General features: G+C 70.8%; 43 protein-coding genes and 7 pseudogenes. 24 read left to right on the top strand and 26 right to left on the bottom strand.

Features of this window, described 5'->3' with window-relative positions:
- The 4 genes from ACWGJ5_RS41840 to ACWGJ5_RS41825 all read right to left on the bottom strand — a co-directional run.
- Positions 1 to 423, bottom strand: a 423-nt coding sequence (locus ACWGJ5_RS41840; protein ID WP_453314849.1) for a maleylpyruvate isomerase N-terminal domain-containing protein, incomplete at its 3' end; no start/stop codon positions are given.
- A 329-nt stretch (positions 424 to 752) separates the two neighbouring features.
- On the bottom strand, positions 753 to 995 hold the full coding sequence (locus tag ACWGJ5_RS41835) for a DUF5302 domain-containing protein (RefSeq protein ID WP_453314846.1): 243 nt from the start codon (positions 993 to 995) through the stop codon (positions 753 to 755).
- A gap of 205 nt (positions 996 to 1,200) precedes the next feature.
- A complete protein-coding gene (locus ACWGJ5_RS41830; protein WP_453314845.1) occupies positions 1,201 to 2,616 on the bottom strand; it encodes a DEAD/DEAH box helicase in 1,416 nt (471 codons plus the stop codon).
- A 585-nt stretch (positions 2,617 to 3,201) separates the two neighbouring features.
- Positions 3,202 to 3,690 (bottom strand): GNAT family N-acetyltransferase, encoded by a 489-nt coding sequence (locus ACWGJ5_RS41825; protein WP_453314844.1) that lies wholly within the window; start codon positions 3,688 to 3,690, stop codon positions 3,202 to 3,204.
- Between the two features lie 72 nt (positions 3,691 to 3,762).
- Between ACWGJ5_RS41825 and ACWGJ5_RS41820 the strand changes: the two are divergent.
- Positions 3,763 to 4,595, top strand: a pseudogene (locus ACWGJ5_RS41820) (IS5 family transposase).
- A 15-nt stretch (positions 4,596 to 4,610) separates the two neighbouring features.
- Here ACWGJ5_RS41820 and ACWGJ5_RS41815 read toward each other — a convergent pair.
- Complete coding sequence (locus ACWGJ5_RS41815) at positions 4,611 to 4,913, bottom strand: hypothetical protein (protein ID WP_453314843.1); 303 nt, start codon at positions 4,911 to 4,913, stop codon at positions 4,611 to 4,613.
- Between the two features lie 540 nt (positions 4,914 to 5,453).
- Here ACWGJ5_RS41815 and ACWGJ5_RS41810 point away from each other — a divergent pair.
- A pseudogene (locus ACWGJ5_RS41810) lies at positions 5,454 to 6,143 on the top strand (transposase family protein).
- A gap of 5 nt (positions 6,144 to 6,148) precedes the next feature.
- Here ACWGJ5_RS41810 and ACWGJ5_RS41805 read toward each other — a convergent pair.
- The 4 genes from ACWGJ5_RS41805 to ACWGJ5_RS41790 all read right to left on the bottom strand — a co-directional run bounded on the left by ACWGJ5_RS41805 (position 6,149) and on the right by ACWGJ5_RS41790 (position 11,752).
- Positions 6,149 to 6,520, bottom strand: coding sequence for a hypothetical protein (locus ACWGJ5_RS41805; RefSeq protein ID WP_453314842.1), 372 nt, complete (start codon positions 6,518 to 6,520; stop codon positions 6,149 to 6,151).
- Positions 6,517 to 10,785: a DUF6531 domain-containing protein gene (locus ACWGJ5_RS41800; RefSeq protein WP_453314841.1), complete on the bottom strand. Its 4,269-nt coding sequence runs from the start codon at positions 10,783 to 10,785 to the stop codon at positions 6,517 to 6,519. Before ACWGJ5_RS41800 ends, ACWGJ5_RS41805 begins: the two co-directional genes overlap by 4 nt.
- Positions 10,775 to 11,140: a hypothetical protein gene (locus tag ACWGJ5_RS41795; protein WP_453314840.1), complete on the bottom strand. Its 366-nt coding sequence runs from the start codon at positions 11,138 to 11,140 to the stop codon at positions 10,775 to 10,777. Before ACWGJ5_RS41795 ends, ACWGJ5_RS41800 begins: the two co-directional genes overlap by 11 nt.
- A gap of 189 nt (positions 11,141 to 11,329) precedes the next feature.
- Positions 11,330 to 11,752 (bottom strand): YjbQ family protein, encoded by a 423-nt coding sequence (locus ACWGJ5_RS41790; protein ID WP_453314839.1) that lies wholly within the window; start codon positions 11,750 to 11,752, stop codon positions 11,330 to 11,332.
- 176 nt (positions 11,753 to 11,928) lie between these two features.
- Between ACWGJ5_RS41790 and ACWGJ5_RS41785 the strand changes: the two are divergent.
- Positions 11,929 to 12,226 (top strand): annotated as a pseudogene (locus tag ACWGJ5_RS41785) (ABC transporter permease); the annotation flags it as partial.
- A 214-nt stretch (positions 12,227 to 12,440) separates the two neighbouring features.
- On the top strand, positions 12,441 to 13,520 hold the full coding sequence (locus ACWGJ5_RS41780; RefSeq protein ID WP_453314838.1) for an NAD(P)-binding domain-containing protein: 1,080 nt from the start codon (positions 12,441 to 12,443) through the stop codon (positions 13,518 to 13,520).
- Between the two features lie 12 nt (positions 13,521 to 13,532).
- Here the strand turns inward: ACWGJ5_RS41780 and mltG are convergent, their stop codons facing one another.
- Positions 13,533 to 14,417: an endolytic transglycosylase MltG gene (gene mltG, locus ACWGJ5_RS41775; RefSeq protein ID WP_453314837.1), complete on the bottom strand. Its 885-nt coding sequence runs from the start codon at positions 14,415 to 14,417 to the stop codon at positions 13,533 to 13,535.
- An 87-nt stretch (positions 14,418 to 14,504) separates the two neighbouring features.
- A complete protein-coding gene (locus ACWGJ5_RS41770) occupies positions 14,505 to 16,313 on the bottom strand; it encodes an ABC transporter ATP-binding protein (RefSeq protein ID WP_453314836.1) in 1,809 nt (602 codons plus the stop codon).
- A 114-nt stretch (positions 16,314 to 16,427) separates the two neighbouring features.
- On the opposite strand from ACWGJ5_RS41770, the gene ACWGJ5_RS41765 reads away from it, so the two are divergent.
- Complete coding sequence (locus ACWGJ5_RS41765) at positions 16,428 to 16,877, top strand: MarR family winged helix-turn-helix transcriptional regulator (RefSeq protein WP_453314835.1); 450 nt, start codon at positions 16,428 to 16,430, stop codon at positions 16,875 to 16,877.
- 159 nt (positions 16,878 to 17,036) lie between these two features.
- On the opposite strand, the pseudogene ACWGJ5_RS41760 reads toward ACWGJ5_RS41765, so the two are convergent.
- The 3 genes and pseudogenes from ACWGJ5_RS41760 to ACWGJ5_RS41750 all read right to left on the bottom strand — a co-directional run bounded on the left by ACWGJ5_RS41760 (position 17,037) and on the right by ACWGJ5_RS41750 (position 20,709).
- Positions 17,037 to 18,012 (bottom strand): annotated as a pseudogene (locus tag ACWGJ5_RS41760) (cation:dicarboxylate symporter family transporter).
- A gap of 77 nt (positions 18,013 to 18,089) precedes the next feature.
- Positions 18,090 to 19,700, bottom strand: a complete 1,611-nt coding sequence (locus tag ACWGJ5_RS41755) for a peptide-N4-asparagine amidase (RefSeq protein WP_453314834.1) — start codon at positions 19,698 to 19,700, stop codon at positions 18,090 to 18,092.
- A 217-nt stretch (positions 19,701 to 19,917) separates the two neighbouring features.
- Positions 19,918 to 20,709: a hypothetical protein gene (locus ACWGJ5_RS41750; RefSeq protein ID WP_453314833.1), complete on the bottom strand. Its 792-nt coding sequence runs from the start codon at positions 20,707 to 20,709 to the stop codon at positions 19,918 to 19,920.
- 230 nt (positions 20,710 to 20,939) lie between these two features.
- Here ACWGJ5_RS41750 and ACWGJ5_RS41745 point away from each other — a divergent pair, with 230 nt between their 5' ends.
- The 4 genes from ACWGJ5_RS41745 (at position 20,940) to ACWGJ5_RS41730 (ending at position 25,942) form a co-directional block, all read left to right on the top strand.
- Positions 20,940 to 22,745: an ABC transporter transmembrane domain-containing protein gene (locus ACWGJ5_RS41745; RefSeq protein ID WP_453314832.1), complete on the top strand. Its 1,806-nt coding sequence runs from the start codon at positions 20,940 to 20,942 to the stop codon at positions 22,743 to 22,745.
- Positions 22,742 to 24,523 (top strand): ABC transporter ATP-binding protein, encoded by a 1,782-nt coding sequence (locus ACWGJ5_RS41740; protein WP_453314831.1) that lies wholly within the window; start codon positions 22,742 to 22,744, stop codon positions 24,521 to 24,523. Before ACWGJ5_RS41745 ends, ACWGJ5_RS41740 begins: the two co-directional genes overlap by 4 nt.
- A gap of 627 nt (positions 24,524 to 25,150) precedes the next feature.
- A complete protein-coding gene (locus tag ACWGJ5_RS41735; protein ID WP_228617241.1) occupies positions 25,151 to 25,618 on the top strand; it encodes a DUF5709 domain-containing protein in 468 nt (155 codons plus the stop codon).
- A gap of 60 nt (positions 25,619 to 25,678) precedes the next feature.
- A complete protein-coding gene (locus ACWGJ5_RS41730) occupies positions 25,679 to 25,942 on the top strand; it encodes a type B 50S ribosomal protein L31 (RefSeq protein WP_453314830.1) in 264 nt (87 codons plus the stop codon).
- 107 nt (positions 25,943 to 26,049) lie between these two features.
- Here the strand turns inward: ACWGJ5_RS41730 and ACWGJ5_RS41725 are convergent, their stop codons facing one another.
- On the bottom strand, positions 26,050 to 26,844 hold the full coding sequence (locus tag ACWGJ5_RS41725; RefSeq protein ID WP_453314829.1) for a metal-dependent hydrolase: 795 nt from the start codon (positions 26,842 to 26,844) through the stop codon (positions 26,050 to 26,052).
- A 145-nt stretch (positions 26,845 to 26,989) separates the two neighbouring features.
- Between ACWGJ5_RS41725 and ACWGJ5_RS41720 the strand changes: the two genes are divergently transcribed.
- Together ACWGJ5_RS41720 and ACWGJ5_RS41715 are read left to right on the top strand one after the other, a co-directional pair.
- Positions 26,990 to 29,503: a DEAD/DEAH box helicase gene (locus tag ACWGJ5_RS41720; protein ID WP_453314828.1), complete on the top strand. Its 2,514-nt coding sequence runs from the start codon at positions 26,990 to 26,992 to the stop codon at positions 29,501 to 29,503.
- 40 nt (positions 29,504 to 29,543) lie between these two features.
- Positions 29,544 to 30,413, top strand: a complete 870-nt coding sequence (locus ACWGJ5_RS41715) for an acyl-CoA thioesterase (protein WP_453314827.1) — start codon at positions 29,544 to 29,546, stop codon at positions 30,411 to 30,413.
- A 289-nt stretch (positions 30,414 to 30,702) separates the two neighbouring features.
- Here ACWGJ5_RS41715 and ACWGJ5_RS41710 read toward each other — a convergent pair.
- Both ACWGJ5_RS41710 and ACWGJ5_RS41705 read right to left on the bottom strand, forming a co-directional pair.
- Positions 30,703 to 31,629, bottom strand: a pseudogene (locus ACWGJ5_RS41710) (DUF6397 family protein); the annotation flags it as partial.
- Between the two features lie 126 nt (positions 31,630 to 31,755).
- Positions 31,756 to 32,169 carry a roadblock/LC7 domain-containing protein gene (locus tag ACWGJ5_RS41705; RefSeq protein WP_228617234.1) on the bottom strand — a complete coding sequence of 138 codons (414 nt, stop codon included), beginning with the start codon at positions 32,167 to 32,169 and terminating at the stop codon, positions 31,756 to 31,758.
- A 91-nt stretch (positions 32,170 to 32,260) separates the two neighbouring features.
- On the opposite strand from ACWGJ5_RS41705, the gene ACWGJ5_RS41700 reads away from it, so the two are divergent.
- The gene (locus ACWGJ5_RS41700; protein WP_453314826.1) at positions 32,261 to 32,689 is read left to right on the top strand and encodes a PPOX class F420-dependent oxidoreductase; all 429 of its coding nucleotides are present in this window, start codon (positions 32,261 to 32,263) and stop codon (positions 32,687 to 32,689) included.
- Positions 32,690 to 32,698: 9 nt separating this feature from the next.
- Here the strand turns inward: ACWGJ5_RS41700 and ACWGJ5_RS41695 are convergent, their stop codons facing one another.
- The 5 genes from ACWGJ5_RS41695 to ACWGJ5_RS41675 all read right to left on the bottom strand — a co-directional run bounded on the left by ACWGJ5_RS41695 (position 32,699) and on the right by ACWGJ5_RS41675 (position 37,725).
- The gene (locus ACWGJ5_RS41695) at positions 32,699 to 33,301 is read right to left on the bottom strand and encodes a GTP-binding protein (protein ID WP_453314825.1); all 603 of its coding nucleotides are present in this window, start codon (positions 33,299 to 33,301) and stop codon (positions 32,699 to 32,701) included.
- Between the two features lie 197 nt (positions 33,302 to 33,498).
- A complete protein-coding gene (locus ACWGJ5_RS41690; protein ID WP_453314824.1) occupies positions 33,499 to 33,909 on the bottom strand; it encodes a DUF742 domain-containing protein in 411 nt (136 codons plus the stop codon).
- A 19-nt stretch (positions 33,910 to 33,928) separates the two neighbouring features.
- Positions 33,929 to 34,366, bottom strand: coding sequence for a roadblock/LC7 domain-containing protein (locus ACWGJ5_RS41685; protein WP_453314823.1), 438 nt, complete (start codon positions 34,364 to 34,366; stop codon positions 33,929 to 33,931).
- Complete coding sequence (locus ACWGJ5_RS41680; RefSeq protein ID WP_453314822.1) at positions 34,363 to 36,903, bottom strand: sensor histidine kinase; 2,541 nt, start codon at positions 36,901 to 36,903, stop codon at positions 34,363 to 34,365. The genes ACWGJ5_RS41685 and ACWGJ5_RS41680 overlap by 4 nt, the downstream gene beginning before the upstream one ends.
- Before the next feature lie 48 nt (positions 36,904 to 36,951).
- Complete coding sequence (locus tag ACWGJ5_RS41675; RefSeq protein WP_453314821.1) at positions 36,952 to 37,725, bottom strand: MHYT domain-containing protein; 774 nt, start codon at positions 37,723 to 37,725, stop codon at positions 36,952 to 36,954.
- 151 nt (positions 37,726 to 37,876) lie between these two features.
- On the opposite strand from ACWGJ5_RS41675, the gene ACWGJ5_RS41670 reads away from it, so the two are divergent.
- Positions 37,877 to 38,482 (top strand): class I SAM-dependent methyltransferase, encoded by a 606-nt coding sequence (locus ACWGJ5_RS41670; protein WP_453314820.1) that lies wholly within the window; start codon positions 37,877 to 37,879, stop codon positions 38,480 to 38,482.
- Between the two features lie 28 nt (positions 38,483 to 38,510).
- Here ACWGJ5_RS41670 and ACWGJ5_RS41665 read toward each other — a convergent pair.
- A pseudogene (locus tag ACWGJ5_RS41665) lies at positions 38,511 to 38,811 on the bottom strand (alpha/beta fold hydrolase); the annotation flags it as partial.
- Positions 38,812 to 38,815: 4 nt separating this feature from the next.
- Here ACWGJ5_RS41665 and ACWGJ5_RS41660 point away from each other — a divergent pair.
- Positions 38,816 to 39,024 (top strand): annotated as a pseudogene (locus ACWGJ5_RS41660) (PadR family transcriptional regulator); the annotation flags it as partial.
- Here the strand turns inward: ACWGJ5_RS41660 and ACWGJ5_RS41655 are convergent.
- A complete protein-coding gene (locus ACWGJ5_RS41655) occupies positions 39,001 to 39,906 on the bottom strand; it encodes an oxygenase MpaB family protein (protein WP_453314848.1) in 906 nt (301 codons plus the stop codon). The pseudogene ACWGJ5_RS41660 and the gene ACWGJ5_RS41655 overlap by 24 nt on opposite strands.
- A gap of 98 nt (positions 39,907 to 40,004) precedes the next feature.
- Here ACWGJ5_RS41655 and ACWGJ5_RS41650 point away from each other — a divergent pair, with 98 nt between their 5' ends.
- Both ACWGJ5_RS41650 and ACWGJ5_RS41645 read left to right on the top strand, forming a co-directional pair.
- Entirely contained in the window at positions 40,005 to 40,301 is a 297-nt protein-coding gene (locus ACWGJ5_RS41650; RefSeq protein ID WP_453314819.1) for a hypothetical protein, read from the top strand.
- Between the two features lie 141 nt (positions 40,302 to 40,442).
- Positions 40,443 to 41,303: a hypothetical protein gene (locus tag ACWGJ5_RS41645; protein ID WP_453314818.1), complete on the top strand. Its 861-nt coding sequence runs from the start codon at positions 40,443 to 40,445 to the stop codon at positions 41,301 to 41,303.
- Positions 41,304 to 41,772: 469 nt separating this feature from the next.
- Here ACWGJ5_RS41645 and ACWGJ5_RS41640 read toward each other — a convergent pair whose 3' ends face one another.
- A complete protein-coding gene (locus tag ACWGJ5_RS41640) occupies positions 41,773 to 41,955 on the bottom strand; it encodes a hypothetical protein (protein WP_385309961.1) in 183 nt (60 codons plus the stop codon).
- Positions 41,956 to 42,710: 755 nt separating this feature from the next.
- On the opposite strand from ACWGJ5_RS41640, the gene ACWGJ5_RS41635 reads away from it, so the two are divergent.
- A complete protein-coding gene (locus ACWGJ5_RS41635; protein ID WP_453314817.1) occupies positions 42,711 to 44,051 on the top strand; it encodes an esterase-like activity of phytase family protein in 1,341 nt (446 codons plus the stop codon).
- Positions 44,052 to 44,128: 77 nt separating this feature from the next.
- On the opposite strand, the gene xylA is transcribed toward ACWGJ5_RS41635, so the two are convergent.
- The gene (gene xylA / locus ACWGJ5_RS41630; RefSeq protein ID WP_453314816.1) at positions 44,129 to 45,295 is read right to left on the bottom strand and encodes a xylose isomerase; all 1,167 of its coding nucleotides are present in this window, start codon (positions 45,293 to 45,295) and stop codon (positions 44,129 to 44,131) included.
- Positions 45,296 to 45,448: 153 nt separating this feature from the next.
- Between xylA and xylB the strand changes: the two genes are divergently transcribed.
- From xylB to exaC, 7 genes are all read left to right on the top strand, one after another.
- Positions 45,449 to 46,903, top strand: a complete 1,455-nt coding sequence (xylB, locus tag ACWGJ5_RS41625) for a xylulokinase (RefSeq protein WP_453314815.1) — start codon at positions 45,449 to 45,451, stop codon at positions 46,901 to 46,903.
- Between the two features lie 34 nt (positions 46,904 to 46,937).
- Positions 46,938 to 48,146: an ROK family protein gene (locus ACWGJ5_RS41620; protein ID WP_453314814.1), complete on the top strand. Its 1,209-nt coding sequence runs from the start codon at positions 46,938 to 46,940 to the stop codon at positions 48,144 to 48,146.
- Between the two features lie 270 nt (positions 48,147 to 48,416).
- On the top strand, positions 48,417 to 49,901 hold the full coding sequence (locus ACWGJ5_RS41615; protein ID WP_453314813.1) for an APC family permease: 1,485 nt from the start codon (positions 48,417 to 48,419) through the stop codon (positions 49,899 to 49,901).
- Positions 49,902 to 49,941: 40 nt separating this feature from the next.
- On the top strand, positions 49,942 to 50,955 hold the full coding sequence (locus tag ACWGJ5_RS41610) for an acetamidase/formamidase family protein (protein ID WP_453314812.1): 1,014 nt from the start codon (positions 49,942 to 49,944) through the stop codon (positions 50,953 to 50,955).
- Positions 50,956 to 51,067: 112 nt separating this feature from the next.
- Entirely contained in the window at positions 51,068 to 51,712 is a 645-nt protein-coding gene (locus ACWGJ5_RS41605) for an N-acetylmuramoyl-L-alanine amidase (RefSeq protein ID WP_453314847.1), read from the top strand.
- 56 nt (positions 51,713 to 51,768) lie between these two features.
- On the top strand, positions 51,769 to 53,076 hold the full coding sequence (locus ACWGJ5_RS41600) for a GAF domain-containing protein (protein ID WP_453314811.1): 1,308 nt from the start codon (positions 51,769 to 51,771) through the stop codon (positions 53,074 to 53,076).
- 57 nt (positions 53,077 to 53,133) lie between these two features.
- Positions 53,134 to 54,657 carry an acetaldehyde dehydrogenase ExaC gene (exaC, locus tag ACWGJ5_RS41595; protein WP_453314810.1) on the top strand — a complete coding sequence of 508 codons (1,524 nt, stop codon included), beginning with the start codon at positions 53,134 to 53,136 and terminating at the stop codon, positions 54,655 to 54,657.
- Positions 54,658 to 55,574: the final 917 nt, after the last annotated feature.

Raw genomic sequence — 55,574 nt, 5'->3', positions numbered from 1 at the left:
CCACCGCCGCAAGCCCCTCATCATCCCCGTCATCATCGACGCCTGAGCCCCAGCCCGGCAGCACGGTCCCCGGATCCGGCCGCGGCCCCGCCGGCATCGAGGTCGGGCACGCCCGGACCGGTCGGTGGCGAAGCCGCCGGGCTCGACGAGGCGGATCCCCTCGCCGTGGGCGGCCGACAGGTCCGCGAGGGAGTCGGTGTTGCGGGCGACGGCCCTGTCGCCGCGCTCCAGGGCCGCCTGCGCGAACTCGCGGCCGAAGCCGCGGGAGGAACCGGTGACACAGCGGCGGTGCACCCCGCCCAGATGTCGCACCAGATCGGACAGCGTCCACTCGGGGCAGGTCGGCACCTGCGCGTCGCGGCTGGGCACCAAGGCGACCGCTGCCGGGAACGCGATCGACTGTGCGTCGATCGGCCGCAGCAGGACGAGGAACGAATGTCCGTGCCACGCGGATGCCTACCGTCACGCCGGACGACCGCAGTCGATTTTCACAGCGGTACAGGGGCACGCCAGGCGCGCGACACAGCCCGCGTACCCTCGGACAAGGCAGTGCCCTCATGCCGGAACTCCAGTTCGGCGGCGCCACCGACCCGAGTCAACCGCATCTGGGCCATTCCTCCCAGGCGAGTCCGCCGGCTACGCCCCGCCCGCGACGCGCGCACGGGCATGCGCACGTCGCGGGCCACTGCACGGGAGGCGCGAGTGGACAGCGCGAGTGCCGGTGAAGCGGTCAGATCGCGGGACTCACCGACTCAGCCACCGCTCTTGCGCCTGAACGACCGCTGGCTCGCAGCGGGGCCGTGCGCCGAACGCACCTTCGACGCATCGGACTTGGCGGCCATGTCAGCGGCGTCCGCCTGCGCACCGCGCTTGCGCGCCAGGGCTTCGCGGAACTTGCGCTTGAGGTCGTAGTTGCCGTCGCCGTCCGGCTCCAGAGGGGACGTCTCGGGGGCAGCAGGCTCCGAACCTTCCGTAAGTACGGGCTCTGCTGTCATGGTGACCTCCTGGGTTCGGGGGTGGGCACGCACAGCTTGTCATGCTGGGCGCAGTGCGAGGCGCCGGCAACGTCATCCTGCTCCGATTCGGCGGGTATCCCTCTCGCGGCCAAAGGCGTTGACTTCGTAGGTGAGGCGCGCAGGGCGGCTTCGGGCCGGGCCGAGGGTTGTCGATCCCGCGGCCAGGCTGCCAGGGCAACGGCTCTCAGCCGTTGCGACGCACGAGGGCGGCCCTGCGGGCCTCGGCGAGCTTGCGGGCCTCGGCCGCCTTTCGGGACTTGCCGCCGGCGCCGCGGGAGGTGTCCTTGCTGGTACCGAGACCGCGGAAGGGAGCGTTGGTGTTCTTGGGCCGGGGGACGGCGGGCCCGCCGTCGAGCGGGATCCCGGAGGGAGCCTTGGCGCCGGTGATCCGGGTCAGTTCCGCCTCGCCCGAGCGCACCTTGGTGACGGTCGGCTCGATGCCGGCCCCGGCCATCATGCGGCTCGTCTCGCGGCGCTGGCCCGCCAGCACGAGCGTGACCACGCTGCCGGACTCACCGGCTCGGGCGGTGCGGCCCGCCCGGTGCACATAGTCCTTGGCGTCGGTGGGCGGGTCGACGTTGACCACGAGATCGAGGTCGTCGACGTGCAGGCCACGGGCCGCGACATTGGTCGCCACCAGAACGGTGATTTGGCCGTTCTTGAACTGCGCCAGGGTCCGTGTGCGCTGTGGCTGGGACTTACCGCTGTGCAGGGCCCCGGCGTGCACCCCGCTGGCCCGCAGATGCCGGGTGAGCTGGTCGACGGCGTGCTTGGTGTCGAGGAACAGCAGTACGCGGCCGTCGCGGGCGGAGATCTCCGTGGCGACGGCGTAGCGGTCAGGGCCGTGGACGACCAGAACGTGGTGCTCCATCGTCGTGAGCGCGCCCACGGCCGGGTCGACCGAGTGGACGACGGGGTCGTGGAGGTGGCGGCGGACCAGCTGATCGACGTCGCGATCGAGCGTGGCCGAGAAGAGCATCCGCTGACCGTCGGGGTGCACCTGGTCGAGCACGTCGGCAACCTGCGGCAGGAATCCCAAGTCGCACATCTGGTCGGCCTCGTCCAGCACGGTGATTCTCACCCGTCCCAGGCGGCAGGCGTTGCGCTCAATCAGGTCGTGAAGGCGTCCGGGGGTGGCGACGATCACCTCGGCTCCCTGGCGCAGCGCGGCGACCTGCCGGCCGATCGACATACCGCCGACGACCGTGGCCATCCGCAGCCGCAGTGCCTCGGCGTACGGCGCCAGCGCCTGGGTGACCTGTTCGGCCAGTTCCCGGGTGGGCACAAGGATCAGAGCGAGGGGCTGCTTCGGCTCGGCGCGCCGCCCGGCTGTACGTGTCAGCAGCGGCAGGCCGAAGGCGAGCGTCTTACCCGATCCGGTGCGCCCGCGTCCCAGGACGTCGCGCCCCTCCAGGGCATCGGGCAGTGTGGCGGCCTGGATCGGAAAGGGTTCGCGCACCCCGAGTTCGCTCAGTGTCCGCAGCACCTCCGTCGGCAGTTCCAGACCGGCGAAGGAGACGGCCGGGAGCAGCGCCGGGGTCGTTGCCCCTGGCTGGGCGGGACCGCTGTGCGCGATGCCGGAGTCATGGGGATGCTTCATGAACAGCCTTCCGCAAGGGAACGTACCGAGGAAGGCCCGGCAGGTTTGAACAGCCCACGCACAAGCTGAACCGAACAGGCAGAATCGCCCACCGCGACGACCACGCAAAAGCGTGACACTAACACATGGCACAACCTCGCGCCGCTGATACCGATCGCCCCTGTGTACGGGTGCTGGCAGCGGGTCGGCCTGGAACAACCGTTCTCCTTGAAGAACGCCCCACCCCACGGGCGAGCTGTCGAGCCACCCATCAAGCCTTACGAGCGGGGCTCCGGGCGGGGCAGCAGGCGCCCCCTTCCCCTGCGTGACGCAGAAGAACACACCCCTCACCATGGAGGGGCGACGTCGTCTCATCGAGCGCTGCCGCACGAGGCCCATTGCCGACGTCACAACGGTTCGCACGCTGTGGATGTGCGGCCCTGGGAGCGCCGGAGGCGAGAGAGCCGCCGGGAGAGGCCGCTCGCGCAGACGATCCCCCCGTCAGGGCAGAGACAACGGCACACACGGAGCGCGCGGCGTCCAGCGGCTCCTGCAAGCCGGCCACCAGGCAGGCGAAGCCGGTGCCCCGCCAACCGGCACACCGCGTCATCCCGAAGGAATGCGAAACTCGAATTCGGGACGGTCCCACGGCACGGCGGGCGGGTTCGCGAACGCGGTCCCGGTGCGCACCGCACCGACGCGGTGGTAGAAGTCCTCGGCGGGAACGTGCGACACGACCTTGAGACGGTCGATCCCGGCAGCACGGGCCTCGGACTGCATGTGCGCGACGAGCAGCCGTCCAATACCCCGTCCTTGCACTTCGTCGGCGACGAACAGCAGGTCGAGCTCCGGTGGAGCGAGGACCAGCGAGTAGAACCCGAGGACCCGGCCTCCGTGCTCGTCGGCGCCGACGGCCACAAAGGCGCGGTGGGCCTCGATGTAATCCGGACCGACCCTGTAGCCCTCGACTGCGGCTGCGTACTTTCCCTCGTAGGCGCTTGAGCCACGCACGAGCCGCGTGAGCCGTTTGGCATCCCGCGCGACGGCCCTCCGTATCGTGACCGGCTGGCTGATCGAGGAAGTGCGTGAACTCATCGGGAGAGTATTTCGCACCTGGGAATGCCTTCGCGCGGCGGGTCGGCTGCCAAGGAGTGTCTTTCCGATCATCTGATCGTCGGTGTCGTCGTGAGGGGTGCTTCTGAGATATCCGATACCATTTGGTCTGTGATCTCGCCGGTTCTGCCTCCTGTGGGCCGGGCCCGTGGGAGGTGGCGCAATCACCGCCAGGTGTTGGAAGGGATCGTCTTCAAGTTCCGCACCGGGGTGCCGTGGAGGGATCTGCCCGAGAGGTTCGGTCCGTGGCAGACCGTCCACGGGCGGTTTGCCCGCTGGGCAACCTACGGCACGTTTGACCGCCCGCTGCCCGTCGCCCAGACCCGGGCGGATGTGGACTGGCTGGTCGCGCTTGACTCCACGATCGTGCGAGCCCATCAGCACACCGCTGCCAAAGGGGGCTCGAAGAGCGAGCACTTGGACGCTCCCGTGGCGGACTGGCCAGCAAGATCCACCTTACGTGCGACGGACGCGGCCGACCGCTGGCCTTCGTCGTCACCGCCGGCACCCGTAACGACTGCACCCAGGATGAAGCGGTCATCGGCCGTATCAGGGTCGCCGGTGACGGACCGGGACGCCCCCGCGTCCGGCCCGACCGGATGGTGGCCGACAAGGGCCACTCGGCCCGCAGCTTCCGTATCTACCTGCGCAGACGCGGGATCAAAGCCACCATCCCCGAGCGAGTCGACCAACTCGCGGGCCGGGCCCGACGCGGGGAACGCCGGTGCGGCTTCGACAAAGCCGTCTACTGGCGCCGGAACGTCCTCTAACGCTGCTTCCACCGCCTCAAGCAATGGCGCGGCATCGCCACCCGCTACGAGAAGCAGCCCGGCCGCTACCTAGCCGCCATCGCCCTTGCCAGCACACTCATCTGGCTCACCTCGTGATCGACACGACGTCCCCTAGGGCAGGCGTTCCTGCATCGCTCCCCAAAGCCGTTCGCCCAGGCCCTGACCGGCCATGTCACTGCCGCCGAATCGGCCTGTGCTCTCGATATGGCACCTCGCTCCTCGGATGCCCGCCCGGCCACGAACGACTTCGAGGTCGTCATTCACCTGCGCCGGCTCCTGGTCGAGCGGCATGTCCGCCTCGTCTCCAGCGGCGTCCAGGGCGTCCTGGAAGTCCTCGGTCAGTGCGGCGAACAAGGTGTTCAGGTCCTGGTCGGGTGTGCCACTTTCCGCGACGAGTTCGAAGGTGCGGCGCACTGCCGATGGTGTCCCTTCTCGTGGTGTAGCCGATCAAGGTGGCGGAATCCCCGGGTCACGGATCGAATCGCCCTCCCTGGAGGCGCTGTTGGGGCTCAGCCATTACCAGCGGCGATCGCCGGGAAGCCCGCAGTGGCAGGTACCGGACGGCTTCGAAGCGGAGCCGACAGACCGCGAGCGGCTACACCACCACGAGGGACACGACCGCACTGCCTGCGGCGCGGGCTGCCCCCCTGCGCTCAAAATCGCCACGCACTCCACGTGCGAGGTCAACGAGATCACATCAACATCGCATGACGCATGTACAGGGACGAATCATCCGCATCATGATGATTCCGCCGACCGTGGAGCAGCGTTCAACCTACTCGACCATCGGCAGGCCGCCAAAGTTGCTCCTGCGGAAGGCAGTCACGCCAAGAAGCTCAGCCGCACGTGACGGTCGGCGCTGCCCCTGTTCGTGTCCGCCAACCTCCGTTAAGGCAACACCGATGCAACCGGCCCACACTCGACCTGCCGCACGCCCTGGTCGAGTGGGTCACGATGCTCATCGGGCACGCGGGAGGGGACCGCCGCTGCGAGCTCCTGCCGCACCAGCGTGCCCTGGTCGGCCTGGTGTACCTGCGCCGGCACGACACGCTCGCGCAGATCGCAGCCGGCTTCGTCATCTCCGTCGGCACCGCCCACGCTTATACGGCCGCGGTGGTGGCCTGCCCGCCGACCGCGCCCCGGGCCTGCTGCGGGCCCTGTTCGAAGCCGATACCCACTACGTGCTGCTGGACGGCACCCTCGCGAAGTGCGACCGGGTCGGTGCCAGCCGCGCCGACCACTCCCACAAACGTCGTCGGCACGGAGTGACGTGCAGGTGGTGACCGACCCCGCTGGCCGGCTGGTGTGGATCTCGCCCGTCCTGCCGGGCTGTGCCCACGACCTCAGCCGCCCGCGTCCATCGGATCATCCGGATCTGCTAACGGCAGGGCGTCCCGGTTCTCGCCCATCGCGCCTACATGGGAGGCGGCTCGTGGGTGACGTCACCCCTCAGACGCTCCGACGGGCCGCGACCTCACGCCGGCCCAGCACACCGTCAACCGCGCGTTGTCGGCGGCACGGTCACCGGTCGAGCGCGGCGTCGCACGCCTGAAGTCCTGGCGCATCTTCCGCCGATCTCGATGCAGCCCGAACCGGCTGACGGCAATCGCAGCTGCCGTCCTCACGCCGGAGCGGCTACGCTGAAAAGCTCATTGAACTGTCACGGTGACGAGATCGGGATCCGGCAACTCCGTCGGTGCGGTGTCGCCGTACCACGAGAACTCGAGGGCTGAGAGCCTTCCACCACTCACCCACACAAGCAGTTCGCCGAAGAGTTGGCCCGAGTCGTCTGTGACCGTTCCAGTGGCCGGGATGATGCCGTCCTCGATCTGTGCTGCAGGGATGTCGGCGGGCACTTCCAGGTCGACACTCGGAGACTCGGCGCCCCATTGGCCGGTGACACGGGTTTCTGACAGTTGGTTCCTCAGCTCCTGCACGCCCGGGAAATCGGGCGCGAGAAGTTGGGCAAGGGTACGCCGTTCGAGGGGGGAGAGTGGTCTGGTGGCAGGGTGGTCTGTCATGGTGTCTTTCCTGGGAACTTTTCCTGGATGAACGCGGTTCCGATTCGGGGTATCCCGTTGACCATGGCTCCGCGAATGGTGACCGTTTCCCCGTCGATTGTACGGTCGACGACGAAACCACCGGATTCCGGAAGGTCGTCGCCTTCTCCAAGACTGTTGAGGATGCGGCGAAACGCTTCGGAGCGCCCTCCCGAATTCTTCACTATCTCCTCGAAGCCGTGCTTCGGGGGATCGATGACGTGTTCGAGCTTCCGCGGCGTATTGTCCATCTCAAAGGCCTTGTCAAGCGCCTCCTGAGTGCACTTCACCAATCCGGTCGGGTCGATCCACCGGAACGGGTTGACGATGTAGGCATGATGATTCGGCGCGGGATCGAGACCGAGCGGGTCGGGGGACAGGTAGCCTGCGGTTTCCGGATCGTAGAAACGGAAGTAGTTGTAGTGCAGCCCGGTTTCGGCATCGTGGTACTGGCCGGGGAAGCGCAGCGGGCACTCGACCGATTCGGCCTCTGTCCCGGCGGACAAGGGGGTACCCCACAGTGAGGTGCGTCGCTGCCAGGCCACGGCACCACCTTCTGTGACAAGTTCGGTCGGTGTGCCCGCCGCGTCAGTGATGACCGCGTGGAAGCGAGGCGCGCGATCGGTGGTCGTCTCCTCCGCCAGGCGGGCCAGGAAGGACGTCTCCGAACCGGGGGCAGAAGGCCAGTGGTCGGTCTGGGCGAGTGGACGGTGAGTGCCGGGGGCGTACTCCCAGGTGGTCGTCATGCCGTCGAGGGTGTTCTGCTCGGCCAGACAGGTGTCGTCCCAGGTGAACTCCACGTGCTCAACCGGAGAACCGTCTTCTGACATCCGGGATTTGGCGATGCGTCGGCCCAAAGGGTCGTAGGAGTAGCGCCAGCGACTGCCGTCCGGGGTGGTGACCGCTGTCAGGCGGTCCTCCGCGTTCCAGGAGTACGTCCAGGTGTGTCGCTTTCCGTTCAGCAGTCTGCGGGTTTTGGTAACGAGCCGGCCCTGGCCGTCGTGCTCGTACGTGGTATTGCCCGCGCGACGGATGATCGTGCCCTCGAACTCCCGGTCCCCAGGGGCCTCGTGTTCGGGAGCGACGGCGTGCGTCAGATTTCCTACCGTGTCGTAGGCGTAGGTCTCGGTCCAGCCATGAGCGCGTACGCCGGTGACGCGGCCTGTCCCATCAAGGTCGAAATTCCGGGCGCCAGCCGTGAGTTCCCGGATGCCAGCGAGGTAACCGTCGGCGCGGTAGGCATATTCCCGGTACTGCAGGAGGCGGTGGTCGGCCCCACTCGCGACCGACGCCGATGTCAGCGACTGCACAGTGAGGCGGCCCGCCGCGTCCCACCCCTGGGTGAGGGTCACGTCTTCGCCAAGACGGCGTTCCGTCTCTCGGCCGCCGGCATCGTAGGTGAAGGACAGGCTCCCGGATTCGGAGGCCAACTCGACGCAACGCCCCGTCAGGTCGTACTTCCAATGCGACGTCAGCCCGGATGGGGTTGTACGACGGATCCGCCGCCCCAGGGCGTCATAAGCGTGTACCGTCGTCCGGCCGTTTACGGTCTCCGAAAGGACCCTGCCGAGCTTGTCGCGCTCATAGACGACTTCGGCCTCCGGGCCGCGGGCGTGCGCGAGTTGTCCGGTCGGTGCGTATGCGTACGTCGTGGCATCATCTGTACTGCTCCGCTGTTCCACGACCCGACCGAGCGCGTCCCGAGTGAAGGTCAACGTCTCGCCGGCACCGTTGGTCCGCGACACCAGACCGCCCACCGGGTCATGCGCGTAGGCGAGGGTCCGGCCGTTGAAGTCCGTCTCGGCCACGAGGCGGCCAGCCTCGTCATAGACGTATGCCCAGGCTTGCCCCATGGGATTGAGGACACGCGTCAAGCGGCGTTCCGTGTCATAAGCGAACTCGAAATAGGCCCCGCTCGGATCGGTCCTGGTGGCGGGTACGTCGAAATGGCCGGGTGTGTGCTGTGTGGTGTTGCCGGCGGTGTCTGTGTGGGTGAGCAGGTTGCCCTCTGCGTCCCACGTCCAGGACTCACGGGTATTGTCCGGGTGTTCGCGCCAGGCGGGTTTGCCCTCCGTTGTCCAGCCCAGCCGGGTTCGATTCTGCAGTGGGTCTGTCACCTGGATCACCCGGCCGAAGGAGTCCCGGCGGATGGTCGTCGTGTGGCCCAGTTCGTCAGTGAGAGCAAGAGGTAGGCCGGCGTCGTTGTAGGCGACCGTCCGAGTACGGCCCAGCGCGTCCGTGATTGCCGTCGGCCGCCCCGCCGCGTCGTACGCGTACCGTGTCTCTGCGCCCATCGGATCGAGCACCGTCTGCAGGTTGCCCCGCTGGTCGTACGTGTGTCGCCACACCGCGCCGCCCGGCTCGACCACCTCGGTCGGCAGGCCGAGCGCGTTGTAGGCGGCCCGAGCCACCGAGCCGTCGGGCAGGGCAAGTTCAGTGAGGTTGCCGACTTCGTCGTAGGCGTACCTGGCGGTGTGGCCGAGGCCGTCGGTGATCGCCAATGGCTTGTCGCCGTACTCGTCCCACTCCGTGCGGGTGACGTTGCCCAGTGGGTCCGTCTCCTCCACGACGAGGCCGTCGGCGTTGTACCGATGGACCGACACATGGCCCTGGGAATCCGTGTACGTCGTCGTGCCGGCGGTGTCGTCGTAGGTCAGCGTGCCGGAGAGGATGCCGTCGACGCCCTCGGTGCGTACGACCTGGCCGCGGTCGTCGTAGACGTACGAGAACCAGGTGCCGTTGCGGTCGGTCCAGCGGGTGACGCGCCCTTCGGAGTCGTAGGTGAAGCGCAGAGGTTCACCGCTGGAGTTGATGACCTCAGTGAGGTTGCCGGCCGGGTCATAGCCGTAACGCATGACGACCGTGCCCTCGTCGGGCGCGGTGTCCGGGCGGTAGCGGGAGGGCGGCTCGTCCAGCAGGCGCAGGGCCGTGATACGGGGGCCCTGGGTGTCGACGGCGACGTAGTAGCCGCCGGAGTGGCGGATGCCGAACGGGATGCCCTCGTCGTCGCGTTCGACGTCGACGCGGTTGCCGTTGCGGTCGCTCCAGGAGTCCAGCGCCAGGTGGAACACCCCGAAGGACGGTGACGGGACCGGGGCTGCGAAGGTCCGCGTCACGCCCGTCGACGGGTCGGTGACCGTCATCGCGCCGTCCGGCTTCCCGTCCCACTCCAGCGGCCAGCGGGCGCCCTTGGCCGGCATCGTCGGTACGCCGGGTTCGGGCACCGGGTACACCAGACGCATGCCGTCGGCAGCGGCGAAGACGACGCCCTCGCCGTCGATCTGGAGGCACTCGTCCAGGGTGGATATCCACGTCGGGCCGAAGCAGACACCACCCCGGTAGGAGGACAGGTGGGTACGCGTGAACTGCAGCGGCAGACTGCCCGGCAGTGCCAAGTCCGTCTGCGTCATCAGCATCGCGCCGGTCGCCACGTCGATCGGCTCGCCCACGCACGGCATGTCGTCGGCGTTGCGGGCCGCCGGGCCCAGATCGACCAGGTCCGGGCGGAGCGATGGCGGGCGCAGCAGCAGCGGTGTTGTGTCGGCGAGCCCGCCTTCCATGCTCGCCTTCAGCAGGCCGCCGCCCGCTCCCAGGGCGCCGCCGAAGATCATGCCGTCCTTGGCGGCCTGGTTGACCTCGTCCAGGCTGAAGCCGTGCTGCAGCCCCGCGGCCATCTGCAGCGGCTGGGCCACGGCGAGGTCGACGGTGACCGACTCGACCCCACCGAACGCGACACCGGCAAAAGCACCTCCGATGATGTCAGCCACCACTGCGGAGACCCCGACGCCGATCGTGGCGCCGAACTCGATGACCGCGTCCGCCGCAGCAGCCGCCGCACCCGAGGCGATGCCCGCGGTCATGATGGCCAGCGCCACACCACCCGCGATCACGGCCGCGTCGATGGCTATCCGCGTCCACAACTTGTTGATCGCATCGTCGATGGCGTCGGCGAACTTCTCCAGCGCACTGGCCATGTCCCGCGACGACTTCGCCAGGTCGCTCAGCCAGCCGCCGTCCTTGCCCTGGGCGTAACGGCCCCAGAACTTGCGGAACGCCTCGATCGACTCACCCGTGTTGTTGTGGATGATCCCGGACGCGCTGCGGTGCACCGGGGAACGGACGTCATCCACCGAATCGGCGAACGCACGCCACGCCTTCGCCGCGTCCCGCAGCTTGCCGGAGTCGGCCTCCGGCCACCACAGGCCCATGTCGAGAAGGATGTGGCGAGCTTTGGACTCAATGCTCACCGGCACCGTCGCTCTGCTTGTGGATCTTCACTTCCGTGAACATGCCCGCGACCAGCTCATCGTGGTCCACATGCCCGTCCGCCATGTCCACCATCGCCTCGTGAATGCTCGTCAGCCCGAGCACCAGAATGCCCGCCGCGCTCTCGATCTTCTTCTGGTACGGCTTGTAGACGCCGCCGAACTGATTGCCCTGCTTGTCGTGACCCCAGGGCTCACCGAGGCCGTCCAGAGCCTTGATGAGAGTGGTAAGAGCCTTGCTCAGGTCGACGGCGCCCTTCTGGAAGGCCGGCGCCGCCGCCTTGATGTCGGCGGTCTTGATGTCCAGCACCTTGCCGGGAACCTTGCCGTCACCCATCGCTACCGTCTCCCCCCGTTCGCAACCGCAGCTTCCGACCCTAGGGGAGACAGGTCAAGAAAAGGTCATATCGAAGGCACGCGCAAACAAAGTGGCGGCGGTGCGAAGGCCATCGATGGAGTCGAATTACCCACGTCGACACGCTCTCGAACTCGTGGTGTCTGCACGGCCGCGCTGTCGTCACGTACATCAGCCGAGGAAGCTCAACCGAACCTGACGGTTGGGATTGTCCCTGTTCGTGTCGACCAGGCAGACCGACTGCCAGGTGCCCAACTCCAGGCGGCCACCGATCACCGGGAGGGTCGCGTGGGGCGGGACGAAGGCCGGGAGGACGTGGTCGCGGCCGTGGCCGGGGCTGCCGTGGCGGTGCTGCCAGCGGTCGTCGGCGGGGAGCAGGGTGTGCAGGGCGGCGAGGAGGTCGTCGTCGCTTCCGGCGCCCGTCTCGATGACGGCGATCCCGGCCGTTGCGTGCGGGACGAAAATACTGAGCAGGCCGTCGCGGCCGGCAGTCGCCTCGCGCAGGAAGTCCTCACAGTCGGCGGTGAGGTCGACGACGCGTTCCCGGGAGCCGGTGGAGACGTTCAGCATGCGGGTGGTGAAGGCATCTGGCATGCCCCCATCCTGGCCCACACGCCGGGTTTCGCAGCCTGTGGCACGAGCACGTCCCGAGACGGCGGGTCCACTAGACGAGATGCTGCTGCCCCTGGCGCGGGCATCTGGCCACGTTCTGCCGCAGCCGCCGGCCCCACGCCTCCTGCTGACGGCCGATGGGCTCGCCTCGCCGGGCCGGGACCGTGATCGGCACTGGACTCGCCCTGCTCTCGGGGCTGTTCCGGATCGGTGAGACCTGGTGGACACGCCGGTGCAGAGGCTGCGGACGGTGCCGCTCGCCGGTCTCATTGCGCTGTTCATGCGGAACGTCGTGCTGCCGGGCGCGCCGCCCGAGGCACTGGCGGGACCTTGCTGCTCACCCGGCATCGCCTGGCTCGCGTTGGTCTTCGCCGAGCAGGTCGACGCCGCCGCCGGCATCGGCTTCCTGATGGTGCAGGCGCGGGACTCCTGCGGACCGACGTGATCGTGACCTGCCGGACACCGCGCTGGTTGGGGGATCCCGGAGTGGTCGGCACGCGGCCCGCCGGATCGTACGACGGCCCCGGTCGCCGGAGCGGGGCGCTACTGCTGGTGTCCTGCGGACACTGAGCCGGGCGACGGGGCTCGGACCCCGTCCGGCTTCGGGGAGCTCTACCGCCCCCAGGACGCTCTCGGGAAGATCCACGCCCGGAGCGCGGTTGGTAGAAGCGTGAACGAATCGCGTGAGGTCGAGGCTGTCGTCATCGGCGCTGGTCAGGCCGGGCTGTCCAGCGCCTACCATCTGCGGCGCACCGGTTTCGAGCCGGACCGTGACTTCGTCGTCCTCGACCACTCCCCCGCGCCGGGCGGCGCCTGGCAGTTCCGGTGGCCCTCGCTGACGTACGGCAAGGTGCACGGGATGCACGCCCTGCCCGGCATGGAGCTGACCGACGCCGATCCCGCACGGCCCTCGGCGGAGGTGATCGGTGAGTACTTCGACCGGTACGAGCGCGCCTTCGGCCTGCGCGTACGACGGCCCGTCGACGTACGAGCGGTACGCGAGGGAGACGGTGGGCGACTGCTCGTGGAGACCTCGGACGGCGTCTGGTCGACACGGGCGCTGATCAACGCCACCGGCACCTGGGACCGGCCGTTCTGGCCGCGCTGTCCCGGCCAGGAGACCTTCCGCGGGCGGCAGTTGCACACCGCGCAGTACGCCGGGCCCGAGGAGTTCGCCGGACAGCGCGTCGTGGTCGTGGGCGGCGGCGCCTCGGGCACCCAGCACCTGCTGGAGCTTGCCCCGTACGCGGCCGCGACCACCTGGGTCACCCGGCGGCCTCCGGTGTTCCGCGAGGGGCCCTTCGACCAGGAGGCGGGCCGCACGGCCGTCGCACTGGTGGAGGAGCGGGTGCGCCAGGGGCTGCCCCCGCGCAGCGTGGTCTCGGTCACCGGGCTGCCCCTCAACGACGCCATCCGGCAGGGGCTCGCGGACGGAGTCCTGGACCGGCAGCCGATGTTCGACCGGGTCACCCCGGACGGCGTGGAGTGGGACGACGGACGGCACGTCACCGCCGATGTGATCCTCTGGGCGACCGGGTTCCGCGCCGCACTGGACCATCTCCGTCCGCTGCGGTTGCGCGAGCCGGGCGGCGGGATCCGGGTCGAGGACACCCGTGCGGTGGCCGATCCGCGCGTCCATCTCGTCGGCTACGGCCCGTCGGCCAGCACCATCGGCGCGAACCGGGCGGGCCGCACGGCAGTCCGGGACATCAGGCGGCTACTGGCCGAGGAACGGCCTGTCGCCGCGTGACGTTCCGCCGGCTCAGCGGGCCGAGGACCGCGGGGAGGACGGATTCCCACTCGGGCCCTGCACCCGCCCCGTGCCCCCGTGGAGGGAGTTGAACTCCGCCACGTTGTCCATGTGCGTCGCGTAGTCGGAGGTGAAGCGGGTGTCTCCGCGCTTGACCGTGACGAAGTACAGCCAGTCCCCCGGCGTCGGGTTGAACGCCGCACGCATCGCGTCCTCGCCGGGGTTGTCGATCGGTGTGGGCGGCAGGCCCATGCGCTGGTAGGTGTTGTAGGGGCTCTCGATGCGGGCACCGACCTGGCTCGTGCGGGCGCCACTGCGGTCCAGCGCGTAGTTGATCGTCGAGTCCATCTGCAGCGGCATCCCGCGCTTCAGCCGGTTGAAGACAACCCGGGCGACCCTGCCCATGTCCGCCTTGGTCGCGGCCTCGGCCTGGACGATGCTGGCGACGGTGACGGTCTGGTAGACGTTCATCGTGTTGCGCTGCGCCCCGGCCGCGATCGGCGCCGCGCTGAACTTGCTGTCGGCGGTGTCGACCATGAAGCGCAGCAGGGACTCGGACGTCGCTCCCTTCTGCAGGGGGTACGTTGCCGGGAAGAGATAGCCCTCCGGGTTGCCTGCGGCGTCGCGCGGCAGCTTCAGACCGGCCTTCCCGACGGAGCTGCGCGTGCTTCCGGCAGGCAGCCGGAGGGCCTTGTCGATCGCGTCGTACACCTGGCTCGCACGCCAGCCCTCCGGGACGACCAGCGCGGCGGACGGTGTCTGCTCGGATCCGCCGTTCAGCGTCAGCAGCGGCATCGCCACGGCGGTACCGGCCACGACGGCGCCGGCCACGACGAGGACGAGTCTGCCCCGGCGGGTCAGTCGAATCGTGCTCCGTGGCGGAATGTTCGTCTGCATGCGGGAACGGTAATACGCATATCACCACAAACCCGGCATATGTTCGGTCTGTCGGTCGAGCGTCAGCGCGCCGGTTTGCGGCCGCGTTCAGCTCGTCGGCTCGAGCTGCGCGTCCCGGCGCACCAGCGCTGCGTACCGCCCGTCCAGTTCCAGCAGTTGCTCGTGGCTGCCGCGTTCGGCGACCCGCCCGGAGTCGAGGACAACGATCTGGTCGGCGCTGCGGATCGTGGACAGGCGGTGGGCGATGGTGATCGTCGTCCGGTCGGCCGACAGGGCGTCGATCGCCTCCTGGACGGCGGCCTCCGTACGGGTGTCGAGCGCGCTGGTCGCCTCGTCGAGGATGAGGACCGGCGGATCGCGCAGGATGGTGCGGGCGATCGCGAGGCGCTGTTTCTCACCGCCGGAGAAGCGGTGGCCGCGTTCGCCGACGACCGTGTCATAGCCGTCGGGCAGCGCGGCTATGTGGTCGTGTATCTGTGCCGCTCCGGCCGCCGCCTGCAGTTCCTCGTCCGTGGCGTCCGGCTTGGCGAAGCGGAGGTTGTCGGCGACCGAGGCGTGGAAGAGGTACGTCTCCTGCGAGACGACGCCGACCGCGCGGGCGAGGGTGTCGAAGTCGAGGTCCCGGACGTCGACGCCGTCGATGGTGACGCGCCCGCCCGTGACGTCGTAGAGGCGGGGCACCAGATAACCGAGCGTGGACTTGCCGGCGCCGGTCGGGCCGACGACGGCGAGGCTGCCGCCCGCGGGCACCGTGACATCGATGCCGTCGAGGACGGGGCGGGTCCTGTCGTCGTTGTCGTAGTGGAACTCCACGCCCTCGAAGCGGACTTCACCCTTGACCTGGTCGAGGTGGACGGGCTGCTCGCGCTCGGTGATGTCGATGGGCAGGTCCAGATACTCGAAGATGCGCTGGAAGAGGGCGAGGGAGGTCTGGATCTGCACGCCGGTGGCGAGCAGGCTCACTGCCGGCCGGAACAGCCCCTGCTGGAGCGAGACGAAGGCGACGATGGTGCCGAGCGAGACCTTGGGGCCGCCGAACTGCAGGGCCAGGCCTGCCGTCCAGTAGATGACGGCCGGCATCGCGGCCATGACGATCGTGATCACGGCCATGCGCCAGCGCCCGGCCATGTTCGACTTCACTTCCAGGTCGACCAGGCGCTCGGACTCCTCGGCGAAGGACGCGGTGAGCGAGTCGGAGCGGCCCATGGTGCGGCCCAGCAGGATGCCGCTGACCGAGAGCGACTCGGTGACGGTGGCCGCCATCGCGGCCATCTGCTTCTGCCGCTGTGTGGTGATCTTCTTGCGTTCGTTGCCGACGCGGCGGCTGATCCACACGAACACCGGCAGCAGGAGCAGCGAGACGATCGTGAGCCGCCAGTCGAGGGCGACCATCGCGACGATCGTGGCGACCACGCTGGTGGCGTTGGAGACCAGGGAGGTGGCGGTCGAGGTGACAGTGGCCTGCATGCCGCCGATGTCGTTGGCGATGCGGGACTGGACCTCGCCGGTGCGCGTGCGCGTGAAGAAGGCGAGCGACATGCGCTGCAGCCGGCCGTAGACGGCGGTGCGCAGGTCGTGCATGACGCGCTGGCCGACGGTGGTCGAGATCAGTGTCTGGAGGACGCCGAAGACGCTGGAGAGGACGGCACTGAGGATCATGCCGAGCGCGAGCAGGCTGAGCAGGCCGGTGCGGCCCTGGGGGATCGCGACGTCCAGGGTCTCCTTGAGCAGGAACGGCGTGGCCACCGAGACCAGTGAGGAGGCGCCGACCAGCAGGCCGACGATCACGAGCCGCCCGCGGTAGGGACGGAAGAGCTTCAGGATGCGGCGCACCTGCCGGGGCTGCTCCTTGGCGTCGGCAGGCGGGGTCCAGGACGGTTCTCGGTCGGGATGCATGGGCTCCTACGGAGGTGAACGGGCGCCGGTCGGGGATCGGCCGACGATGACCAACGGATCGTAGCTCATTGTTACCTATACTCACAATGAACGGCATCCTGATATTGTTCCCGCATGACCACCCCCGATCCCGACGGCCTGCTCGCCGAGCAGCTGCTGCGGCTGACCCGCCGGGTGCACCGCATCCAGAAACGCCATCTGGAACGCCACGACCTGGGCGTCACCCCGGCGCAGTCCCGGCTCCTGCGCACGCTCGCGCACTACGCCTCGCCTCCACGCATGGCCGACCTCGCCGAGCGCCTGGAGGTGGTACCGCGCGCGGTGACGACGCTGGTCGACGGGCTGGAGGCGAACGGGAAGGTGCGGCGGGCGCCGGATCCGGCGAACCGGCGGGTGACCCGGATCGAGCTGACGGACGAGGGGCGTACGACCCTGCGTGAGCTACGCGGCGCACGCCGCTCGGCGGCCGAGGAGATCCTCGCTCCGCTCACGGAGAAGGAACGCCAGGTGCTCGGCGTGCTGCTGGACACACTCATCGAGGGGGACGGCGGCCAGCGCTGCTGAACACAGCGCGGCAGGCTCGGCTTACGGCCAACCGGGCTCGGCGCACAGCACGGCGGGCCGCAACCACCCTCGGCGCACGGCCCGCCGGCCTGCGGTCAGCCCATACGCGGCGCGACTCCCTGCGCGGTCAGCGCACGCACGGCGCGAGTTCCTCGACGGTCAGCCCACGTGCGGCGCGGAGCCCTCGACCATCAGCTCGCTTCCGGAGCGGGTTCCTCGGCAGCCGGCCGTACCCCGACGGGGCCCTGGCTCCGGACCCTTGTCGGGTACGAACGCGATCTCCCCGTCCAGCACCTGCTTCGCCCGCGCGGTGTCCGGCGCACCCTCCCAGCGGGAGACCGCGAGGACGGCGACGCAGTTGCCGAACAGGTTGGTGGTGACCCGCATGGAGTCCATGGTCCGGTCGACGCCGAGCAGCAGGGCGACCGCTCCCGCCGGGATGACGCCGAGCTGGATTGCGGTCGCGGACAGCGCCACGAAGGCCGAACCGGGCACGCCCGCCATGCCCGCCATGCCCGCCATGCCCTTGCTGGTCAGTATCAGCATCAGCACCAAGACCAAGACCAAGGTGATCTGCCGGCACCCGGCCCGCCGCAGCTTCTGCAGTGACGAAGACGACGATCGCGAAGACGACGTCCTGCGCCTGCTCGATGGCCGACGGGATCCGCGGACCTCTGTGTGGCCGAGGCGGAGCAGTGCGGCGCCCACCAGGCAGGCCAGGACGAGGCCCTGGAGCAGCGCGTTGTCCGCGAAGGCACCGACGACACTGTTCGGCAGGGTGTCGACGATGAACTCGGTGGTGGACGGCAGCGATCCGCCCTGGGTCTGCTGGTCGAGCGCCGAGGCGTCGAGCTCGGCTGCGTCGACGCGCATTCCGGTGCCGGGGCCGGCCAGGCGTTGGCGGCGGCGAGGCCGAGGAGCAGCGTGGCTGTGGACGGGACCTCGAACCAGATCTGGGCCTTCAGCGCGATCCGCCCGAAGGCCTTCAGATCGCCGGCCTTGGCGATGCCGACGACGGCCACGCAGAACACCAGCGGCGAGATGACCGCCTTGATCAGGCGCAAGAACCGTCGCCGAGCGGCTGGGAAGCCGTGACCGGCTCCGGCCACGGCTTCCCGACGACGATGCCGAGCACGAGGGCGCAGGTGACCTGCGTGAAGAGGGAGGCTCGGGTAAATCACCCCGCGCGTGGTGCGCTCCACATCGCCGGACTCAACAGCGCTCGCGATCCTGCGTCAGCACTCCCTGAACCGTGGTCAGCGACCGGTCGTAGCAGCCGTCGGAGCCGTAGAGCCGATAGCGCTCGCTCGAGGTGCCGACCGCGTGCCGCTGGTCGCGCGGCACGTTGATCGTGTACGCCGCGTCGCCGCTGTAGGTGTCGTCGAGCCGCGACCACGCGGTGCGCCGGCCGTCCCGCAGTTCCACGACCGAAGCGCGGTCGCCGATCGTCAGCACGGTACGCAGCCGGTCGTCCGCACCGATGGTCGTGGCGCCGTCCATGGTGTACGTCCGGTCGGTGCGTGTGGCCCGTGCGGGACCGTCGCCGCCGACGGTGACCGTCTGGTCGTCGGTCCAGGTCGCGTCCAGTCCGTCGGTGTTCTCGCCGTCGGTCCACCGGTGGACGGAGGTGTTGGCGAGTGTCCGGGTGACGGTGGTGGTCACGCGGCCGTGGGAGGTGTCGAGGTATCCGGAGACGATGAGCCGGTGTCCGGCCTCGGTGTTCACGCGGTTCTCCGAACCGGGCGTGTAGGTCGAGGAGTTGGCGATGTCCGTCGCCTTGTCCTCGGTGAGCGCTCCCGTGACGTGGGCGCGGTGCGCGTCCTGCCAGACCAGGACGTTCACCGGTGTGCTCCAGCCCGACTGGCCCTCGGGCACGCCGACGACGGAGACCTCGACGCGGTGCGCACGCCCGTCATCGAGCAGGCCCGCGAAGGGTGTGAGGTCGTATTCGATCGGCCGGACGTCGAAGGCGCCCGGCGCCGGAACGACGTACCAGAGGAAGGGGTTGGACCAGCCGCCGGTCCACACGTTCGGGAACGGCGCGGCGACTCCGGCGAGTTGGCCGTCGACCTTGATCTGCACCTCGCGGTAGGGGCCGTGATCGGCCTTGCAGGAGTACGACGCCGGGTCGGCCACGGTCAGGTACCAGAACTCCTCGCAGCCGCCGCCCGAACCGGTCGCGTAGACCTCGGCGACGATCCGCTCGCTGTTGCGCGGGGCGGTGAGGGTCGTGCCGTCGGGCGTGCCGGCGAGGGTGAGCACGCGGTCGGGGGTCCGCTGCGAGGGGCGGCCCGCGTAGAAGGTCAGGGTGACGTGCACGTCGATGACGCCGGTGTAGGTGTCGTTCACGACGTTGCCGATCAGCATCTCGACGTCCTGCGGGCTGCGGAAGGTGTCGCTGTAGCGGGTGACGTCCTTCTCGACGTGCCATTCGATGCCGTCGGGTGAGGGCTCCGGGGTGGAGGTGCGCAGGATCTCGACCCCGCCGACGTGCAGATAGCCGAGGCGGTCGTACTGACGGCCCTTCACCTTGCCGTCGAGCCGCAGGACTACCTTGTTCCAGTGGTCGCCGCAGCCCTGGGGTGGGGTGTACGCGCCACGGTACGGCGTGAAGTCACGGAACTGGGCGTCGGCGAGGGTGACCTGGCACGACCTGGTGTGCGGTCGCTCGACGGGCGGTGCCGCGGTGACCGGATCGTGCCAGTCGGAACCGAACTCGGCCGGGACGTCGGCCGCTTGGGCCGTGGCGCCTCCGGTGCCGAAGAACGCGCTCACCAGGAGGGTCGCTCCGGCAAGCATGGACATGACTATCCGTCTTCTCATGGCCGGTGTTCTACGGCCAGTCGGTGCCGGTCCGCAATGACGCCTCGGGAAGAACGGCGCGATCGTGCGCCGGGCGCGCCCACGCCGGGTCGCCCTGCTCCTGCGGCGGTGCCGAGTCGCACTTCACGCACGTGGGTGCCCGGAACGGGCCTGGTCTCTCCTGACCGTCGGAGGCCGCACGCGCCCCTGGCCACTGGACGCCGCACACGCCGGTGCGTCAGGCGCGAAGTTCCGCGCGGTCGCCCATCACCATCACCGGATGCCGGTCCGGGTCGAGCGTGCGCAGCAGGAACTCCATGGCGTCCTTGGACACGCCGACACACGCGGACGTGCCGTCGCCGTGGTCGAGATGCAGCCAGATGCCGCCGCCTTTGTCGTCGCCCTCGGGGCGTGTGAGGTCGTACGGCGGGGTGCCCGGGAGGCGGTTGTAGTCGATGGCGATGACGTAGTCGAAGTCGTGCTGGTGCGCCTCGTCCCAGTCGTTCGGCGGTGCGTAGGCCTCCTCATCCTGGCCATAGGGCAGCCGGGTGCCGGGGTCGGCGAGCACACCCCCCGCGTCGGACAGACCGAACACGCCTACGGGACTGCGCTCGTCACCCATGTGATGGTCCGTGGTCCAGCCGTTCCTGCCGTTGTGCCCCGGCCACTCGGCCACCGCCCACCACTCCGGCCCCTCCCGTGTGTACAGCACGACCGTGGAGTCGGGAGAGTCCTCATCCTCTCCGTACACCGCGACGACCTGGCCGGAGTCACGTGGGATCTGCCGGAACAGCCGGTCACCGACGCCCGGGATGCGGATCGAGCCGGTCGTCGGGGTCATCGACACCGTCGAGCTCTGCGCGCCAGGCCGGGGCCTTGCCGCCGCCCCGTGGGAGCGAGCCTGAACGGACACTTCGGTGCCGCACGCCGACAGAGTCGCCAGAAGGGTTCCAAAAACCGTCAGCACGACCTTCGTTCGCCGCAGACCGGGGATCTTCACGATTCCATGATGGCTTGGACAACGGCCCATTGTGCGACCTTCTGGACATTCGGGTGACGGCAGCGGCACCAGGCCCGGTGCGCGGTGGCCGGAAGCGGGTGGATTTCGCCCCTCCGTCAGGAAAACCGTTTGAAATTCACCACTCAGCGACGCGAACCTTTCACGGCTTGTCACCGCTTTTCGCCCCTTCCCTGCTTCTCCCCCGTCCCCTCGCCATCCCCCCTCATCGCTTCCCTCCTGACACGAGCCACTGGTACGTCATGCAGATTCAAGATCTTCCGTACTCCGATCCGGGCATCCCGGACGCACGTTCGGGCCCCCGATTCCTGTGGTGGCTCGGACGGAACCAGCTGGGCGGACAGCTGAAGTCGCTCGCCTGGGGCCTGCTGCACTTCGTCTCCGTCTCGTCCCTTCCCTTCTGTGTCGGCCTGGCCGTCCAGGCGGTCATCGAGCGCTCCGGCTCCCGGCTCGCCCTGACGGGTGCTCTGATGCTGCTGTGCGCCACGGGCATCGCCGTCGGTGACACCTTCCTGCACCGGACCGCCGTCACCAACTGGATCACCGCCGCCGCCCGCGTCCAGCAACTGCTGGCGCGCAAGGCCGCCCACTTGGGCTCCGCCCTGACCCGACGGGTCGCCGCCGGCGAGGTGGTGGCCGTCTCCACCGGCGATGTCGAGAAGATCGGCTGGTTCGTCGAGGCGGTCTCCCGGTTCACCGCGGCCGCGCTGACGGTCGTGGTGGTCTGTGTCGGCCTCCTCGTCTACCAGCCTTCCCTGGGCGTGGTCGTCGCCCTCGGACTGCCGGTCGTGGCGCTCGCGGTGCTGCCGCTGCTGCCCAGGGCGACGCGCCGCGCCGACGAGCAGCGTGAGAAGGCCGGCCGGGCCACCGAGCTGGCCTCGGACACGGTCGCCGGACTGCGGGTGCTGCGCGGCATCGGCGGCGAGGAACTGTTCCTCGACCGCTACCGCCGCGCGTCGCAGGAGGTACGGCACGCCGCGGTGCGCAGCGCCCGGATGTGGTCGCTGATCTCCGCCGTCCAGGTGCTGCTGCCCGGGCTGCTGCTCATCGCCGTCGTCTGGCACGGCACCCACCTGGCCCGCCAGGGCCGCATCACCGTCGGCGAACTCGTCACCGTCTACAGCGCGGTCATGGTCCTCAACTATCCGCTGCGGCACTTCGAGGAGATCGCCATGGCGTACTCCTTCTCGCGCCCGTCGGCCACGCGGGCGGCCCGCGTGCTGTCGCTGGAGCGGTCCACGGCCACCGAGGGCACCCTCGAGGCGGGCGTGCCGGGCGGCGACCTGCACGACCCCGGCACCGGTCTGCTCGCTCCCGCCGGCCTTCTCACCGCAGTGGTCTGCGGAGACCCGGACGCGGCGGGCAGGCTCGCGGAACGACTGGGCGGCCACCCGGCCGAGCCAGGCCGCTCGGTGCTGCTCGGCGGGCTCGCACTGGACGACCTCCCCCTGGACAGCGCGCGCACCGCCGTGCTCGTCCAGGACAAAGACCCTGTGCTGCTCTCCGGCACGCTGCGCGAGTTGCTCGACGTGCCCGCCTCGGGAGCCGTACGGGCCGCGGACGCGCTGGCCGCGGCGCAGTGCGAGGACGTCCTGGACGCGCTCGTCCAGGGATCCCTGGACGTCGCCGACCCGATGGACGCCCGCATCACCGAGCGCGGGCGGTCCCTGTCCGGCGGCCAGCGCCAGCGGCTCGCGCTGGCCCGGTCGCTGATCACCGACCCGGAGGTACTGGTACTGGACGAGCCGACCTCCGCGGTCGACTCGCACACCGAGGCGCGGATCGCCGACGGACTGCGCCGGCTGCGCTCGGGCCGTACGACCGTGGTGTTCACCTCCTCGCCGCTGCTGCTCGACCGCGCGGACCGGGTCGCATTGGTCCACGAGGGCGAGGTCGTGGCGGTCGGTGTGCACCGCGAACTGGTCGACGGCGAGCCGCGATACCGGGCCGTGGTCACGCGGGAGACGCACGACGAACTGGCCGCGGCCGACGAGGGCGCCCTGGTGGGCGCCCGCCAGGAGCCGGAAGAGATGGAGGAGAGCGCATGATCGGCGTAGCGCCGCCGGTGTACGACCCGGCGGCCCCCACGACCGCCACCACCCTGCCCGTCGGCGCGACCGCGACCGTGCGCGCCTATGCCGTGGAGCTGTTCCGCCGGCACCGCCGGGCGTTCCTGCTGCTCATCGGCGTCAACACGGTGGCCGTGATCGCCTCCATGGTGGGTCCCTACCTGCTCGGTGGCCTGGTCGAGCGGGTGTCCGACCGGTCGCGGGAGCTTGATCTCGGCCCGACCGCCGGGTTGTTCGTGCTCGCGCTGGCCGTGCAGGCCGTGTTCACGCGACAGGTGCGGCTGCGCGGCGCGATGCTCGGCGAGCGGATGCTGGCCGATCTGCGCGAGGACTTCCTCGTCCGCTCGGTCGGGCTGCCGCCGGGAGTGCTGGAACGGGCGGGGACGGGCGATCTGCTCTCGCGCATCACCACCGACATCGACCGCCTGGCCAACGCGATGCGCGAGGCCGTGCCGCAACTGGCGATCGGTGCCGTGTGGGCCCTGCTGCTGCTCGGCGGTCTCGTCGTGACGGCCCCGCCCCTCGCGGCCGCCGTACTGCTCGCCGTGCCTGTGCTGGTGGCCGGGTGCCGCTGGTACTTCAAACGGGCGCCCTCCAGCTACCGCTCCGAGGCCGCCGGGTACGCGGCCGTCGCCGCCGCGCTCGCCGAGACGGTGGACGCGGGCCACACCATCGAGGCGCACCGGCTCGGCGCCCGCCGCGTCGCCCTGTCGGAGCGGCGGATCAAGGAGTGGACCGCCTGGGAGCGGTACACGCTGTGGCTGCGGTCCGTGCTCTTCCCGGTCATCAACGCAGTCCACGTCATCGTCCTCGGCTCGGTGCTGATGGCCGGCGGGGCGTTCGTGCTGGGTGGCTGGATCGGGGTCGGGCAGCTGACCACCGGCGCCCTCATCGCACAGATGCTCGTCGACCCGGTGAACCTGATCCTGCGCTGGTACGACGAGGTACAGGTCGCCCAGGTGTCGCTGGCCCGCCTGGTCGGCGTACGGGACATCGAGCCGGACGCCGGGGACGCCTCGCTGGCGCCGGACGGGCGAGACGTGCTGGCCGACCAGGTGCACTTCGGTTACCGCGAGGGCGTCGACGTGCTGCGCAAGGTGTCCCTCGAGGTCGCCCCGGGCACCCGGCTGGCCCTGGTCGGCCCCTCGGGCGCGGGCAAGTCCACCCTGGGCAGGCTGCTCGCCGGGATCTACGCACCCCGCGACGGCCGGATCACCCTCGGCGGCGCCGAGCTGTCCCGGATGCCGGCGGAACGCGTCCGCTCGCACGTCGCCCTGGTCAACCAGGAACACCACGTCTTCGTCGGCTCCCTGCGCGACAATCTGCTGCTGGCCCGCACCGATGCCACGGATGCCGAGCTGTGGGCGGCGCTGGGGGCGGTCGACGCGGACGGCTGGGCGCGGGTCCTGGACGACGGCCTGGACACCGAGGTGGGCTCCGGCGGTCTTGCGCTGACCCCGGCACAGGCCCAGCAGATCGCGCTGGCCCGGCTCGTGCTCGCCGATCCGCACACGCTGGTCCTGGACGAGGCGACCTCGCTGCTGGACCCGCGCGCGGCCCGGCATCTGGAACGATCCCTGGCCCGGGTCCTGGACGGCCGCACCGTGGTCGCCATCGCCCACCGTCTGCACACCGCCCATGACGCGGACGTGATCGCCGTCGTGGAGGAGGGTCGCATCAGCGAGCTCGGCAGCCATGACGAGCTGGTCGCGGCGGACGGCGCATACGCGGCCCTGTGGCGGTCCTGGCACGGCTGAGGACCCGGCGAGCGCGCGAGCGACCGGTACCGCGACGCAGTGCCCGCGGGCAAGGCCGGTCCCCCCGATCGCGGCGGCGCTGCCCACGGTGACCGGGGCCGCGCCGCCAGGTGGCGTGGCCCCGGCCGCCGCTTCCCGGGACGGCCCGAACGCCACATGCGGGCGCGTGGCTGGGGCCGGCGCCGAGCCCCGCCGGGTCACCGTGGGGGTCGGCGCCGGCGCTCGACCGAGCAGGGTCGCGGCGGGTGGGTGCGCACCCCTGCCTCCCCATGCTTCGGACAGCCAGGCCATGGCACACGGGCGGCCAGTAGGGCCTGCCGGCGCTCGACCGAGCCAGGTGACGGCGGGCCGGTGCGCAGTCGCGCCGCCCGGCATCTCAGGCAGTCGGGGCATGGCGCGCGGGCGCGCGGTGGGCTGTGACCGGTGCCGGTGCCCGGGCGCGGGCACTGACCGGTGCCCGTGCCGTTGCGCGGTCCCGAGCAGGGGTGGAAGTCTGGAGAACGGCACCGGTGCGGGGAACACCCCGGAACCACCCGGTTCGCGGCGTGTGCGCCTCGTGCCAGGCGTGCCGGCGGCCCGCCGCCCGTTGCGGTGGCACATGGCCGTCCTCACCACCTGGAGGTACTCGTGGACAGCGCCGACGGCTGGGGGGACGACGTCTACCAGCCCGATTCCTCGGAGATCCGGGAGGACTCGGGGGTGCTCGACGTCGAGGACACACTGGACTTCGACGGCGTCGCGGACCCGCTCGACCGTGGCTGGTCCCCTCCCGAGCGCCCCTGGGCTGTGGAGCACACCGGGGTGACGGCGGCCGAACGCCAGGCGGGTGAGACCCTGGACCAGCGCCTCGCCGAGGAGCAGCCCGACCTCGTCGCCCGGGACGGCGACGACATCGGTGACCGCGACACCGACGGGGAACCCCTCGACAACGAGGTCGGCAACCTCCGCTCCGGCCGGCTTGTGGCCCCGGACGAGGGGGCGCACGAGGACGAGGAGGCGGCCCTCGTCGCCACGGACGTCGGCATCGACGGCGCCGCCGCCTCCGCCGAGGAGGCCGCGATGCACATCGTCGACGAGGAGTCCCTGTCCGGCTGACCCTCGGGCCCCGGCCGGCCCGCCCACGCCCTGCCCGACCGCCCCGCCCGAGGAGCCGCCATGCAGCAGGACAAGCACCCCGAGTACCACGCCGTGGTGTTCCGCGACCGCGCCGCAGGCTACGCGTTCCTGACCCGCTCGACGGCGCGGAGTGAGCAGACCATCGAGTGGGACGACGGCCAGACCTACCCGGTGATCGATGTGGAGATCTCCTCGGAGAGCCACCCCTTCTACACGGGCAAGGCCCGCACGGTCGACACCGAGGGCCGTATCGCCCGCTTCGAGCGCCGGTACGGCGGGGCGGGGACCGACGAGGCGACCTGATCCCCGGGGGCGCCTCGGGCCAGGTGCCGGGGGCGTCAGATGCGAGGGGCGCCTCGGACGCGGAGGGTGGCTCAGATCCGGGGGGCACCGCAGATGCGAGGGGCGCCTCAGATGACGTTGAGGGCCGCCGCGCAACCCACGCCGCCGAGGAGCATGAACACGGGCATCAGCACCTTCAGCTCCACCCAGCTCCCGGCCCGGAACCGCATCACCTTCGGCGGCCCCACCGGGTACCAGCGCTTGCGGCCCAGGGGGATCGGCCACAGGATCGGGCAGCCGGAGACCGTCAGCGCGTCGCCGATGTCGTGCACCAGCGCGCCGAGCACGATCGGCAGCCCCAGCCACAGGTACTGCTGGCCCGGCGCCGTGAACAGCCAGTCGGAGCCGTTGCCCGGCTTGTCCAGGACGCCCGCGAGAATCCACGCGGTCGTCGCCGCCAGCAGCCAGACCAGGACATCGCTGCTGGAGCCGCGCGCCGCCCGCCACAACAGGCCCTCGATCGCCAGCACCATGTGCACGAACAGGATCGCCAGCACGGCCCATCGGCCCCCCGCGATCGCCGCCGCCGAGCAGCCGGCACCGAGCAGGACCGCCCACAGCCAGGTGTGCGTCAGCGTGCGGTGACCTCCGTTGCGGCGCGGGTCGCCCTTCATCCGGGTCGCCTTGTAGACGGCGTACGACAGCTTGTCCACGATCTCGCAGATCCAGTGGGAGATCGGACCGAAGGAGCGCGAGATGGTCGCCGCCTTGTGGTCGAGGTCCGGGGCGAGCGCGGCACCGGCACAGATCAGAGCCCCCACGAGGAGCACCGGCCAGGGCATCGGATGCCCCGCCGCCGCGGCGGCGGCTCCGACCCCGAGCCAGGCCGCGGCCCCCGACAGTGAGTGTGCTGGTCCCATCATGGCCGCTTCCCGCCCCATTCCTCGTGTGCCGCTGTCCAGTTGACCTGGTGCGCTGACATTCCGTCGGCGACACAGCGTAGCGGCCGTGATCTTCCTGCCCGCAGCCGATTCCCCCCTCGAGGGCAAGGCCAGGCAAGATGGGTGCGTGACCCTCATCGATCAGCTGCCGCCGACCGCCGACCCCGATGCCCTGTACGAAGCCTTCGAGTCGTGGGCGCAAGAGCGCGGCCTCACCCTCTACCCCCATCAGGAGGAGGCGCTGATCGAGGTGGTCTCCGGGGCGAACGTGATCGTCTCGACGCCCACCGGCTCCGGAAAGAGCATGATCGCCGCGGGCGCGCACTTCGCCGCGCTGGCTCGGGACGAGGTCACCTTCTACACCGCCCCGATCAAGGCGCTGGTGTCGGAGAAGTTCTTCGAGCTGTGCAAACTGTTCGGCACCGAGAACGTCGGCATGCTCACCGGCGATGCCTCCGTGAACGCCGACGCGCCCGTGATCTGCTGCACCGCCGAGGTGCTGGCGTCGATCGCGCTGCGCGACGGCAAGGACGCGGATGTCGGCCAGGTCGTCATGGACGAGTTCCACTTCTACGCCGAGGGGGACCGTGGCTGGGCCTGGCAGATCCCGCTGCTGGAGCTTCCCCAGGCCCAGTTCATCCTGATGTCGGCCACTTTGGGCGATGTGTCCTTCTTCGAGAAGGATCTCGCCCGCCGCACCGGCCGCCCCACGTCGGTGGTCCGCTCGGCCACCCGCCCGGTGCCGCTCTCCTACGAGTACCAGCTCACCCCGCTCACCGAGACCCTCACCGACCTGCTGGAGTCCAGGCAGGCTCCGGTGTACATCGTGCACTTCACGCAGGCGCAGGCCGTGGAGCGGGCGCAGGCGCTGATGAGCATCAACATGTGCTCGCGTGAGGAGAAGGACCAGATCGCCGAGCTGATCGGCAACTTCCGCTTCACCACCAAGTTCGGCCGCAACCTCTCCCGTTACGTCCGGCACGGCATCGGCGTCCACCACGCCGGCATGCTGCCCAAGTACCGGCGCCTGGTGGAGAAGCTCGCCCAGGCCGGTCTGCTGAAGGTCATCTGCGGCACGGACACGCTCGGAGTCGGCGTCAACGTGCCCATCCGCACGGTGCTGTTCACCGCCCTCACCAAGTACGACGGCAGCCGCGTACGCACACTGCGGGCCCGGGAGTTCCACCAGATCGCGGGCCGGGCCGGCCGGGCCGGTTTCGACACGGCGGGGCTCGTCGTGGCGCAGGCGCCGGAGCACGTCATCGAGAACGAGAAGGCGCTGGCGAAGGCGGGCGACGACCCGAAGAAGCGGCGCAAGGTGGTGCGCAAGAAAGCGCCGGAGGGTTTTGTCGCCTGGACGGACAACACCTTCCAGAAGCTGATCGAGTCGGAACCGGAGCCGCTGACCTCGCGTTTCCGGGTGACGCACACGATGCTGCTGTCGGTGATCGCCCGCCCGGGCAACGCGTTCGAGGCGATGCGCCACCTCCTGGAGGACAACCACGAGCCGCGCAGGCAGCAGCTCCGGCACATCCGCCGGGCGATCGCGATCTACCGGTCGCTGCTCGACGGCGGGATCGTGGAGAAGCTCGACAAGCCCGACGCCGAGGGCCGTATCGTCCGGCTCACCGTCGACCTGCAGCAGGACTTCGCGCTCAACCAACCGCTGTCCACGTTCGCGCTCGCCGCGTTCGAACTCCTCGACCCGGAGTCGCCGTCCTACGCCCTCGACATGGTCTCCGTCGTCGAGTCCACCCTGGACGACCCGCGGCAGATCCTCGTCGCCCAGCAGAACAAGGTGCGGGGCGAGGCCGTCGCCGCGATGAAGGCGGACGGCGTCGAGTACGAGGAGCGCATGGAACGCCTCCAGGACATCACCTACCCGAAGCCGCTGGAGGAGCTCCTCTTCCACGCGTACAACACCTACCGCAAGAGCCACCCCTGGGTCGGCGACCACCCGCTGTCGCCGAAGTCGGTCATCCGGGACATGTACGAACGGGCGCTGTCCTTCACCGAGTTGGTGTCCTTCTACGAGCTGGCCCGCACCGAGGGCATCGTGCTGCGCTACCTCGCCAGCGCCTACAAGACCCTCGACCACACCATCCCCGACGACCTGAAGTCCGAGGATCTGCAGGATCTGATCGAGTGGCTCGGCGAGATGGTCCGCCAGGTGGACTCCAGCCTGCTGGACGAATGGGAGCAGCTCGCGAACCCGGAGGAGATGACCGCCGAGGAGGCTCAGGAGAAGGCCGACGAGGTGAAGCCGGTCACCGCCAACGCGCGCGCCTTCCGGGTCCTGGTCCGCAACGCCATGTTCCGCCGCGTGGAACTGGCCGCCCTGGACCAGGTCGAGGAGCTCGGCGAGATGGACGCCGAGTCCGGGTGGGACGCCGACGCCTGGGGCGAGGCGATGGACAAGTACTGGGACGAGTACGACGACCTCGGCACCGGCCCCAACTCCCGCGGTCCCAAGCTGCTGGTCATCAACGAGGAGCCGGAGAACGGCCTCTGGCGCGTCCGTCAGATCTTCGACGACCCGAACGGCGATCACGACTGGGGCATCAGTGCGGAGATCGACCTCGCGGCCTCGGACGCCGAGAGCCGTGCGGTCGTGCACGTCACCGATGTCGGTCAGCTGTGAACCCTTGTCGACCAGTTGTGAGCCCAGGAGAATCCCACCGATGACGACGAACCCGGCCGAGCGACTGGTCGACCTGCTCGACCTGGAGCAGATCGAGGTCAACATCTTCCGTGGCCGAAGCCCGCAGGAGTCGCTGCAGCGCGTCTTCGGCGGCCAGGTGGCGGGCCAGGCGCTGGTCGCCGCCGGCCGCACCACGGACGGCGACCGCCCGGTGCACTCGCTGCACGCGTACTTCCTGCGCCCGGGCCGCCCCGGTGTGCCCATCGTGTACCAGGTGGAGCGGGTCCGCGATGGCCTGTCGTTCACCACGCGCCGGGTCACGGCCGTGCAGCAGGGCCGCACGATCTTCAATCTGACCGCCTCCTTTCACAAGCCTGAGGAAGGACCGTTCGAGCACCAGCTGCCGCCGGCCCGTGAGGTGCCCGACCCGGAGTCGCTGCCGACGGTCTCCGAGGAGATCCGCAAGCATCTGGGCGCGCTGCCGGAGCAGTTGGAGCGGATGGCGCGCCGCCAGCCCTTCGACATCCGCTACGTCGACCGGCTGCGCTGGAACGCCGAGGAGATCAGGGGGGCCGAGCCGCGCAGTGCCGTGTGGATGCGCGCGGTCGGGCCGCTCGGCGACGACCCGCTGGTGCACACGTGCGCGCTGACCTATGCCAGTGACATGACCCTCCTGGACGCGGTCCGGATCCCCGTCGAGCCGCTGTGGGGGCCGCGGAACTTCGACATGGCCTCGCTGGATCACGCCATGTGGTTCCACCGGCCGTTCCGTGCGGACGAGTGGTTCCTGTACGACCAGGAGTCGCCGATCGCCACCGGCGGCCGGGGTCTGGCCCGCGGGCGCATCTACGACCTGCAGGGGCGTCTGCTCGTCTCGGTCGTCCAGGAAGGCCTGTTCAGGTCCCTGTAGCGAGCCCAGGTGACCGGGCTTGCGGCCGTGTGGTTCAGACCCGCGCGGGCCCGGACCTTCTCCCCCGCAGCCAGGCGCGCAGGCCTCGCTTGGTCCGCGTCGGGGACTGCTCGGCGCCGCGGTGTCCCCGGCGGGCCGAGGACGGTGCGGCCGCCCGCACCATCGGCGTGCCGTGCCACTCGAACGCTCGGACCACGGGCTCGTCCTTCGGGTCGGGCTGCCCCGGCAGCCGTCCACCGCTCGGCCCGGATCCCACCGTCACCGGCTCGCCCTCCGGCTCTCGCAGCGGCGGAGCGGCTGCCCAGGCCGCGGCCGTCTGCTCCCCGGACTCCGACGGCGCCGGTACGGCCTCCTCCGTGGGTAGCGTGACCGTCCGGGTCATGGGCGGGATGGGCCGTGCGACAGCTCGCACGGCCGGGGCGGTGCGACGGACGGCCGGGCGCGGGGCCCGTGAGTGGGCGCGGGCCTCCTCGAGCACATGGGCCAGTTCGCTGCGCAGCCACTCGATCTCGTCCGCGTCCTGCGCGGTCGTGACCCGCTCGGCGAGGTGCGCGGCAGGCGATCCCGGGGTGCCCTGACCGGGTGGCGCAGGACGGAACCGGTTCACATAGGCACGCTCGTAGGGATCCTTGACGACGTCCGCGATCTCGACGGGCGGCAGGAAGGCTGCCACGGCGCCGGCGCGAACCCATGGATCGTCCGCTTGCCGCAGCAGGAATCCGAGGTGACGTCCCCGCCAGTTGCGGGCACGCAGGTCCACTCCGGCCTCCAGCTGGCCCCGCAGGTTCTCGGGCGTACGTCCCTTGAGCAGATGGGCGTTCTTGGGGTCCGAGGTGAAGTTCCGCAGGTCTTCCGCCAGATACAGCCAGACCACGGCTCGGTACCGGTTGAGGTACCACTTGGCCGGCACGAGCAGGCCCAGGCGGGCGAGGCGGGTGAACCGCCCGGCCGGGATCTCCATGAGGGCGGCACCCTCGGTGGTGCCGACCACCCGCACGCGGTCGTGAAGAGCGTCCGGGTAGCCCTCCTGTGCGCGAAGGCGGTCGATCTCGGTGCGCTCCACCCTGCGGTCTCCCCCGCCCTCGTCCCGCACGGTCCGGATGTGGCCGAGGTGCACGGCCAGGTCGAACTCGCCGCGCTTGAGGCCCAGTTCCCGAGCGGCATGGCTCGGGGTGCAGGTCGTGGGCCGGGACGGACTGAAGGTGCTTGCCGACATGGTCGTACTCCCCCGTGGAGTCGTTGGCTCACGCCCTGTGCGTTCGCCGTGCACCCACCGTAGCCAATTCGGCGCAGGACGTGGCAGCCCTGTGGATAACTCCGCCACGGGAGCAGAACTCGCAGGTCAGGCGTCTGCGGTGGGGGTGCGCTCCGGTTGCCTGGCGTCGACGCCGAGATGCTCGCCGACTCGATTGACGAGCAGGGTCATCTCGTAGGCGATCTGGCCGATGTCTGCCTCCGCGCCGCTGAGCACGCACAGGCAGCTGCCGGTGCCGGCGGCGGTCACGAACAGCACCGCGTCGTCGTACTCGATCATCGTCTGGCGTACCCTGCCGGCGCCGAAGTGGCGGCCCGATCCCTTGGCGAGGCTGTGCAACCCGGATGCCACGGCGGCCAGATGCTCGGCGTCCTCACGGCGTAGGCCCGTGCTCGCGCCCGTGACCAACCCGTCGTTCGACAGGACCAGCGCGTGCCGCACGTGGTCCACTCGCTCGGTCAGATCGTCCAGGAGCCAGTCGAGTCCCTGGTTCTGCGCCATCTCCGTCTCCCCGTGTGATGTCTCCCCCTGGCTGGAGGAACTCCCCGCCAGCCTTCCCCACCTCCGGCGTCCGGGCAAGCAGGATGGACGCATGGCACAGAAGATGACCGACGAGGAATGGCGGGCGTTCGTCTCGCACGGCACCCGGACCGGCAAGCTGTCCACCGTTCGCGCCGATGGGAGCCCTCATGTGGCCCCGATCTGGTTCCTGCTGGACGGGGACGAACTGGTCTTCAACACGGGCAGGGACACGGTGAAGGGGCGCAATCTCGCCCGGGACGGGCGGGTCGCCCTGTGTGTGGACGACGATCGGCCGCCGTTCCACTTCGTGGTGCTGAACGGCCGCGCACAGCTGTCGGAGAACCTGGAGGAGGTGCGTCATTGGGCCACCCGGATCGCCGCCCGGTACATGGGCGAGGACCGCGCCGAGGACTACGGCGCCCGCAACGGCGTTCCGGGTGAGTTGCTGGTCCGGGTGCCGGTCGACCAGGTGGTGGCCGTGAAGGATCTGGCGGCCTGAGCGGCGGGCTCAACCGACCGAGTCCAGGAGCCGGGCGGTGTGCATCCGTCCGGCGTACTCGACGAGCCGGATCAGCACCTCCTTGCCGGAGTCCCGGTCACGTGCGTCGCACAGCACCACGGGAGTGCCGCGGTCGAGGTCGAGGGCACGTGAGACGTCGTGTGCACCGTAGGCGCGGGCGCCCGCAAAGCAGTTGACGGCCACCACGAACGGGATGCGCCGGTGCTCGAAGTAGTCGACCGCGGGGAAGCAGTCCTCCAGGCGCCGTGTGTCCGCGAGGACGACGGCGCCGAGAGCGCCCTGGGACAGTTCGTCCCAGAGGAACCAGAAGCGGTCCTGTCCCGGTGTGCCGAAGAGGTAGAGGGACAGACCGGAGCGGATGGTGATGCGGCCGAAGTCCATGGCGACGGTGGTGGTGACCTTCTGGTCCACGCCGTCGGTGTCGTCCACCAGCTGCCCTGCCTCGCTGAGGAGTTCCTCGGTGCGCAGCGGCCGGATCTCGCTGACGGCCCCGACCAGGGTCGTCTTGCCGACGCCGAACCCGCCGGCGACCAGTATCTTCAGCGCCAGGGCGGCGGTGTCGCTGACGGCTTCGGAGTGCTCGGTGACCATGATCACTTCTCTCGGGAGGGCCGGCTGCGGTCGGCGTCCGTCTGCTGCGGGCGCGAAGGCAGCATCATGACAACGGAGCCGCACCTCCGGGCTGTTGGACCGAAACGCACCTGATGTGACTGACTCGCGTCCGGTCGGAGGCGAAACGCGTACGGATCGGGATGCTGCACGGCGAACCGCGGCTTCGGAACGTTCATCTACAGGGCTCGCAATCCCTCGATGACCTCGCGCAGGATCCGCTCGTCGGGCAGGTGGGCCGGCGGCACGGGACGGCTGACGACCACGCAGCCGAGTTCCAGCAGGTCGCCGAGGAGCACTCTGACGACGCCGACGGGAAGGTCGGCGTCCGCCGCGAGTTCGGCGACGGACTGTGTCTCCGTGCGGCAGAGCTCGATCAGCGTGCGGTGTTCGGGGCCGAGCGCGGCGTCCTCGAGCGCCGGTGCCGCGGGGTCGAGGGTGACGAGGGCGATCAGGTCGAAGCGCACCGCGGTGGGACCCGGCTGGGTGCGCCCGCCCGTCATCGCGTACGGGCGCACGAGTGGTCCGGCCTCGCCGTCGTACCACTGGCTGCCCGGCTCCCACGGACCGGCGCTGTCGTTCTCGGTCATCTGTGCCGCCCGTCCCGGGTCATCCGGCTGCGGGCGGCTGCGCGGTGACGCGCGGCGGCGTGTACAGGTGCTCGCCGACCCGTTTGACCAGGCGCGCCATCTCGTAGGCGACCAATCCGATGTCGGCGGTGACGGCGGTGAGCACGGCGAGGCAGGAACCGTCGCCGGCGGCGGCCACGAAGAGGAACGCGTCGTCCATCTCGACCATGGTCTGCCGCACGCCGCCCGCTCCGAAGTGCCGTCCCGCCCCCTTGGCGAGGCTGTTGAAGCCGGAGGCTACGGCGGCGAGGTGTTCGGCGTCCTCGCGCGCGAGGCCGGTGGAGGCGCCGACGGCCAGTCCGTCGTTGGAGAGCACGACGGCGTGCCGTACCTCGCGCACGCGCATCACCAGGTCGTCGAGCAACCAGTCCAGTTCGCCGGAGCGCTGGCCGGCCCTCGTGTTCGGGTCCTGGATCATGCCGGGTCTCCTTCGCTGAGGTCACTGCCCGTTTCGGGTTCCGGGGCGGCGCCGCGCCCGGGCTGTCTGCCGCCGCCGCGAGCCCAGCCGGCGCGGTAGGCGGCCATGCGGTCCCGTACCAGTTCGGGGGTGCGCCGTTCGTCGCTGTGCCGTGCGGTCTCCTGCGCCGGCTCATCGGGACGCTGCTGCCGGAGCTGAGGGGCGAGGCTCGCCTGGCGCACGCGGCGTGGGAGGTTGTCCGAGCTCTCGGAGTCGTCCGGCGGTCGGTGCAGCCTCAAGGCGGTGACTCCGGGGGGTGGGGTTTCGTCGCCGGTGCCGTGCGGGCGTGGCTCGTCGACCACGCCGTGGGGGCCGGGAGCGGTGGCCACGAGGGCGGGCCGGTCCGACCGTGTGGCGACGGCCTCTTGACGTGGACTTGCGCCCGGCACGCGCGCGTACTCGCGATCCGGATCCTGACGGGACTGCTCACCTTGATGGGATGAACGTTCCGTCGCCCCGGTGTTCAGCAGGGCGGTGGGCACCAGGACGACCGCCGTGGTGCCTCCGTAGGGGGAGGTCCGCAGATGCACCTTGACGTCGTGCCGGGAGGCGAGCCGGCTGACCACGAAGAGTCCGAGCCGGTCGCTGTCGAACAGGTCCAGCGCCTCGGACTGTTCGATGCGGCGATTGGCCTCCGCGAGGGTCTCGGCGCCCATGCCGAGTCCCCGGTCCTCGATCTCCAGGGCGTAGCCGTTGCCGACGGGCTCGCCGTTGACGCGCACGCGCGTGTGGGGCGGGGAGAACTGGGCGGCGTTCTCGACGAGTTCGGCGAGCAGGTGGGTGAGGTCGGCGACGGCGGCGCCGATGACATGGGCTTCGGGGAGCTGACGCACCTCCACGCGCGCGTAGTCCTCGATCTCGGAAACGGCGGCCCGTACGACGTTGGTCAGGGACACCGGCATGCGCCAGGCCCGGCCGGGTGCGGCGCCGGAGAGGATGATCAGGCTCTCGGCGTGCCGCCGCATGCGCGTGGTGAGGTGGTCGAGGCGGAACAGGTCGCTGAGCTCGTTGGGATCCTCCGAGCGGCGCTCCATGCTGTCCAGGAGGCTGAGCTGGCGGTGGACCAGCACCTGGCTGCGGCGGGCCAGGTTGACGAAGACGCCGGAGATGCCGCTGGCGAGTTCGGCGCGTTCCACGGCGGCGTGCAACGCGGCGCGGTGGACGGTGGTCAGGGCTTCGGAGACCTGACCCGTCTCGTCCTCGGCGGGTGGTCCGGCGGGCGCCTCCGCCTGGATGTCGATCTCCTCTCCGGCACGCAGTCTGCGCATCGCTTCGGGGAGTTTGCGGCGCGCGATCTCCAGGGCGTCGTTGCGCAGGCTCACGAGTTCGACGACGAGACCGCGTCCGATGCTGACGGAGATGACGAGCGAGGCGGCGACGGCGGCCAGGCCGAGGAGCACGGCAGCGCCCGCGGGGCTGAGCAGGCCGCGCGTGAACGGATCGGCGCGGCCCGCGACGGCCCGGCCCGTGTCCGCCGCGATGCCTTGCATTCCGTCCTGCACACGCGCATGGGCTGCGTTCCAGGCGGCCTGCGGTGCCGCGTCGGCCGGCTTGCTGCCGGGCCCGGCGGCAATGATCTGGTCCTCGGCGGCACCGAGGGCGGTGTAGGCGCCGCTGTCGGCCAGGCCCTGCCAGGCGGCGCGCTGGGCGACCGGCAGGTCGGCGACCGCGACCTCGGTGAGGGTACGGCGCGCCGCGACGGCGGCACCGAACAGCCGTAGCCGTTCGCCCTGCAGCTGCGCGGCGGTCCGCGCGCTGCCGAGCAGGGTGTCCTCCTGGGCGAGCGCCTCGGCGGCCCGGCTGAATTCGAGCAGCACGCGCGCGTCGGAGCCGACGTCAGCCCGCTGGATGCCGGTGAGGGCGCCGTCCACGGCGAGGGCCGCGCCGATGGTCTTCGTGTACTGCGCGTACGCCCTGTCCCAGCCGGCTTTGCGGTCGAGTACGGCCGTGCGCAGGGCGCGCAGGCGTTCGACCCCGGTGACGAAGGCGTAGAGGCGACCGGAGACACCGGCGGGCAGTTCCTCGCTGTCGGCGACGGTGTTGTGGCCGCCGAGCCGCAGCTCGGCCACGGCTCCGTCGGTACGGGCGGCCAGGCTTCGCAGGTCGGTGTCGTCGCCCGCGCCCGGCGCGGTGGCGTAGCGCACGGCTGCGGTGCGCTCGGCCTGCAGGGCGGTGACGGCCGCGGCCACCGGGGTGCGCAGTTCGGCGTCGACCCGCTGGGACTGCCGCAGCCGGGCCACGTCCTGGGCGGTGGTGACGGTGGCGTACGCCCACAGGGCGAGCAGGGAGACGACAGGCACCATCAGCAGGCTGACCACCTTGGCGCGCACGGTGCGGGGGCGCAGGTGCCGGCGGTTGCCACGCGCGCGTGCCTTGGCCGGTGGGGTGCCGAACGGGCGGTCGGCAGCCTCGGCGGCGGGCGGTCCGGCGTGTGCGCGACGGCCGCGCGGCGGATGCGCGGGAGTGCCGGCTTTGGTGGTGGTACGGGGTGGGCGCATGGCCTCCTCGTTCGGGACGTGGGTCGGGGCGCTCGGGCCGTGCTCCCGCTAGCGGGCGATGCTCTCGACGGGCCGCTGGGCGGAGACGGATGCCTCTCGCTCGTCGGCCGTGGGCGAGAGGGCGACGAAGGCCGAGGTGATGAACAGGTAGGACCCGAGGCCGACGGCGAGGGGGAAGATGAACTGCATCGCCGTGGCCCCGGGCAGGGTCTCGCCGGAGGGGTTCACCCGCACGCTCACGGCGAACATCCCGGTGTAGTGCATGCTGCTGACGGCCGCTCCCATGACGAGGGAGGCGACGGTGACCGCGAGGGGCGACTTGATGTTGAGCCCGGCCCACAGGGCCGCGGTCGCCGCCACGACGGCGATCAGCACCGACACTCCGACGAGTACGGGGTCGTACCGGATGTCGCCGTGCAGCCGGACCGCCGCCATGCCCAGGTAGTGCATGCTCGCGACGCCCACCCCGGTGGTGAGGCCGCCGAGGAGGAGCGCCCGGGTGCGGTCGCGGCTGTAGCCGACGGCGAAGACGCCGGCACAGACGACGACCATGGCGACGAGGAGGCTGAGGATGGTCAGCGGTACGTTGTAGCGGATGTCGGTGCCGCTGACGCGGAAGCCGAGCATGGCCACGAAGTGCATGGTCCAGATGCCGGTCCCGATGGCGGAGGCCGCAGTGACGAGCCAGTTGCGGCGCGAGCGGCCGGTGGTGGCGAGCGCGCGGACGGTGCAGCGCAGTCCGAGCGCGGCGCCCACGCAGGCCATGAGGTACGACAGCACGGGGGTCAGCCAGCCGAAGGCGGCGTGGTCCAGGTGTCCCATGGCCAAGGGACGCTAGGGGGGCACGGGCGCACAAAGGGGGCGCATTTCGAAAGGTGTTGGAATATGACACCTGGATGCGACGGAACGATCGGGTCCGGCCCGAACATGTGCACCTATGTATCCCCCGCGACGGTGAGGAATTATGCGGAACATGAGCGACGACCACACACACGTCCAGGAGTTCTTCACCGCCCGTGCGGCCGACTGGGACAGCCGGTTCCCCGACGACGGTCCCGCCTACGCGGCGGCCGTCGCCGATCTCGGGCTGCGGCCGGGCGACAGCGTGCTGGACGCGGGCTGCGGAACGGGGCGCGCCCTGCCGCCGTTGCGGGCCGCCGTGGGGGCGTCCGGGGTGGTGCTGGGCGCCGATCTGACGCCGGCGATGCTGCAGGCGGCCGTTCGGGCGGGCCGCGGCCGGAACGGGCACCTGCTGCTGGCGGACGTCGCCGCGCTGCCGCTGCGGTCCGGGTCACTGGACGCGGTGTTCGCGGCCGGACTGATCGCCCATCTGCCGCGCCCGGAGGAGAACCTGCGGGAGCTTGTCCGGGTGGTGCGGCCCGGCGGCACGCTGGCGTTGTTCCATCCCATCGGCCGCGCGGCACTGGCGGCGCGCCAGGGTCGGCAGGTCACACCCGACGACCTGCGCGCCGAGACAAACCTCCGTCCATTGCTGACCCGTTCGGGGTGGAACATGACGTCCTACGTCGACGAGGACGCCCGTTTCCTCGCGCTCGCGGTACGCGGACGCGACAACTGAACGCCGTATTCACTGAGAGCCGGGCGGGTCAGTCCGCTCCGGCCACGGCCGCCGCGAAGGCGTCCAGGTTGTCGAACATGACGTTGTGCCCGGCGCCCGGCACGGTCACGACGCGCACCCCGGCGGCTTCCAGGCTCTCCCGGCCCGCCGGTTCGCCGCTCTCCTCACCCTGGAGGTAGACCCGCTCGACGGGCAGCTTCTCCAGGATCGTGCGCATCACGGGGTCCGAGCCCCGGCACAGGCCGACGGCACTGCGGTGCAGGGCGCGGATCGGCCAGCCGCGTGGTGACCGTACACAGCGGACCGACGGTCTCCAGCACACGCGCGTGCTACCCGCCCGCCCAGGCGGCCGTACTGCGCCGCCGGCCCGTCTTTCCGGAGGAGCCGGCGAGCTTCTTCCACGACGATGACCGGCCGCTGGGCGCGGAGGAACCGGACGACCCGTTCCGGCGCGGTGTCCTCACATCGCGCGTGCCACGAGCCGGGCCGAACTGGCCTGGCTGCGCGACACCCTCGCCTCACTCGACGGCGTCGGCCGCTGAGGTGTCCTGGTGCCGAACCGGGCAGCCCCGCAGTCCGGGAACCGGGCGGGTACCCAGCTCCGCCACCCGGTAGCCGTCCGGATAGCCCTTGATCTCCCGGTTCTGCCGTGCGAAGTGCGGGGCACGGCGCGGCGGCAGCAGCCGGACAAGCCGGCCACGCGCGCGAACGGCCCGACGCACGAACGCCGAGGCGGCCGCGCCGGGCGGGGTGTAACGGAAGGCGCGCAGCAGCGGCTCGTCGAGCAAGGCGAGCGTCGCGGTGCGCAGCAACGGCGCCAGAGGGCGCGGATACCAGGACGCCATCAGGTCGAGTGTGGCGTCCGATACCTGCCGGGACTGCTCGTCCCAGCCGAAGTGCTCCTCCTCGTACGCGTCGAGAAGCGCCTCGAACTCCTCGTACGTCTCCGGGATGCCAGGAATTCCCATCTGCCGACCGAGAGTGCGGTAGTACTCGGTCGCGGCGACGATCTCGTGTCGCGACAGCCGCCGCCAGCCGTAGGCGTCGATCCAGCGCCTCGGCATCACGACGAAGGTGCTCAGCACATACCGCATGTCGTCGTCGCTGATGTCGTAACTGCGGTGCATCCGGTTGATGCGGCGGATCGCGGTACGGCCCTCCTCGGAGGCGAAGCCGTGCTCGACCACGGTGTCGAGGAGCAGGGCGGTGTCGTCGTACCGCTTCTGCGTGCGCTCGGTCAGCTCCGCCGTCCGCGCGAGCAGCCGCCCGATGCTCGGCACCGCGTACGTGCGATACAGGGCCAGCTCCAAGGCGCGCGTGTAGTCCCAGGGGAACTCGAACGCCACGCTGAGCCGGTAGATCTCCAGGGCGTCCGCCACCGGGTCCAGCCGGCGGATCTGTCCGAGCCGCTCGAAGCGCTTCACCACGTCGTCCCCCTTCTGCCGCGGAAAGTCCAACTCTACGTTGGAGGAGAGCAGATGAACGATCGACGACGTCCCCGTTCGGGGGGAGGGTGGTCCGCGTGTTCGGTCAGATACGCAAGTACACCGCCAGACTCCGCACCTCCACGCACGCGCAGCCGGCGGACACCCGGGAGAGACGTGCGCACAACTTGTTCGAAGCGGCGGCCACTTATGTCGTGGCGCGTGCGGAGGACGATCAGGACCGGATCGAGGAGGCTGCGGCCTGGGTATCGCCGGAGGCGCTGTCGTTCGGAGTGAGCGAACTCGCCTGCCGGGCCGTCGTCGCGCTGGCCCGGGATCGCGACGAGTCGCCCGCGGCGGTGGCCCGTGATCTCCTCGGGCTGCCCACGGGCTGAACGGAAGCTCCCCGTCCGCAGTGGTCGTTTCGCCCCCGTCCAGGCGGAAACCTGCAGCTCCGCGTGGTGTGAGGAGTCGTGACAAGCGGCTTCCGCTCGCACTAGGGTGCGCGCCGATGGACGAACCACTGGGAGGCAGGGATGGCCGTAGCCGACGATGAGGCCGTCGCCGCCGCGGACGATGCGCTGTACGTTCTGACGGCGGTGCTGTTGACGCCGGCGCAGTTTCCGAGCGTTCTGGGCGACGACTACCCGGAGGCGTGCGCGGCGCTGGGACTCGCGCCGCTCGCCGACGGGTACGGCCTGGTGCTGGGCCAGGACGGCGACGGTGCGCGCTGGACGGTCGTGATCGACGACGTCTCGCTGGTCGCCGTGGCGATCGCGGCCTGGGACTGCGGCATGGAGTACGAGCTGTCCCCGGACGAGCGCGCGGTCGTGGCCGCCCTGCCGGGCTGGCCGCTGGCCGTCGCCGTCGCGGCTCCGGGTGTCCCCGCCCCGCACGACCCCGATCCCGAGGTGGCGGACCGGCCTGCGCTGAGCCCGCCGGACACCAGCGTCTGGGGACCGGCCCAGCGCCGCCTGGGCGCCGACGAGATAGCCCTGCAGTGGGCGGCATGGCGGGAGCAGATCAACGACGAGGAATTCTCCGTACCGGGCGGACGGACGACGCCGGGCGAGCCGGAGAAGGCCGAGCAGTCGTCGCCGGAGGGCGGGCATGGCGTGCCGCAGAGCGGCCACCGGGGGATCAGGCGGGTGCTCGCGGAGGCGCGCGGCTACGTCGACTCACCGCCGCCGCTCGGCCGGGTGCGCTCGTCGTTCGCCCCCGGTGATGCCCGTACGCTGCGCGCCGACGGCCCCGGCTGGTCGATCGTGGCCCGCACCGACGACATCGCCTTCGTCCTGCTCGACGACGAGCCAGGCGAGATCCTGCCGGTGGGCCGGGGCCCCGAGCTGCCAGGCCTGTTGGAAGCACTCGACAAGATGGCCGTACGGCCCATCTGAGGCCGGACGGGGCCGGGGCCGGCACGCGAGGCGGGGCGCCCCTGTGACCCACAGCGCAATGCCGGGCCTCCCTACGGCCTGCCGTCTGTCGCCGGACACGCACACGGTCACCGTTCGAGGGGCAACAAGCGGCGGCAAGCCCGCCATCCGGGGCCGGCGGACGATCCTGCCGCCGGCCGAGACCGGACGACGACCGAATGGCCCGGGGGTCGCGGGGCCGACACCACCGGTCTCGGGACTACATACGGCGATCTCGGGGCCGGGACTGCGGCACCCAGCCGCCGGCGTGCTCCACGACGGCCGTAAGGCCGGTGCTGAGCGCTGGTGGCCGCGCTCGGCACGAGGCTCCAGGCACACGCCCGGCGCTGCCGCGAGGGCCAGGCGCACCTCGTGGAACGGGCGCGCCGCCGAGGCCGGACGGGCCCCCGCAGTCACCTCCGCGCACCTCCCGGCGGCGCCCCCGGTCCCGTCAGCGGCCGAGTTCCTTGCGCGTCACCCTGCGGAGCCTGCGCCGCTGTGAGGGGTCCAGCGCCAGATACGCGGCCGCCGGAACCCCGACCACGACCAGGAACGCCACCCACCAGGGCAGCCAGATCAGCAGGATCAGCCCGACCGCCACACCCCCGACGGCGATCTTCGCGTTGTTCGACATGAGCGTCGCCTCCTTCACGGCCACTGCCGCTCTCTGCTCTGAGAACGGCCCCCCGCTCCCCGCGGTTCCTGAGCCCGCCCCTGAGACATCCCCGAGGCCCACCCTTAGTGGATGAGGCTCGCCGCCCTCGAGGCTCGCTGCCCTTGTGGATCGACGCGCGGCCTCACCCGCGCCGGACAACACCGTGATAGCACTCCACGCACCATCGTGCTCCTGGGCGGGCGAGTTCCCGATGCATTACGTTCCCGCGTGTGCCACGATCGTCGGCCATCACTCGAACAGCTTGTGAAGTGGGCCGGATCGCGAGGCCAGCTCGCCGGGGTCACCTCGGCGTGCTGCACCCTCGGCGACTCCGACCCCAGTAACCAAATTTGATGAGTGTGGGCAGAGCGGCCGCCGCTCTGGCGGGCCGGACGGAGGCCGACGGCCATCAAGTGGACGTGCGGCCCTCCGGTTGGCTGGACCGGCTCCGGGAACGGCTTACGGACACCGACACCGGAAGCGCCGTCGGCCGGTCGCCCGGGCAGGATTCCTGCCGGCGCACCGGACCGCGATCCGGCACCGGCACCGGCACCGGCGGCGGCACGGCTCGACTCCGACTCGCAGGACATGAACGGTTTCTGATGGCCTGTCGCCGCAATGACCACCGTGATCCGATGAGCGGCCGATGCCGGCCGTTCACCCCGCGGCCGTACGGCGTTCCTCATGGGGCCCAAGTCTGGCCGCTGTCAACGAACTTGTCCCCAGGAGGCCCGATGTCCCCGCACGATGCCGGCCGGCGCCGCATCCACCGTTCCGTCGCCACGGGACTGCCGCTGGCCCTGGCAGCCGCTCTCGTGGCGGCGGGAACGGCCACGGCGGCGCCGTCCCCGGACGCCCGCGTCATCCGCACGGCGACGCTCGGCGAGATCCCGCTCGGCGCATTCAGCAACGCACTGCTGCCCGGCAGCGTCGACGACGACCACGGGGTGAAGCTCGGCGGCATCGGCAGCGACATCTACCCGGCGGGCCGCAAGGGCGAGTACTGGACGGTGACCGACCGCGGCCCCAACGGCCAGATCAAGGTGGACGGCAAGAAGCGCCGCACCTTCCCGGTGCCGGGATTCGACCCCACGATCGTGAAGATCCGGGTCTGCGGAGACAGGGTCCAGGTCATCGACGCCATCCCGCTGACCACATCCAGCGGGAAGGCCGTCACCGGGCTGCCCGATCAGCAGAGCCGCGACGAGGCGCCGTACACCTACGATGCGAAGACGCCGCTCTCGTACAACCCGAACGGCCTCGACACCGAGGGCATCGTGGGCGCCGCGGACGGTACGTTCTGGCTCGTCGACGAGTACGGCCCCTCGCTGATACACGTCTCCACGCGCGGGCAGGTGCTCACCCGGTACGTACCCAAGGGGCTCGGCCTGACGGGCGCCGACTACCCGGTCGTGGAGGCGCTGCCGTCGATCTTCCTGCACCGCAAGATCAACCGGGGTTTCGAGGGGCTGGCGCAGCTTCCCGACGGTGACCTGGTGATGGCTCTGCAGAGCCCGCTGTCGCTGCCGGACACGGGCGCCGGGGACGCCTCGCGCACCACCCGGCTGCTGCGCTTCTCGCCGCGCCAGAAAGCCGTCACCGCCGAGTACGCCTACCGGTTCGACCCGGTGAACGTGGTCGACCCGAGCGAGGACGACACCTCCGAACTGAAGATCTCCTCGATCGTCGCAGTGGGCGGCGACCGGCTGCTCGTCGAGGAGCGCACGGACAAGGCGGCGCGGCTCCAACTGGTACGACTGGGGCGCGAGTCGAGCATTTTCGGCGGCCCCTGGGACGACGACACGACCTCGCCTTCCCTGGAGCAGCTGGACGATCCTGCCGCCGCCGGTGTGCCGGTACTGGCCAAGCGGCTCGTGGTCGACCTCAACAAGGTCGACGGCGTTCAGCAGAAGATCGAGGGCATCGCGCGCGTGGACCACGACACGCTCGCCTTGATCAACGACAACGACTTCGGGATGGCCGACGGCGCAGGCGCCTTCGACGCGCAGGGCCGACTGGTCGACAGCGGGATCAAGACGACCGTCGTGTACGTCCGGCTGCCCGAGGGGCTGTGACGTTCCTCGACCGGACAGTCCGGAAAGTGGACTGATGGAGGGCCGGGACGGCACATGCCGCCCCGCCCTCCGTGCGTTCAGTCTCGCGCGCCCAGCAGGTGATCCATCGCAAGCTGGTCGAGACGCTCGAACGCCATGCCGCATGCGGCGGCCGCCTCGACGTCGAAGTCCTCGAAGGCGGTGCGATCGGCGAGCAGGGCCTGCAGGCCGTCGACGGCGGTCGGCTGGGCCAACTGGTCCAGACGCGAGTCCCGCAGCGCCTGCCGGACCTCCGGGTCGGCGCGGAAGGCCGCGGCGCGCTCCTTGAGGATGAGGTAGTTGCGCATGCAGCCTGCCGCCGAGGCCCAGACGCCGTCGAGGTCCTCGGTCCGCGGCGGCTTGAAGTCGAAGTGCCGCGGCCCCTGGTAGCCGGCGCTCTCCAGCAGGTCCACCAGCCAGAACGCCGCCCGCAGGTCCCCGGCGCCGAACCGCAGGTCCTGGTCGTACTTGATGCCGGACTGGCCGTTGAGGTCGATGTGGAACAGCTTGCCCGCCCACAGGGCCTGAGCGATTCCGTGCGGGAAGTTCAGGCCGGCCATCTGCTCGTGGCCGACCTCCGGGTTCACGCCGTACAGCTCGGGGCGTTCCAGGCGCTCGATGAAGGCCAGCGCGTGGCCGACGGTGGGCAGCAGGATGTCGCCGCGCGGCTCGTTCGGCTTGGGCTCGATGGCGAAGCGGATGTCGTAGCCCTGGGCGGTGACGTACTCGCCCAGCAGGTCGAAGGCCTCCTTCATCCGGTCCAGCGCCACGCGCACGTCCTTGGCGGCGCCGGACTCCGCGCCCTCGCGGCCGCCCCAGGCGACGTATGTCTTCGCACCCAGCTCGACGGCAAGGTCGATGTTGCGGATCGTCTTGCGCAGCGCGTAGCGGCGCACGTCGCGGTCGTTGGCGGTGAACGCGCCGTCCTTGAACACGGGGTGCGTGAACAGGTTCGTGGTGGCCATCGGCACGGTCATGCCCGTGGCGTCCAGGGCCTGGCGGAACCGCTTGACGTGCGACTCACGCTCGGTCTCCGACGCCCCGAACGGGATGAGGTCGTCGTCGTGGAAGGTCACCCCGTAGGCGCCGAGCTCGGCCAGGCGCCGCACCGTCTCGACCGGGTCCAGGGCGCGACGGGTGGCGTCGCCGAACGGGTCCCTTCCCTGCCAGCCGACGGTCCACAGGCCGAAGGTGAACCTGTCCTCGGGGGTGGGCTGGAAGTTCATACCGCGGCTCCTTGCTGCGTTGCGACTATTTCGTCATGGCTGTTTACAAATTAGTATGCGCTCGCGCCTCTGGGAAGAGACAAGATGTCTTTGTCCCGCAGAGTCGTGGAAAGTCACGGAAATCGCGGAACGTCGCGGAAAAGGGAGAGCCCGATGTCAGCAGCCGAGGGTCCGCTCGTCGTCGGCGTGGACACATCCACCCAGTCCACGAAGGCACTGGTCGTCGACGCGGCCACCGGCCAGGTGGTGGCGAGCGGTCAGGCGCCGCACACCGTGTCCGCCGGCGCGGGCCGCGAGAGCGACCCGCGTCAGTGGTGGGACGCGCTGTGCGAGGCATTGCGCCAGTGCGGTGACGCGGCGCACGAGGCGGCCGCCGTGTCGATCGGCGGCCAGCAGCACGGGCTGGTCACCCTGGACGAGCGGGGCGAGCCGGTGCGTCCGGCGCTGCTGTGGAACGACGTACGCTCGGCACCGCAGGCCCGTCGACTGGTGGAGGAACTGGGCGGGCCGAAGGCCTGGGCGGAGCGGACCGGCAGCGTGCCCGGCGCATCCTTCACGGTCACCAAGTGGGCGTGGCTGGCCGAGCACGAGCCGGAGTCGATCCGTGCGACCAACGCGGTACGGCTCCCCCACGACTACCTCACCGAGCGCCTGACCGGGCAGGGCACCACCGACCGCGGCGACGCGTCCGGCACCGGCTGGTGGGCGTCCGGCACGGAGACGTACGACGCGGAGACCCTCGCGCACGTCGGTCTCGACCCGGCGCTGCTGCCGCGGGTGGTGCGGCCGGGAGAGGTGGCCGGCACCGTGCGCGACAGCCACGACCTGCCGTTCTCCAAGGGCACGCTGGTCGCCCCGGGCACCGGCGACAACGCGGCGGCAGCGCTCGGTCTCGGTCTGCGGCCCGGCACCCCGGTGCTCAGCCTCGGCACGTCCGGCACCGTGTACGCCGTCTCCAGGCGCCGCCCGGCCGATCCGACCGGCACAGTGGCGGGGTTCGCCGACGCGCACGGTGACTGGCTCCCCCTGGCCTGCACCCTCAACTGCACGCTCGCCGTGGACCGCGTCGCGGCGCTGCTGAGCCTGGACCGCGAGGCGGTGGCGTCCGGCGGCTCCGTGACCCTGCTGCCGTACCTGGACGGCGAGCGCACCCCCAACCTGCCGAACGCCTCCGGCCTCCTGCACGGCCTGCGCCACGACACGACGGCCGGGCAGCTGCTGCAGGCCGCGTACGACGGCGCCGTGCACGCGCTGCTGGGGGCGCTCGACCTGGTCCTCGACGAGGACGCGGACCGCAGCACCCCGCTGCTGCTGATCGGCGGCGGAGCGCGCGGCACGGCCTGGCAGCAGACGGTACGGCGGCTGTCCGGACGGCCGGTCCAGGTCCCCGAGTCCAGGGAACTGGTCGCCCTCGGAGCCGCGGCACAGGCCGCGGCCCTGCTCACCGGCGAGGCCCCGCCCGCGGTGGCCCGCCGCTGGAACACGGCCGCGGGGCCGGTGCTGGACGCAGTGGAACGGGACCAGGAGACGCTGGAGCGGATCACCGGGGTACTCTCCGACGCGGCCCCGCTGCTGGAGCGCGGGCCGCAGACCACCCCGCGCGCATGAGCCGGGCGGCAGACACCGAGGACTGACTTCAGGCATGACCGCACCGCTGCACGAGGCCCGCGCGCCGGGCGCCGGCCGCGCCCTGCCGGACACCCAGCAGGGCATGCGCCGGCGCAATCTGGCGCGCGTGCTGCACGCCGTCAGCGCGGAGGGTTCGCTGTCGCGGGCCGCAGTCGCCTCGCGCATCGGGCTGACACGGGCGGCCGTGTCGACGCTGGTGGACGAGCTGATCCGGTGGGGTCTGCTGGAGGAACTGGGTCCGGAGCGGCCGGGCCGGGTGGGGCGGCCCGGGTCGGCGCTCGCGGTGAGCAGCCGCGGTCCGGCGGGCATCGGCGCCGAGATCGGCGTCGACCACCTCGCGGTGTGCGCGGTCGACCTGCGCGGCGTCGTCCGGGCGCGGGCCGTGCGGCACGGGGCGAACCGTGGCCGGCCGGTTGCACCGGTGGTCGAGGAACTGACCGAGCTGGTGCGCCGGGTCGTCGCGGAAGCGGAGCGGGAGGCGCTCTGGCCCGCCGGGCTCGCGGTCGCCGTGCCCGGACTGGTGGCGCGGGACGGCCGTACGGTCGTACGCGCTCCGAACCTCGACTGGCACGACACCGACCTGGGCGCCCTGCTGCCCGACCTGTGGCCGCTGACCGTGGACAACGAGGCCAACTTCGGTGCGCTCGCCGAGCTGTGGCTGGGCGAGGGCACGCCGTGCGACTTCCTGCACGTGTCGGCCGAGATCGGCATCGGCGCCGCGGTCGTCGTGGACGGCGGACTGCTGCGTGGCACCCGCGGCTTCGCGGGCGAGCTGGGTCACGTGCCGGTGCGGCCGGACGGACCGCCCTGTCCGTGCGGCGGCCGGGGCTGCCTGGAGCAGTACGCCGGCGAGGAGGCGGTGCTGCGCGCGACGGGGCTGGAGCCGCGCGAGGATCTGGTGGGCCTGCTCGCGGAGTGCGCCGAACAGGGCGACGAGAGCGTACGGGCAGCCCTGCGCGACGCCGGTACGGCGCTCGGCATCGCCCTGACCGGGGCGGTCAACCTCCTCGACCCCGAGACGGTGGTCCTGGGCGGCGCCCTGGCGGGCCTCTCTCCCTGGCTGCTGCCGTCCCTGGAGACGGAGCTGACGAGCCGTACGGCGGGCCCGTCCTGCCCGGTGACGGTGTCCCGGCTGGGCCCCGAGGGCCCGCTGCTGGGCGCGGCGCATTCGGTCGTCCGGGGCGTGCTGGACGATCCGGCGGTGGTGGCGGAACGTTCCTGACGGCTCGGATCGAGTCGCCAGGGGCCCCGCGCCGTCGAGATCCGGGGCGGCGCGGCCGCCTGTGTTCACCCGATCGGGTGGCCGGGTTTTCCACAAGTGGAGGCTTCTCCACGGATGCGGTGTGCGCTCTTCTGCCCAACCCGCCCGCGCCGTACCGTGATTCACGCGAGGCACCGGCTGGCGGACCGTCAAGGCCGCCGGATGCCGAACCGTTGACGGTATTTCACGCGCGTCGGGTGGTAGTGGGCTGACAGGCATCGGGGGACACACATGCACGAGGAGAAGACCGGGGTGCTGCGGAGCGACGCCGTCGGGTTGCGCGAAGTGCTGTTCCAGAGCGTCACGGCGATGGCGCCGGCGGCCGCCGTGGCCGCGTCGATCCCGGCCGGGGCCGCCTTCGCGGGCGGCAGCCTGCCGCTGGCGGTGCTGATCGCCCTCGTGGCCTGTCTGTTCACGGCGTCGTGCGTGGCCGAGCTGGCCCGGGAGCTGCCGGCCGCCGGCTCGGTGGCCACATATGCGGCGCGGGGGCTGCACCCCGCCGTCGGGTTCCTGGTCGGCTGGGGTTACGTCTTCGTAGAGATGCTGGTCCCTCCGCTGCTGCTTCTCCAACTGGGCTTCACGGCGGCGGGCACGCTGCACGAGGAGTGGTCCTGGTACCCGGCGGGCCTGTGGTGGCCGTGGTCCCTGGCGGGCGCCGGCGTGATCACCGTCGCCGGTTACCTGGGGGTCCGCGCCTCGGCCCGCTTCGGCACCGTCCTCGGCGTCTTCGAGATCCTCGTCTTCCTGGTGTTCGCGGTCCTGCTCATCGGCAAGGCGGGCAACGCCAACACTCTGTCCGTTTTCGGGACTTCGCACACCGCCGTCGGCTACGCCGGGATCAGTGGTGTGTTCGCCGGATCCGTGTACACGGTGCTGGCGTTCGCGGGGTTCGAGGCCGCCGCACCCCTCGCCGAGGAGACACGCGACCCCCGGCGGACGATGCACCGCGCGGTCCTCGGAGCGGCCCTGGGCATCGGCCTGTTCTATGTCGTCACGACGTATGCGATGACCGTCTACTTCGGCCCGGACCGCTTCGCGAAGTTCGGTGCCTCGGGTGCGGCCTCCTGGGACGGCGTCGCCCGGGCCTCCTTCGGCCTCTTCTGGGTTCTGGTCTTCCTGGCGGTGATCAACTCCACGATCGCCAACGCCAACGCGTGCGCCAACGTCTCGACCCGTACGGCCTTCGCCCTGGCCCGAATCCGGGTCCTGCCCCGCCTGCTCGCCACGCTCCACCCACGGCACCGCTCCCCCGTGGCCCGTATCGCACTGCAGACCGTCGTGGCGGTCGCGGCGGTCCTGGGACTCGGTTTCGGCTATGACCCCGTCACCGCGTTCCTGCTGCTCGCCACGGTGATCGTCACGGTCGTCGTCGGTGTCTACATCGTCGTGAACCTCGCCTGCGCCGGCTACTTCCTGCGGGCCGGCCGGGCCGCCCTCAAGCCGGTACGGCATCTGCTGTTCCCGGTGCTCGGCATCGCCGCCTTCGTCCCCGCACTCATGACGGCCGCCGGCCTCCCGGTCTTCGACTTCGTCACCGAACTGACGGCCCCGGTGTCCTACGCCGGCCCGATCGTCGGCATCTGGATGGCGGCCGGCGTGCTGGTGCTGCTCCTGCTGATACGGCGTCACCCCGAGCGCATAGCCGAGACCGCTCGGGTGCACCTCGACACGTACGACCCAGCCGGTCCCCGCCAGGACGGGACCGTGCCCCGCTGACCTGCCGGACCCTCTTCCGTCAGAAGGGACCCCCTCCACGATGACAGACCCCCGGATCCTCACCGTGCGCCCGGAACCGGACTCGTACGCCTGGACGTTCGGCGGCGCACCGCCCGTGGCGCGGATTGCGCCCGGCACGGTTCTCGACCTGTACACGGAGGACTGCTTCGCCGGCCGGGTGCGCTCCGAGAAGGACCTCGTCTCCGAGGTCTGCGAGTTCCCGTTCCTGAATCCGCAGACCGGCCCCTTCCACATCGAGGGCGCCGAACCGGGCGACACGGTCGCCGTGCACTTCGTGTCGATCGAGCCGGCCCGCGACTGGGCGGCGTCGACGACGGTCCCGCTCTTCGGCGCGCTCACCTCCACGCACACCACGGCCACGCTGCAGCCCCCACTGCCGGAACGCGTCTGGATCTGGCAGCTGGACCGCGCGCGGCGCACCGCCCTCTTCCAGGCGCAGGACAGCGACATCGAGGTGGAGCTGCCCATGGACCCCATGCACGGCACGGTGGGCGTGGCCCCCGCCAATCTCGAGGTGCGCTCGGCCCTGGTGCCGGACGCGCACGGCGGGAACATGGACACCCCCGAGATGCGGGCCGGCGTCACCTGCTATCTGGGCGTCAACGTCGAGGGCGCCCTGCTCAGCCTCGGCGACGGGCACGCCCGGCAGGGCGAGGGCGAGACCTGCGGCGTGGCCGTGGAGTGCGCGATGAACACCGTGGTGGTCGTCGAGCTCCTCAAGGATGTCGCCACGCCGTGGCCCCGGCTGGAGTCGGACACTCACATCATCTCCACCGGCTCAGCCCGCCCGCTGGAGGACGCGTTCCGGATATCGCAGCTGGACCTGGTGCAGTGGCTGGCGCGCGACTACGGGTTCAGTGAGCCGGACGCGTACCAATTCGCAACCCAGACGGTGGAATCGCCGTTGGCCAACGTGTGCGACACGAACTACACGTGCGTGGCCAAGCTGCGCAAGGAGTGGCTGCCGGCCCGCGAGACGTACCGGGGTGTGCACGCGCGGCTGCGGGAAACCGCGCGGGCCCTGCGGGGCTGACACCGACCACGTCCCGAAGACGCCCTCCGGACCGGTGACGCCCCTGCACCCTCACCCCACAACTCCTGACGCCCCCCACACCCCCGAAAGGCACCCGCCGATGGACATGGACATGGACCCGGCCGGAGCTGCGCAGCACAGCGAGCCGGAGCAACCGGCGAGCGAGGCCGAGCCGCGCCTGAGCAGACGACGGCTGCTGAAGGGCGCGGCGCTCGCCGCCGTCCCCTACGCGCTGTTTCCCGACCCACGCGCCGGTGCGCAGACCGCGTCCGTCGACTACCCGCCCGCCGAGTGGCAGCCGGCGAGCACCTCCAACTACACCGCGTCCGACCGCCCCGGCGGTTACGCCATCGACCGCGTGATCATCCATGTCACGCAGGAGACGTACGCCAACACGCTGGCGATCTTCGAGAATCCGGAGAAAAAGGTCTCCGCGCACTATCTGGTCCGCTCGGCGGACGGGCACGTCGCGCAGTGCGTGCACGAGGCCGACATCGCGTGGCACGCGGGCGACTGGGACTACAACACCCGCAGCATCGGCATCGAGCACGAAGGCTGGGTGGACCAGCCGGTCTACTTCACCAACGCCCTCTACGAGGAATCGGCCAAGCTCACTGCGGCGATCTGCGACACGTACGGCATCCCGAAGGACAGGGAGCACATCATCGGCCACTACCAGGTGCCCGGCACCGATCACACCGACCCGGGCCCGTACTGGGACTGGGACCGCTACCTCAGGCTGGTCAACTTCGCGTAGCGGGAAGACGATGATCGCGGGACCGATGTCACTGTTTCACCGTCGGGGAGGACGAGTTGACCGATCCGTGGGTGGCCCTGGAGGCGGGGGCCGACCCCGCCGAGCGGATCCGTGTGCTGCGCCGGGCGCACGAGACGTTCACCACGGTGGGCACGGTGCCGCGCCCGGTGCGGTCGGTGGTGGCGGAGTCGTGGCGGCGCAGCGCGCGGGCCGGCGTCGGGCCGGACGGCACCGCCAGCGTGGAGCTGACCGACGGCGACCTCGGCGCATACCGGGCGGAGCACCGGCTGGCGAGGGTGATGCCGTTGTTCCGGGAGCTGCTCGGCACGTTCGCGGCCGACGGCGAGCATCTGCTGGCGGTGTGCGACGCGCACGGCAGGCTGCTGTGGGTCGAGGGACACCCGGTGACCCGGCGCCGGGCGGACGGGATGAACTTCGTACCGGGGGCGAGCTGGTCGGAGAGCGCGGTCGGCACGAACGCGCCGGGGACCGCGGTCGCCGTGGACCGGCCGGTGCAGGTGTTCGCCGCGGAGCACTTCATACGGCAGGTCCAGCCATGGACGTGTGCGGCGGCACCGGTGCACGATCCGCGCACCGGGCAGGTCCTGGGCGCCGTGGACATCACCGGCGGGGACGGGCTGGCGCATCCGCACAGCCTCGGGTTCGTGCGGGCGGTGGCGCGGGCCGCGGAGGCACAGCTCGCGCTGCTCGATCCGCCGGGGAGCGCGGTGGACACGCCGCTGCTCGGCGCGCTGGGCCGGGACGAGGCCGAGTTCGTCGTGGGCGGCAACCGGATCCGGCTCAGCCGGCGGCACAGCGAGATCCTCGTGCTGCTGGCCCGGCACCCCGAGGGGCTGAGCGGTGACGAGCTGCTGTGCGCGCTGTACGCGGACGAGTCGGTGACACCGGTGACCCTGCGAGCCGAACTGGCCCGGCTGCGCAGGCTGTTGGGTCCCGGCCTGCTTGCCTCGCGGCCCTACCGGCTGACGGCCGCGGTCGAGTCGGACGTCACCGTGGTGGAGCGGCGGCTGCGGGCGGGCGCGGTCACGGCGGCGGCGGAGGCGTACACCGGCCCGCTGCTGCCCGGTTCGCAGGCGCCTGCGATCGTACGGCTGCGGTACCGCCTCGCGGCCGAGCTGCGAACGGCACTCGTCGCGCACCGCGACCCGGACCTGCTGGCGGACTGGGCGCACGCGCCGTGGGGCGAGGGCGATCTGGAGGTGTGGCGGGCGCTGGCCGCGGTGCGGCCCACGGCGCCGGTGCGGTCCCGGCTCGCCGCGCTGGAGGCGGAGCTGGCGGCACCGGCCGGCCGGACGCCGCGGCGGGCCCGCGGCGCAACGTGGTTGCAACGTCCGCCCGCCTAGCCTCGCGCCCGGGAGCTGCCCAACGGCGGGCAGCGCTGCACCGGGAGGCAGACCAGCATGACTCGTTACGCGGCGCCGGGCACCGAAGGCGCGATCGTCTCCTACCAGGCGCGCTACGACCACTTCATCGGCGGGGAATACGTGCCGCCGCTGCGCGGGCAGTACTTCGAGAATCCGTCGCCGGTCAACGGACAGCCGTTCACCGAGATCGCCCGCGGTACCGCGGAGGACGTGGAGCGGGCGCTGGACGCGGCGCACGAGGCCGCGCCGGCGTGGGGCCGTACGCCGGTGGCGGAGCGCAGCGACATCCTGCTGAAGATCGCCGACCGCATGGCGGCCAACCTCGAAGCCCTCGCGGTGGCGGAGAGCTGGGAGAACGGCAAGCCGGTCCGCGAGACGCTGGCGGCGGACATCCCGCTGGCGATCGACCACTTCCGTTACTTCGCGGGTGCGATCCGGGCGCAGGAGGGGTCGCTCGGCGAGATCGACGACGACACGGTGGCGTACCACTTCCACGAGCCGCTCGGGGTCGTCGCGCAGATCATCCCGTGGAACTTCCCGATTCTCATGGCGGCGTGGAAGCTCGCGCCGGCGCTGGCCGCTGGCAACGCGGTCGTCCTCAAGCCGGCCGAGCAGACCCCGGCCTCCATCCACTACTGGGTCGGGCTGATCGCGGACCTGCTGCCGCCCGGCGTACTGAACATCGTCAACGGCTTCGGTGTGGAGGCGGGCAAGCCGCTGGCGTCCAGCCCGCGCGTGGCGAAGGTGGCGTTCACCGGGGAGACCACGACGGGGCGGCTGATCATGCAGTACGCCTCCGAGAACATCAAGCCCGTCACCCTGGAGCTCGGCGGCAAGTCGCCCAACATCTTCTTCGACGACGTCTGGGCGCACGACGACGACTTCCGCGACAAGGCGCTCGAGGGCTTCACCATGTTCGCGCTCAACCAGGGCGAGGTCTGCACCTGCCCGTCCCGGGCGCTGGTCCAGCGCGGTCACTACGCGGAGTTCCTCCAGGCGGCGGTCGAACGCACCCGGCAGATCAAGCCGGGCCACCCGCTCGACACCGACACGATGATCGGCGCCCAGGCCTCCAACGACCAGCTGGAGAAGATCCTCTCCTACCTGGACATCGGCCGGCAGGAGGGCGCGAAGGTCCTCACCGGCGGCGAGCGCATCGAGTACGACGGCGAGCTCAAGGGCGGCTACTACGTCCAGCCGACCGTCTTCGAGGGCGACAACCGCATGCGGATCTTCCAGGAGGAGATCTTCGGCCCGGTCGTCTCGGTGGCCTCCTTCGACGACTTCGACGACGCCATCAAGATCGCCAACGACACCCTGTACGGCCTCGGCGCGGGCGTGTGGACCCGGGACGCCAACACCGCCTACCGCGCGGGCCGTGCGATCCAGGCGGGCCGGGTGTGGACGAACTGCTACCACGCCTACCCCGCGCACGCGGCGTTCGGCGGCTACAAGCAGTCCGGGATCGGCCGTGAGACGCACAAGATGATGCTGGAGCACTACCAGCAGACGAAGAACATTCTTTGTTCCTACAGCCCTCAGAAGCTTGGCTTCTTCTAGAGTCTGAAGTCGGTTGCCTGGAGGCATCGTTGCGCTCCAGGCAACCTGAAATAACGGCTACACTCTGTGATTAACTGGAGCCTTTCCGCTACTGCCTGACACCCAAGGGAGTCTCTCCCGGACCAGTCGTGGACCAAACGGCGCCGAATGACATCACCCCACGAGCCGCCCGCTCATGAGCGCCGCGAGTCCATGAGAACGCCTTCTGGCACCGCATCAGATCGAATGCCGGGCGTGCGTCCCATCACTCGCGCACCGACCGTCGCATTGGCTCTCAGCGGGTGACGTGTTTCTTCTGTGTGATCACGGGCGGGGGGCTTCGCGTATCGCTGCGGCTGCGCCGCAGTTCCACGCCACCCGGACGTCGTGCGGAGCTGCTCCTCGCGGTCACGGACGTCACCTTCGACTTCCCGGGACCGGCTCGAGACCACGGCCGAGCCGCCTGCGCGCGACCTCGTCGTCGAGTTCATGGGGCACCACATAGGGTTCCGGCATGGCTGGCGGGGGCGGCGAGCGCTTCGGGGACACCGCCAACTGTCCGCCCGGCGAAGGAAGCTGCCTCGGGCGCTCTCGGCCCACTTGCTCCTGAGCGCCGACGGCACCCGCGTCTCGACCACTTCGAGTGGACCAGTGCCGAGGCCCACCGGGAGGTGGCGAACGCCGGAAAACACGACAGGGTGCACGAGATCTTCTCCAGCACCGGGCGACCGGTTCGGTCACGGAAGGTGGTACCGCTTTCACCCCTGCCTGTTCCGGCCGCCGGCGTGATCCGATCGTGCCGAGGCACCCGCTGCGGGTATCCCGCTCCGTCGGGAAAAGGAGATCGCACAGGCAGTGGATCACCCTGTCGCGCTCTCCGGGTACCGTCGGGGTATGAGTCATCCGCACCCCGAGCTGAAAGCCGCCCCGCCCCTTCC

This window comes from Streptomyces sp. NPDC054783 (genome assembly GCF_053611725.1).
This window is presented reverse-complemented; position numbering and strand designations above follow the sequence as displayed.

Bases quoted from the DNA above. Each gene is read 5' to 3' on its own strand.
- ACWGJ5_RS41615 (WP_453314813.1), top strand. From the start codon at position 48,417: ATGCACGAGGAGAAGACCGGGGTGCTGCGGAGCGACGCCGTCGGGTTG.
- ACWGJ5_RS41765 (WP_453314835.1), top strand. From the start codon at position 16,428: ATGACCACCCCCGATCCCGACGGCCTGCTCGCCGAGCAGCTGCTGCGG.
- ACWGJ5_RS41825 (WP_453314844.1), bottom strand. From the start codon at position 3,690: ATGAGTTCACGCACTTCCTCGATCAGCCAGCCGGTCACGATACGGAGG.
- ACWGJ5_RS41645 (WP_453314818.1), top strand. From the start codon at position 40,443: ATGGCCGTAGCCGACGATGAGGCCGTCGCCGCCGCGGACGATGCGCTG.
- ACWGJ5_RS41610 (WP_453314812.1), top strand. From the start codon at position 49,942: ATGACAGACCCCCGGATCCTCACCGTGCGCCCGGAACCGGACTCGTAC.
- ACWGJ5_RS41795 (WP_453314840.1), bottom strand. From the start codon at position 11,140: ATGGGTGACGGCAAGGTTCCCGGCAAGGTGCTGGACATCAAGACCGCC.
- ACWGJ5_RS41680 (WP_453314822.1), bottom strand. From the start codon at position 36,903: ATGCGCCCACCCCGTACCACCACCAAAGCCGGCACTCCCGCGCATCCG.
- ACWGJ5_RS41740 (WP_453314831.1), top strand. From the start codon at position 22,742: ATGATCGGCGTAGCGCCGCCGGTGTACGACCCGGCGGCCCCCACGACC.
- ACWGJ5_RS41670 (WP_453314820.1), top strand. From the start codon at position 37,877: ATGAGCGACGACCACACACACGTCCAGGAGTTCTTCACCGCCCGTGCG.
- mltG (WP_453314837.1), bottom strand. From the start codon at position 14,417: ATGCAGACGAACATTCCGCCACGGAGCACGATTCGACTGACCCGCCGG.
- ACWGJ5_RS41635 (WP_453314817.1), top strand. From the start codon at position 42,711: ATGTCCCCGCACGATGCCGGCCGGCGCCGCATCCACCGTTCCGTCGCC.
- ACWGJ5_RS41620 (WP_453314814.1), top strand. From the start codon at position 46,938: ATGACCGCACCGCTGCACGAGGCCCGCGCGCCGGGCGCCGGCCGCGCC.
- ACWGJ5_RS41690 (WP_453314824.1), bottom strand. From the start codon at position 33,909: ATGACCGAGAACGACAGCGCCGGTCCGTGGGAGCCGGGCAGCCAGTGG.
- ACWGJ5_RS41725 (WP_453314829.1), bottom strand. From the start codon at position 26,844: ATGATGGGACCAGCACACTCACTGTCGGGGGCCGCGGCCTGGCTCGGG.
- ACWGJ5_RS41605 (WP_453314847.1), top strand. From the start codon at position 51,068: ATGGACCCGGCCGGAGCTGCGCAGCACAGCGAGCCGGAGCAACCGGCG.
- ACWGJ5_RS41750 (WP_453314833.1), bottom strand. From the start codon at position 20,709: ATGGGCCGTTGTCCAAGCCATCATGGAATCGTGAAGATCCCCGGTCTG.
- ACWGJ5_RS41685 (WP_453314823.1), bottom strand. From the start codon at position 34,366: ATGATCCAGGACCCGAACACGAGGGCCGGCCAGCGCTCCGGCGAACTG.
- ACWGJ5_RS41640 (WP_385309961.1), bottom strand. From the start codon at position 41,955: ATGTCGAACAACGCGAAGATCGCCGTCGGGGGTGTGGCGGTCGGGCTG.
- xylA (WP_453314816.1), bottom strand. From the start codon at position 45,295: ATGAACTTCCAGCCCACCCCCGAGGACAGGTTCACCTTCGGCCTGTGG.
- ACWGJ5_RS41830 (WP_453314845.1), bottom strand. From the start codon at position 2,616: ATGAAGCATCCCCATGACTCCGGCATCGCGCACAGCGGTCCCGCCCAG.
- ACWGJ5_RS41705 (WP_228617234.1), bottom strand. From the start codon at position 32,169: ATGGCGCAGAACCAGGGACTCGACTGGCTCCTGGACGATCTGACCGAG.
- ACWGJ5_RS41675 (WP_453314821.1), bottom strand. From the start codon at position 37,725: ATGGGACACCTGGACCACGCCGCCTTCGGCTGGCTGACCCCCGTGCTG.
- ACWGJ5_RS41835 (WP_453314846.1), bottom strand. From the start codon at position 995: ATGACAGCAGAGCCCGTACTTACGGAAGGTTCGGAGCCTGCTGCCCCC.
- ACWGJ5_RS41745 (WP_453314832.1), top strand. From the start codon at position 20,940: ATGCAGATTCAAGATCTTCCGTACTCCGATCCGGGCATCCCGGACGCA.
- ACWGJ5_RS41755 (WP_453314834.1), bottom strand. From the start codon at position 19,700: ATGAGAAGACGGATAGTCATGTCCATGCTTGCCGGAGCGACCCTCCTG.
- xylB (WP_453314815.1), top strand. From the start codon at position 45,449: ATGTCAGCAGCCGAGGGTCCGCTCGTCGTCGGCGTGGACACATCCACC.
- ACWGJ5_RS41770 (WP_453314836.1), bottom strand. From the start codon at position 16,313: ATGCATCCCGACCGAGAACCGTCCTGGACCCCGCCTGCCGACGCCAAG.
- ACWGJ5_RS41730 (WP_453314830.1), top strand. From the start codon at position 25,679: ATGCAGCAGGACAAGCACCCCGAGTACCACGCCGTGGTGTTCCGCGAC.
- ACWGJ5_RS41805 (WP_453314842.1), bottom strand. From the start codon at position 6,520: ATGACAGACCACCCTGCCACCAGACCACTCTCCCCCCTCGAACGGCGT.
- ACWGJ5_RS41695 (WP_453314825.1), bottom strand. From the start codon at position 33,301: ATGGTCACCGAGCACTCCGAAGCCGTCAGCGACACCGCCGCCCTGGCG.
- ACWGJ5_RS41715 (WP_453314827.1), top strand. From the start codon at position 29,544: ATGACGACGAACCCGGCCGAGCGACTGGTCGACCTGCTCGACCTGGAG.
- ACWGJ5_RS41700 (WP_453314826.1), top strand. From the start codon at position 32,261: ATGGCACAGAAGATGACCGACGAGGAATGGCGGGCGTTCGTCTCGCAC.
- ACWGJ5_RS41790 (WP_453314839.1), bottom strand. From the start codon at position 11,752: ATGCCAGATGCCTTCACCACCCGCATGCTGAACGTCTCCACCGGCTCC.
- exaC (WP_453314810.1), top strand. From the start codon at position 53,134: ATGACTCGTTACGCGGCGCCGGGCACCGAAGGCGCGATCGTCTCCTAC.